44 protein-coding genes are annotated in these 55,045 nt (G+C 61.4%); 20 read left to right on the forward strand and 24 right to left on the reverse strand.

Going from position 1 to position 55,045, the window contains the following annotated elements:
- The 5 genes from ACE3OH_RS00005 to ACE3OH_RS00025 all read right to left on the reverse strand — a co-directional run.
- A partial coding sequence (locus ACE3OH_RS00005; RefSeq protein WP_374346887.1) for a bifunctional UDP-4-keto-pentose/UDP-xylose synthase occupies window positions 1-710 on the reverse strand: 710 nt, incomplete at its 3' end.
- 210 nt (window positions 711-920) lie between these two features.
- Window positions 921-1,841, reverse strand: a complete 921-nt coding sequence (locus tag ACE3OH_RS00010) for a formyltransferase (protein WP_374346889.1) — start codon at window positions 1,839-1,841, stop codon at window positions 921-923.
- On the reverse strand, window positions 1,841-2,779 hold the full coding sequence (locus ACE3OH_RS00015) for a glycosyltransferase (protein WP_374346891.1): 939 nt from the start codon (window positions 2,777-2,779) through the stop codon (window positions 1,841-1,843). The genes ACE3OH_RS00010 and ACE3OH_RS00015 overlap by 1 nt, the downstream gene beginning before the upstream one ends.
- Window positions 2,780-3,003: 224 nt before the next feature.
- Window positions 3,004-4,134 carry a DegT/DnrJ/EryC1/StrS family aminotransferase gene (locus tag ACE3OH_RS00020; protein WP_374346896.1) on the reverse strand — a complete coding sequence of 377 codons (1,131 nt, stop codon included), beginning with the start codon at window positions 4,132-4,134 and terminating at the stop codon, window positions 3,004-3,006.
- A gap of 18 nt (window positions 4,135-4,152) precedes the next feature.
- Entirely contained in the window at window positions 4,153-5,808 is a 1,656-nt protein-coding gene (locus tag ACE3OH_RS00025) for a glycosyltransferase family 39 protein (RefSeq protein ID WP_374346898.1), read from the reverse strand.
- A 77-nt stretch (window positions 5,809-5,885) separates the two neighbouring features.
- Between ACE3OH_RS00025 and ACE3OH_RS00030 the strand changes: the two genes are divergently transcribed.
- Both ACE3OH_RS00030 and pepF read left to right on the forward strand, forming a co-directional pair.
- On the forward strand, window positions 5,886-6,365 hold the full coding sequence (locus ACE3OH_RS00030) for a WbuC family cupin fold metalloprotein (RefSeq protein WP_374346900.1): 480 nt from the start codon (window positions 5,886-5,888) through the stop codon (window positions 6,363-6,365).
- Window positions 6,366-6,479: 114 nt separating this feature from the next.
- Window positions 6,480-8,345: an oligoendopeptidase F gene (gene pepF / locus ACE3OH_RS00035; protein WP_374346902.1), complete on the forward strand. Its 1,866-nt coding sequence runs from the start codon at window positions 6,480-6,482 to the stop codon at window positions 8,343-8,345.
- Window positions 8,346-8,565: 220 nt separating this feature from the next.
- Here the strand turns inward: pepF and ACE3OH_RS00040 are convergent, their stop codons facing one another.
- From ACE3OH_RS00040 to ACE3OH_RS00060, 5 genes are all read right to left on the reverse strand, one after another.
- Window positions 8,566-9,744, reverse strand: coding sequence for a diguanylate cyclase (locus tag ACE3OH_RS00040; protein WP_374346904.1), 1,179 nt, complete (start codon window positions 9,742-9,744; stop codon window positions 8,566-8,568).
- Between the two features lie 110 nt (window positions 9,745-9,854).
- A complete protein-coding gene (locus ACE3OH_RS00045) occupies window positions 9,855-10,283 on the reverse strand; it encodes a BLUF domain-containing protein (protein ID WP_374346906.1) in 429 nt (142 codons plus the stop codon).
- A 165-nt stretch (window positions 10,284-10,448) separates the two neighbouring features.
- Window positions 10,449-11,150 carry a GTP cyclohydrolase I gene (gene folE, locus ACE3OH_RS00050; protein ID WP_374346908.1) on the reverse strand — a complete coding sequence of 234 codons (702 nt, stop codon included), beginning with the start codon at window positions 11,148-11,150 and terminating at the stop codon, window positions 10,449-10,451.
- A gap of 120 nt (window positions 11,151-11,270) precedes the next feature.
- Window positions 11,271-13,562, reverse strand: coding sequence for a DUF3141 domain-containing protein (locus ACE3OH_RS00055; RefSeq protein WP_374346910.1), 2,292 nt, complete (start codon window positions 13,560-13,562; stop codon window positions 11,271-11,273).
- Between the two features lie 180 nt (window positions 13,563-13,742).
- A complete protein-coding gene (locus ACE3OH_RS00060; RefSeq protein WP_374346912.1) occupies window positions 13,743-14,366 on the reverse strand; it encodes a hypothetical protein in 624 nt (207 codons plus the stop codon).
- Window positions 14,367-14,645: 279 nt separating this feature from the next.
- Between ACE3OH_RS00060 and ACE3OH_RS00065 the strand changes: the two genes are divergently transcribed.
- From ACE3OH_RS00065 to ACE3OH_RS00075, 3 genes are read left to right on the forward strand one after another with little or no spacing between them, the layout of a single operon-like run.
- Window positions 14,646-17,255 carry a WD40/YVTN/BNR-like repeat-containing protein gene (locus tag ACE3OH_RS00065; RefSeq protein WP_374346914.1) on the forward strand — a complete coding sequence of 870 codons (2,610 nt, stop codon included), beginning with the start codon at window positions 14,646-14,648 and terminating at the stop codon, window positions 17,253-17,255.
- 12 nt (window positions 17,256-17,267) lie between these two features.
- On the forward strand, window positions 17,268-20,693 hold the full coding sequence (locus ACE3OH_RS00070; protein WP_374346916.1) for a tetratricopeptide repeat protein: 3,426 nt from the start codon (window positions 17,268-17,270) through the stop codon (window positions 20,691-20,693).
- A 6-nt stretch (window positions 20,694-20,699) separates the two neighbouring features.
- A complete protein-coding gene (locus tag ACE3OH_RS00075; RefSeq protein ID WP_374346917.1) occupies window positions 20,700-22,748 on the forward strand; it encodes a CHASE2 domain-containing protein in 2,049 nt (682 codons plus the stop codon).
- A gap of 133 nt (window positions 22,749-22,881) precedes the next feature.
- On the opposite strand, the gene ACE3OH_RS00080 is transcribed toward ACE3OH_RS00075, so the two are convergent.
- A complete protein-coding gene (locus ACE3OH_RS00080; protein ID WP_374346919.1) occupies window positions 22,882-23,685 on the reverse strand; it encodes a transporter substrate-binding domain-containing protein in 804 nt (267 codons plus the stop codon).
- A gap of 292 nt (window positions 23,686-23,977) precedes the next feature.
- On the opposite strand from ACE3OH_RS00080, the gene ACE3OH_RS00085 reads away from it, so the two are divergent.
- Window positions 23,978-25,861 carry a tetratricopeptide repeat protein gene (locus tag ACE3OH_RS00085; protein WP_374346922.1) on the forward strand — a complete coding sequence of 628 codons (1,884 nt, stop codon included), beginning with the start codon at window positions 23,978-23,980 and terminating at the stop codon, window positions 25,859-25,861.
- 40 nt (window positions 25,862-25,901) lie between these two features.
- Here ACE3OH_RS00085 and queF read toward each other — a convergent pair whose 3' ends face one another.
- On the reverse strand, window positions 25,902-26,729 hold the full coding sequence (gene queF / locus ACE3OH_RS00090; protein ID WP_374346924.1) for an NADPH-dependent 7-cyano-7-deazaguanine reductase QueF: 828 nt from the start codon (window positions 26,727-26,729) through the stop codon (window positions 25,902-25,904).
- A 303-nt stretch (window positions 26,730-27,032) separates the two neighbouring features.
- Between queF and rarD the strand changes: the two genes are divergently transcribed.
- Window positions 27,033-27,914 carry an EamA family transporter RarD gene (rarD, locus tag ACE3OH_RS00095; protein WP_374346926.1) on the forward strand — a complete coding sequence of 294 codons (882 nt, stop codon included), beginning with the start codon at window positions 27,033-27,035 and terminating at the stop codon, window positions 27,912-27,914.
- A 115-nt stretch (window positions 27,915-28,029) separates the two neighbouring features.
- On the opposite strand, the gene ACE3OH_RS00100 is transcribed toward rarD, so the two are convergent.
- Window positions 28,030-28,197 carry a DUF3149 domain-containing protein gene (locus ACE3OH_RS00100; protein WP_374346928.1) on the reverse strand — a complete coding sequence of 56 codons (168 nt, stop codon included), beginning with the start codon at window positions 28,195-28,197 and terminating at the stop codon, window positions 28,030-28,032.
- A 272-nt stretch (window positions 28,198-28,469) separates the two neighbouring features.
- Between ACE3OH_RS00100 and ACE3OH_RS00105 the strand changes: the two genes are divergently transcribed.
- The 4 genes from ACE3OH_RS00105 (at window position 28,470) to ACE3OH_RS00120 (ending at window position 32,796) form a co-directional block, all read left to right on the forward strand.
- Window positions 28,470-29,246: an RDD family protein gene (locus tag ACE3OH_RS00105; RefSeq protein WP_374346930.1), complete on the forward strand. Its 777-nt coding sequence runs from the start codon at window positions 28,470-28,472 to the stop codon at window positions 29,244-29,246.
- A 90-nt stretch (window positions 29,247-29,336) separates the two neighbouring features.
- Window positions 29,337-30,425 carry a helix-turn-helix domain-containing protein gene (locus tag ACE3OH_RS00110; protein ID WP_374346932.1) on the forward strand — a complete coding sequence of 363 codons (1,089 nt, stop codon included), beginning with the start codon at window positions 29,337-29,339 and terminating at the stop codon, window positions 30,423-30,425.
- Between the two features lie 93 nt (window positions 30,426-30,518).
- Window positions 30,519-31,628: an alpha/beta hydrolase gene (locus tag ACE3OH_RS00115; RefSeq protein WP_374346934.1), complete on the forward strand. Its 1,110-nt coding sequence runs from the start codon at window positions 30,519-30,521 to the stop codon at window positions 31,626-31,628.
- A gap of 148 nt (window positions 31,629-31,776) precedes the next feature.
- Complete coding sequence (locus ACE3OH_RS00120; protein ID WP_374346936.1) at window positions 31,777-32,796, forward strand: hypothetical protein; 1,020 nt, start codon at window positions 31,777-31,779, stop codon at window positions 32,794-32,796.
- A 44-nt stretch (window positions 32,797-32,840) separates the two neighbouring features.
- Here the strand turns inward: ACE3OH_RS00120 and ACE3OH_RS00125 are convergent, their stop codons facing one another.
- The 3 genes from ACE3OH_RS00125 to ACE3OH_RS00135 are packed head-to-tail and all read right to left on the reverse strand — an operon-like array spanning window position 32,841 to window position 37,642.
- A complete protein-coding gene (locus tag ACE3OH_RS00125) occupies window positions 32,841-34,403 on the reverse strand; it encodes an FGGY-family carbohydrate kinase (RefSeq protein ID WP_374346938.1) in 1,563 nt (520 codons plus the stop codon).
- 12 nt (window positions 34,404-34,415) lie between these two features.
- A complete protein-coding gene (locus tag ACE3OH_RS00130; protein ID WP_374346940.1) occupies window positions 34,416-36,023 on the reverse strand; it encodes a glycerol-3-phosphate dehydrogenase/oxidase in 1,608 nt (535 codons plus the stop codon).
- Window positions 36,024-36,025: 2 nt separating this feature from the next.
- Window positions 36,026-37,642 (reverse strand): FAD-binding oxidoreductase, encoded by a 1,617-nt coding sequence (locus tag ACE3OH_RS00135; protein ID WP_374346942.1) that lies wholly within the window; start codon window positions 37,640-37,642, stop codon window positions 36,026-36,028.
- Between the two features lie 24 nt (window positions 37,643-37,666).
- Between ACE3OH_RS00135 and ACE3OH_RS00140 the strand changes: the two genes are divergently transcribed.
- Both ACE3OH_RS00140 and ACE3OH_RS00145 read left to right on the forward strand, forming a co-directional pair.
- Window positions 37,667-38,749, forward strand: a complete 1,083-nt coding sequence (locus ACE3OH_RS00140) for an AraC family transcriptional regulator ligand-binding domain-containing protein (protein ID WP_374346947.1) — start codon at window positions 37,667-37,669, stop codon at window positions 38,747-38,749.
- Window positions 38,750-38,800: 51 nt separating this feature from the next.
- Window positions 38,801-38,998 carry a hypothetical protein gene (locus ACE3OH_RS00145; protein WP_374346949.1) on the forward strand — a complete coding sequence of 66 codons (198 nt, stop codon included), beginning with the start codon at window positions 38,801-38,803 and terminating at the stop codon, window positions 38,996-38,998.
- A 60-nt stretch (window positions 38,999-39,058) separates the two neighbouring features.
- Here the strand turns inward: ACE3OH_RS00145 and ACE3OH_RS00150 are convergent, their stop codons facing one another.
- Both ACE3OH_RS00150 and ACE3OH_RS00155 read right to left on the reverse strand, forming a co-directional pair.
- Entirely contained in the window at window positions 39,059-39,397 is a 339-nt protein-coding gene (locus ACE3OH_RS00150; protein WP_374346951.1) for a hypothetical protein, read from the reverse strand.
- A gap of 73 nt (window positions 39,398-39,470) precedes the next feature.
- Entirely contained in the window at window positions 39,471-40,220 is a 750-nt protein-coding gene (locus ACE3OH_RS00155; RefSeq protein WP_374346953.1) for a DeoR/GlpR family DNA-binding transcription regulator, read from the reverse strand.
- A gap of 95 nt (window positions 40,221-40,315) precedes the next feature.
- Here ACE3OH_RS00155 and ACE3OH_RS00160 point away from each other — a divergent pair, with 95 nt between their 5' ends.
- On the forward strand, window positions 40,316-40,930 hold the full coding sequence (locus ACE3OH_RS00160) for an NUDIX domain-containing protein (RefSeq protein ID WP_374346955.1): 615 nt from the start codon (window positions 40,316-40,318) through the stop codon (window positions 40,928-40,930).
- On the opposite strand, the gene ACE3OH_RS00165 is transcribed toward ACE3OH_RS00160, so the two are convergent.
- The 4 genes from ACE3OH_RS00165 to ACE3OH_RS00180 form a co-directional block, all read right to left on the reverse strand.
- Window positions 40,927-41,865, reverse strand: coding sequence for a tetratricopeptide repeat protein (locus ACE3OH_RS00165; protein WP_374346957.1), 939 nt, complete (start codon window positions 41,863-41,865; stop codon window positions 40,927-40,929). The genes ACE3OH_RS00160 and ACE3OH_RS00165 overlap by 4 nt on opposite strands.
- Before the next feature lie 74 nt (window positions 41,866-41,939).
- A complete protein-coding gene (locus ACE3OH_RS00170) occupies window positions 41,940-42,701 on the reverse strand; it encodes a ParA family protein (protein WP_374346959.1) in 762 nt (253 codons plus the stop codon).
- Window positions 42,702-42,835: 134 nt separating this feature from the next.
- Window positions 42,836-44,257: a PhoH family protein gene (locus tag ACE3OH_RS00175; protein ID WP_374346961.1), complete on the reverse strand. Its 1,422-nt coding sequence runs from the start codon at window positions 44,255-44,257 to the stop codon at window positions 42,836-42,838.
- A 70-nt stretch (window positions 44,258-44,327) separates the two neighbouring features.
- Complete coding sequence (locus tag ACE3OH_RS00180) at window positions 44,328-44,777, reverse strand: peroxiredoxin (RefSeq protein ID WP_374346964.1); 450 nt, start codon at window positions 44,775-44,777, stop codon at window positions 44,328-44,330.
- Between the two features lie 535 nt (window positions 44,778-45,312).
- On the opposite strand from ACE3OH_RS00180, the gene ACE3OH_RS00185 reads away from it, so the two are divergent.
- The 4 genes from ACE3OH_RS00185 to ccoS all read left to right on the forward strand — a co-directional run bounded on the left by ACE3OH_RS00185 (window position 45,313) and on the right by ccoS (window position 50,515).
- On the forward strand, window positions 45,313-47,133 hold the full coding sequence (locus ACE3OH_RS00185; protein ID WP_374346966.1) for a hypothetical protein: 1,821 nt from the start codon (window positions 45,313-45,315) through the stop codon (window positions 47,131-47,133).
- A 99-nt stretch (window positions 47,134-47,232) separates the two neighbouring features.
- On the forward strand, window positions 47,233-47,697 hold the full coding sequence (locus tag ACE3OH_RS00190) for a YiiD C-terminal domain-containing protein (RefSeq protein ID WP_374346968.1): 465 nt from the start codon (window positions 47,233-47,235) through the stop codon (window positions 47,695-47,697).
- Between the two features lie 210 nt (window positions 47,698-47,907).
- Window positions 47,908-50,355 (forward strand): heavy metal translocating P-type ATPase, encoded by a 2,448-nt coding sequence (locus ACE3OH_RS00195; RefSeq protein ID WP_374346970.1) that lies wholly within the window; start codon window positions 47,908-47,910, stop codon window positions 50,353-50,355.
- A 4-nt stretch (window positions 50,356-50,359) separates the two neighbouring features.
- A complete protein-coding gene (gene ccoS, locus ACE3OH_RS00200) occupies window positions 50,360-50,515 on the forward strand; it encodes a cbb3-type cytochrome oxidase assembly protein CcoS (protein ID WP_374346972.1) in 156 nt (51 codons plus the stop codon).
- 62 nt (window positions 50,516-50,577) lie between these two features.
- On the opposite strand, the gene ACE3OH_RS00205 is transcribed toward ccoS, so the two are convergent.
- Window positions 50,578-51,075 carry an RDD family protein gene (locus ACE3OH_RS00205; protein ID WP_374346974.1) on the reverse strand — a complete coding sequence of 166 codons (498 nt, stop codon included), beginning with the start codon at window positions 51,073-51,075 and terminating at the stop codon, window positions 50,578-50,580.
- Between the two features lie 147 nt (window positions 51,076-51,222).
- Complete coding sequence (locus ACE3OH_RS00210) at window positions 51,223-52,335, reverse strand: anhydro-N-acetylmuramic acid kinase (protein WP_374346976.1); 1,113 nt, start codon at window positions 52,333-52,335, stop codon at window positions 51,223-51,225.
- Between the two features lie 226 nt (window positions 52,336-52,561).
- Here ACE3OH_RS00210 and tyrS point away from each other — a divergent pair, with 226 nt between their 5' ends.
- The gene (gene tyrS / locus ACE3OH_RS00215) at window positions 52,562-53,839 is read left to right on the forward strand and encodes a tyrosine--tRNA ligase (RefSeq protein ID WP_374346978.1); all 1,278 of its coding nucleotides are present in this window, start codon (window positions 52,562-52,564) and stop codon (window positions 53,837-53,839) included.
- A gap of 182 nt (window positions 53,840-54,021) precedes the next feature.
- Window positions 54,022-55,045, forward strand: a 1,024-nt coding sequence (locus ACE3OH_RS00220; protein WP_374346980.1) for a hypothetical protein, incomplete at its 3' end; no start/stop codon positions are given.

The raw sequence follows: 55,045 nt of genomic DNA on the forward strand, positions 1-55,045 counted from the left end.
ATGATCTTCATCAGGGCGGCGATACCGTCGTCCACATAGGTGAAGGCACGCTTTTGCTGGCCGCCATCCACCAGCTTGATCGGCTCACCGCGCACGATATGGCCGAGGAACTGGGTGATGACGCGGCTGGAGCCTTCCTTGGCGGTATGGATATTGTCGAGCCCGGCACCGATCCAGTTGAACGGGCGGAACAGGGTGTAATCGAGCCCTTCGCTCATGCCATAGGCGTGAATCACCCGGTCCATCAGCTGCTTGGAGCAAGCGTAGATCCAGCGTGGCTTGTTGATCGGGCCGTAGATCAGTTCAGAGTTTTCCGGGTCGAACTCGCCGTCGCGGCACATGCCGTACACCTCGCTGGTGGACGGGAACAGGATGCGCTTCTTGTACTTCACCGCCTGGCGCACGATGGGCAGATTGGCCTCGAAGTCCAGCTCGAACACGCGCAGCGGGTCTTTCACATAGGTGGCCGGCGTGGCAATCGCCACCAGGGGCAGGATCACATCGCACTTGCGCACGTGGTATTCGATCCATTCCTTGTTGATGGTGATATCGCCTTCAAAGAAATGAAAGCGCGGATGATCCAGCCATTCGCTCACCCGCTCGGTATTCATGTCCATGCCGTAGACCTCCCAATCGGTGGTCTCGATGATGCGCTTGGTCAGATGGTGGCCGATAAAGCCGTTGACGCCGAGGATAAGGATTTTTTTCATGGTGGGTTTTCCTGGGATGCCGACGGTCTTCGGCCAGAGTTTCGGTGACGGCAACCGCCTAGCTACCGGCTGCCCAAATCAATCGGCGCGATTTTACCGCATAAGGGCGCGGCTTCTAGCCTGATTGCACAATGGTGTAGTTCGCCGGGTGCGATAAGCGGTCTTGGGCAGTTGTCTGCACTGCATCCCCTTGCAGCAAACTCTGCCGGCTCAGCTCAGGGCCAAGTGAGTCGCGCCAAAGTGCCTGGCGAAGGTTTCGGCATCAAGCATCGCCCCATCGAGTTCCGCCTCCAGCACACGCAAGCGGCTACCGTCTGCGCAGTGCAATACCAGCATGCCGTCCTGCACGGCCAGATGGCTGGCGGCGATGGGGGCTGTGTCGGGCAATCGCCAGGTACGCCACACCACCAGCCGCTTGCTGCCGATATCGGCAAAGGCGCCGGGGTAGGGCTTGCTCAGTGCCCGCACAAAATCATGGATGCGCCGGGCCGGCCAGGACCAGTCCAGACGCCCGTCCTCCGGCTTGCGGCCGCCAAAATAGCCGCCCAGGCTCAGGTCTTGTACGGTCAGCGGATGGGTGCCGGACAGCAGTGCAGGCAGGCAGCGCCATAGCACCTGTTCCGCCGCTACCGTTACCTTGCCGAATACCTCGTGTGCGGTGTCGTCAGGCAGGATGGGCACGGCTTGCTGATCGACAATGGCGCCGTTGTCGGGCTTTTCATTCATGACATGCAAGGTGGCGCCGGTTTCGGTCTCGCCGCGCAGCACCGCCCAGTTCACCGGCACCCGTCCACGGTATTGCGGCAGCAGCGAGCCGTGCATGTTGTAGGCGCCACGCGGTGCTATCGCCAGCAACGGCGCCTTGAGCATATGGCGGTAGTAGAAGGAGAACAGGAAGTCGGGCTGGGCAGCGCTGACCGCCGCGATCACTTCCGGCGTATTCGGGTCGTCGGGCGTGATCACCGCAATGCCGTGCCGGCTGGCCAGCTCGGCCACGCTGTCAAACCAGATGGTTTCGCTGGGGTTGTCGCGGTGGGTAACCACCAAGGCCACATGGACGCCACGCGCCAGCAAGGTGGCAAGGCAGCGTACGCCGACATTGTGGTAGGCAAAAACGACGGCGGTGTGCATCAGTCGTCCTTCTTTTCCAGCACTGCTGCCACCATATAGCGCGGCCGGCGGCGGACTTCCTGGTAGATGCGGCCGGTGTATTCGCCGAGCATGCCGATGCCGAACAGCGCAATGCCGATCAGAAAGAAAGCAATACCGAACAGGGTGAACAGCCCGCCTTCTTCCGGCCCGAGAATCAGGCGACGTGCGGCGAGAATCACCACCAACACGCCGGACAGCAGCGAGATGGCCATGCCCAGCATGGAAAAGAACTGCAGCGGCACAATCGAAAAACCGGTCATCAGGTCGAAGTTCAGCCGGATCAGGCTGTACAGCGAGTATTTCGACTCACCGGCAAAGCGCTCTTCGTGGCCCACCACTACCTCGGTCGGGTTTTGCGAGAACTGGTAGGCCAGCGCCGGGATAAAAGTATGCATTTCCTGGCATTGATTGATGGTGTCGATGATGCGCCGGCTATAGGCGCGCAGCATGCAGCCCTGGTCGGTCATGGTGATGCCGGTGATGCGCTCGCGCAGCCCGTTCATGGCGCGCGAAGCGACGTGGCGCCACCAGGAATCATTGCGCTGGCGGCGGATCGAGCCGACATAGTCAAAGCCCTTGTCCATCTCGGCCAGCAAGGTGGCAATGTCTTCCGGCGGGTTCTGCAGATCGGCATCGAGCGTGACGATGCGCTCGCCACGACTATGCGCAAAACCGGCCAGAATGGCGCGATGCTGGCCGAAATTGCCATCGAACAGCACCACCCGGGTGACATCGCTACGCTTGTGGAACTGCTCGGCCAGAATGCGCGGCGAAGCATCGCGACTGCCATCGTTGACGAAGATCACCTCATACATCACGCCCAACCGGTCGAGCGCCGGGTAGAGCCGGTCAAACAAGGCCTGCAGGCCTTCTTCTTCGTTGTAGACGGGGATGATGACGGAGAGGTTTGGGGTCATGGCTTGAAACGTTTCGATTTTTGGGAGCGGGAGGTGCTTGCCGTGCCAGACGATTTTGGTACGCATTGGGCGTAGTGAAAGCGCAGCGTATTGCGCCGCATGTGCAGCAAGTAGCCCGGATGAAACGTAGTGCAATCCGGGGGCGGACGATAGTCCGCGTTGCCTTTACATGCAAGCCTCGCGGCTTGCCCCCGGATTCCGCTGCACTGCATCCAGGCGACGCATCACGCCCGCAACTCGCCAATCACCTCGCGCACTGCCGCGCATACCCGCAACACATCCTCATCCCGCATCGCCGGGAACAGCGGCAGGGTGACGGTGCTGGCGCCGATATGTTCGGCTACCGGGAAGTCGCCTTGCTTGCAGCCGCGTTGGCGGAACAGGGTGAAAAGATGCATGGCCGGATAGTGCACGCCGATGGCGATGCCGCGCTGCGTCATCGCTTCGATAAAAGCCGGGCGGCCACCTTTGAGCTGGTCAAGCGGCAGCAAGGGTTGGAACATATGCCAGTTGCTGTTTTCGAAGTCGGCCAGCGGCAGGGTAAAGCCGAGGCTTCGGTCGAAGTGTTCGAAATACCGGCGGGCCAAGTGGCGGCGCCGGGCGTTGAATTCATCCAGGCGCTTGAGCTGGCCCAGGCCGATGGCGGCGGCGACGTCGGTGAGGTTGGCCTTGCCGCCCAGCACATCGCAATCCATGGTGCCATCGGCAAAGCGGGTGACGCCTTGCAGGCGCAATTTTTCGAACAGGCGCGCTTCGTCTTCGGTATTCATCACCAGGCAGCCGCCCTCGGCGGTGGTGATGTTCTTGTTGGCATGAAAGCTGAACGACACCAGGTCGCCAAAGCTGCCCAAGCGCCGGCCGCCCCAGCTCGAACCCATGCTTTGCGCGGCGTCTTCGACGACGCGCAGGCCATGCTGCTTGGCAATGGCGTACAGGCGGTCGCGGTCCACCGGCAAGCCGGCCAGGTCGACCGGGATGATGGCGCGAGTTTTAGGGGTAATGGCGGCTTCGATCTTGTCGAGGTCGATATTGCGCGTTGTCGGGTCGGCATCGACAAATACCGGCGTGGCGCCCACCGTCAGGCAGATATTGGCGGTGGCGACCCAGCTCATCGGCGTGGTGATCACCTCATCGCCCGCGCCGATGCCGGCCAGCTTCAGCGCCAGCTCCATGGCGGCGGTGGCCGAGTTGATCAGGCGTACCGGCCGGCCGCCACAGTATTCCGATAACTTGGCTTCCAGTTCACGGCATTTCGGCCCTGTGGTGATCCAGCCGGAGCGCAGCACATTGGCTACGTCGGCAATGGTGGCTTCGTCGATATCGGGGCGGGTAAAGGGCAGGAAGTCCTGGCTCATGGTGGTATCCGATTTTATTCAGGGTTTGGCGACGACGACGCGGCGCAGATCGCGGTAGATGACGCGCATCGGCAATTGTTGTGCGGCGAGTTGCGCGTAGACATCCGGTCCCATATAGGCAATTGCACGGCGCGCCGCCTGCCAGCGCGGGTAGAAGTCGCTCAGTTTCGCAATGCCGGTGGCCGGCTTGAACTGCCAGCCATATTCAAATTCATCGATGTAATCCACCAAGGTGACGCTGCGGCCGAGGTAGAACGGCAGGGTTTGCTCATAGGTGCGCAGCGAAAACACTTCGGTGTCGGCGCTGAGCTCGGGGCGGACCTGTTCTACCAGCGCCTTGCTGGTCTTCATGGTGGCGTAGTGGTGATGCCCCATGGCCGAGAGCGATACTGCCAGCACACTGCCCAGCGCCATCGCGCCGATGGCACACAGGCGCCGCCCGGCGCGCAGCTGCCACCAAGCGACGCCACTGGCGATCAGGTAGAGCAGGGCACCGGCGCCAATAAAGCGGGCGAGGGCGGTCAATAAGGGCGCCGGCACATCGGCGCTGGCAAAGTGGTCGGCAAAGGGCGCCACCGCAAGCAGCACCAGCCACAACAAGGCTGGCAGCCACAGATGGCGGCGCAGCTCGGTGGCATTGAGATGGTGCAGATGGTGAGCCACCAGCAAGGCCAGCGCGCCGAACATCGGCAAGATATAAGACGGCAGCTTGGAGCCGGAGGCACTGAAAAACACAAAGATAAAGCCGGACCAGGCCAGCAGCAGCCAACCGGGATGGCCGATCTTGCGGCTACCAGCCAAGGCGCGCCACACCGCACTAGGCAGCAGGCTGGTCCACGGTAACAGGCCGGCCAGCAATAGCGGCACGAAATACCACCAGGCGCCCACCCGGTTGTGTTCGGTGGTGGTAAAGCGTTCGAAATGTTCGTGGATAAAGAAAAAGTGCGCAAAGCCCGGGTTGCGTAGCGACACCAGCACGAACCAAGGCGCGGCAAGGGCGGTGAAGATGGCCAGGCCCGATAGCCAGCGCATCCGTCCCCAGAAGCGCCACTGCCAGGTAAACAGGCTATAGCCGACCAGGGTGGCACCAGGGATCACCAGCCCGATCAAACCCTTGCTGAGCATGGCGCCGGCCATGGCGGCCCAGCACAGCGCCATCCAGCGCGATGCCGCCTGCTGGCTTGTTTGTGGGTGAAAAGCCAGCAGCAGGCTGCACAGTGCCAGCTGCAGGAAAAAGCTCAAGCCCATGTCCAGGGTCAAGAGATGCCCGTTGGTGATCACCCAGGTGGTACCGGCCATCACCATCGCGGCCAGCCAGCCGGTTTGCTCATCCCACAGGCGCCTCGCGGTGAAACCGGCCAGGGCGATCGAGCCAAAGCCGCACAGGGCCGGCCACAGGCGCGCCGAAAACTCGTTCACCCCGAACAGCTTGTAGGCGATGACGGTGGCCCAATATTGCAGCGGCGGCTTTTCAAAATACAGAAAGCCATTGAGACGCGGCGTCACCCAGTCGCCGGAGCGCAGCATCTCCAGTGCAATGGTGGCATAACGGCCTTCGTCGGCATGAATCAAGGCGCGGTAGCCGAGCCAGCCGAACCACAGCAGGGCAAAGCCGGTCCAGATCAGCCAGGCATTGCGGCGGGCATGGGCGGGGCTAAAAAAATAAGGGTTCATCGCGGGCAGAAAAGGCTGGCAGACGCCGGTTGGCGGCAAAGCCGCTTATCATACAGCCCTTCGCCGGAGACAGACCCATGAAAACCCTCAAGCCAGCCGATCTCGATGATCTGACCAGCCGCGCCGCCAGCGCGCCACGCCTGCGTGCCCACCACAATTTCCACCCCAGCCATGACGCGCCGGTACAGCGCCTTACCATTGCCATGGAGCCGGACACCTATGTGCGCCCGCACCGCCATCCGCAAAGCTGGGAGCTATTGATTCCGCTGCGCGGCAGCTTTCTGTTCACCGCCTATGACGAAGCCGGCAGCGTGCTGTGGCGGCACAAGCTCGGTGGCAGCGATGGTCTGGCGGCGTTCGAATTCGAAGCCGGCACCTGGCATACCGTGGCATCGCTGGAAGCGGGTAGTGTGATTTTCGAAGTCAAGCAGGGCGCCTATGTGCCGGTCGGCCCCACCGATGCGGCCAGCTGGGCGCCCGAGGAAGGCAGTGCCGCGGCCGCCGCCTTCGTTGCAGATTTGCATCGCGCCGCCGGGCAATTGAGCGTTGCTGCTTGATGCAGGCGGCGCTTCGCGCTCTGATTGCCGCCCTGTTGTAATAGCGCGCCTGGCTGCCAAGTAGCAGGCGGCACCGGGCCCGCAGGTTTTACCCTCCCATTTCAAGGAATCATCATGAATCGTTTTGCCGCGCTGTGCGCCGGCATGGTGCTGACGGCTGCTGCAGCGGCCGTGCAGGCTGCCAGCCCTGCTCCTGTGACTTCGGCCCCGGCCGTGTGGAATCTGACTGAACTCTACGCCAGCCCGGCAGCCTGGGAGACCGAACGCCTCGCCATCCAGGCGCAATTGCCGACCTTGGCGGCGCACAAGGGCAAGCTGGCAACGGATGCCCCAAGTCTGCTCAATGCCTTGGATGCCGTATCGGCGCTGCGCAAGCGCCTCTACCGCTTGAGTCTGTACGCCAGCCTCAAGGCCGACGAAGACACCCGGATTGGCGAAAATGAGGCGCGGCGCCAGCTGGCCAATAGTCTCGACAGCAAGTTCGGCGAGGCCATTGCCTATCTGGGGCCGGAAATCACCGCATTGGGTGCGGCCAAGGTCAATGCCTTCCTCGCTGCCGAGCCGCGCCTGGCCAAGCACCGCTATTTTTTGCAGAACAGCCTGCGCCTGGCTGATCACACCCTGAGCCAGAAGGAAGAGACACTGCTGGCCGCGGCAGGTGAGCCGCTGCAACAGCCCGGTGCCATTTATGAATTGCTGGCCAATGCCGATATTCCTTGGCCGACCATCAAGATCCGTGACAAATCGGTAAGGCTGGATCAGGAAGGCTATGTGGCGGCGCGCTCTGATCGCGACCCTGCCGTGCGCAAACAGGTATTCGATACCTTCTGGCCGCAGTTCAAGCAGTTCGAGCGCACCTTCGGCGCCACCTATGCCGCCAATCTGCGTGGCACGGTGTTCCAGGCCAAGGCGCGCCAGTATCCCAATTCGCTGGCGATGGCGCTGAGCCCCTACAACACGCCGGAAGCCGTATACCGCACCCTGGTGGCCGAGACCAATGCCGGCCTGCCCACCCTGCATCGTTACTTTGCCTTGAGCAAGAAGCTGCTCGGCCTGAAAGAGCTGCGCTATTCGGATATATACGTGCCGCTGGCCAAGCCGCCGCGCGCCTATACCCTGGCGGAAGCGCAGCAGCTGACGCTGGAGGCGGTCAAACCCTTGGGGCAGGAGTATGCGAGCGATCTGAGCCGCGGCTTTGCTGGTGGCTGGATGCATGCACTGCCGCAGCCGGGCAAGGCTTCGGGCGCCTATATGAACGGCGCCGCCTATGATCTGCACCCCTATCTGTTGATGAGTTTCAGCGGTGGCTGGGAGAGCGTTTCCACCCTGGCTCACGAGTGGGGCCATGCCATGCATACGGTGCAGGCCAACCGCGCCCAGCCCTTCGAGACCGCCGACTATGCGCTGTTCATCGCCGAAATTCCGTCTACCACCAATGAGATGCTGCTGGCCGACCATGTGATCGCGAATGCGCGCACCAAGGCCGAGAAGATCTTCGCCATCAGCCAGGAGCTGGAACTTTTGCGCTCCACTTTCTTCCGCCAGGCCATGTTTGCCGAGTTCGAGCTGGCTGCGCACGAGGCCATCGAGCGCGGCGAGGCGCTGACTGGCGAGCAGCTCAGCAAGATGTATCTGGACCTGCTCAAGCGCTATCACGGCGACCAACAGGGGGTGATGAAGATCGATGATCTGTATGGCATCGAGTGGGCCTATATCTCGCACTTCTATCGTGACTTCTATGTATTCCAGTACGCCACCTCCATCAGTGCTGCTGCCTACTTTGCCGATGGCATCGAGCGTGGCGATGCCACGGTGCGGCAGAAATACTTCGATATGCTGCGCGCCGGTGGTTCGGCCGACCCTTACCAGATCGTCAAGGCAGCCGGCCTCGATATGGCCAGCCCGACGCCCTACCGCGCACTGGTCAAGCGTATGGATCGACTGATGGATGAGCTGGAGCGGGTACAGGCAGGCAACTGACAGGCTTGCGCCGGTTCGATCATGCGGCACGCATGTGCGAACCGGTGAAAGCTGATAGCAGGAGCGGCTTTTGCCGAGAATGCCCTGTTTTCGGTAACAGCCAGGTGTTCGCGGCCATAGCCGCTCCTGCAAAGCAATAAGCAGGGTTGATTTCCTTGCCAAGCCGGCAGGCCAGTCACTTGGCATGGCTGGCTGCTGGTTTATTCCTGCCGGGGCACCATCATTCGCTGGCCTCATACAGCACGGTGCAATTGCGCCCGCGCTCCTTGCCCCGGTACAAGGCGGTATCGGCTTGCTGCAGCAGTTCATGAATGCTGTTGCCGGCCAGGGGCTCGGCCAGGGCGATGCCTATGGTGACGGTGACCACCCCGAGCGGGCTGGCGGCATGAGTAATGGCTTGGGCCTCGACCGCTTCGCGCAGGCGTTCGCAAAGGGTCAGCTGCATATCGCGAGCCGGCATATACCAGGCCAGGACAAATTCCTCGCCGCCATAACGGGCGGCCACATCGAGCGGGCGACGCGCCTGTTCGGCGATCAATTCGGCCAGGGTGCGCAATACCGTATCGCCGCCGCCATGGCCGTAGTGATCGTTGTAGGCCTTGAAATGGTCGACATCGATCATTGCTACCGCCAGCCAGCCGTCTTCGCGCATGGCCTGACGCCATAGCCGCTGCAGCTGGGTATCGAGGCTGCGACGGTTATACAGACCGGTGAGGCCATCGCGTTCCGCCAGCTCGCGCAACAAGCCATTCACCAGAAAGGTGGTACGGGTGCCGTATTCCATGATGTAGCTGCCGAGGGCACCAATCACATTGGCGGCGAACATGAAGATGGCGTGATAGGTACGGATTTCCAGACTGGGTTGCAGCCAGGATTCGGTCAGCACCAGGCTGATGCCGATCACCGAATTGACCAGCAAGGCACGCCACCAGCGCAAGCCGACAATGAAGTAGATGAACAGGCACACCAGCAGCATGCCTTCATAGGGCATATCACTGCGCAGATACAGGGCGGCACCGATGGTGGCGACACTGCCAAGGCCGGTGATCAGGCACACCACGGTAATGATGGCATGCACATGGCTGCGCCAGCGTGGCTCGTGCGAGGCCCACAGTGCAATCACCAGACTCGGCACAATCAGGCCAAGACGGAGGGAAATGGTCCAGTTGGCCACATAGGCGGGCAGGGAGGTGAAGTCGAATACCGAAAACAGCACATAGAGCGATAAGGCCAGCAGGGCTGACAGGCGCAGATGCCCCAGATGGGTTTCGGTATGGAAATGCCGGAATTCGGCTTCCAGCCGGCGCTGGAAGCGCAAGCGCCGATAGCCGTCGCGCATGGCGCGCTGGTACGGCGATCGTGGGTTTTCGCTCGGCAAGTTATGGTCGGGCAGCAGCATGCGTCGGGTTCAGCGGTCGGGCAAGGCTGCAGTGTAGCTGCGATGGGGGAAGAAACCACCCGGCGCCGCCCGAGCTTTTGCAGCTGAGGACAAAACGCCACAAACCATGACTACTGGGCACGACCGACGATGGATGCGGTGGCGATCAGCTCCTTCAAGAGCGCCATTGAAGCTGCACCCGAGCAGTTGAACGGGTTCAGACCGGACGTCTCGGAGTATTTGAGCAGGATGCAGGGGTTGATCTTCTCCATATTCACCTGCCCCATGGTCCAGCCGGCAAATTCGCGCTCGGCGATTTCCTCGTAGTGCAAGAGTGTCACGCCACGATGGCGCGCATCGCTGCAAATCTGCGCATACAGCTCCGATACGGCATCCCGGCCGCCTTCCAGCACCTGCATGAAGATATCGCCGCTAAAGCACAATATGCCGGTAATGCCTTTGGCGGGATTGTATTCGCGCGACTTGGCAAGGATCGCGTCGATTACCTCAGGCTTCAAAGTCTGGTTGGAGCGGCTGGCGTACAGCAGACGAACAAGCATTTCATACTCCCGAATCTGGACTTGACCTGTCCCGGTAACTGGTCAGCCGCAAGGCAGGCCAGGGAACAAGCATTCATGGTAGACCCTGATCTTGCTAGGGTGCCGCGTGGTTCCCGCTTGCGACTCAGCCTGGCACCGTGGCAGTGGCACAGCGACTTGCCCGTGTCAACGTTTTTGATCGATCAAGGACAGAAACTCGCGGCGCAGGCTGGCATCTTTCAGGAAGGAGCCACGCATCACGCTATTGATCATCTTCGAGTCCATATCCTTGACGCCACGCCAGTGCATGCAGAAGTGATCGGCCTCCATCACGATGGCCAAGCCGTCAGGGCTCATCTTTTGCTGCAGCAGATCGGCGATCTGCGTGACCGCTTCTTCCTGGATTTGCGGACGGCTCATTACCCATTCGGCCAGCCGGGCGTATTTCGACAGGCCGATCAGATTGGAGTGCTGATTCGGCATGATGCCGACCCACAGCTTGCCGATGATGGGGCACAAATGATGCGAGCAGGCACTGCGCACGGTGATCGGCCCGACGATCATCAACTCGTTCAGGTGCTCGACATTGGGAAACTCGGTGACTGCTGGAGCGGCGACATAGCGGCCGCGGAAAATCTCGTTCAGATACATCTTGGCGACACGTCGTGCCGTATCCTGGGTGTTGTGATCGCTATCGGTATCGATCACCAGGCTTTCCAGCACACCCTTGAGCTTTTCCTGCACCTCGCTGAGCAGCTCGTCCATTTCGCCCGGCTCGATGAATTCGGCGATATTGTCATTGGCATGAAAGCGCCGCTGAGCCTGACGGATGCGCTCGCGAATGCGGCGCGAGGCGGGCTGGTAGGGTGTTGTGGCGTTTTCGGACATAAGCTTCTCGGGTCTCTTGGTAGATATCGGGCTCATTATCACCCGGTTCGCGCCAATTCCCAACCCGCGGCTGTGAGTGGAATATGCGCTAAAACCCTGATTCCATCAGGGTTTCATCGCTCAGTGAGTGGTCGGTGCCGGCCCTTTGGGCTTGGCGGGTTTTCGTGGCGTTGCAGTCTTGCTGGCGACTTTGGGCGGAGTCGACGCTGCGCCGTGCGGGCTGGCGTCTGCGGCCGGGGCGGCAGCAAGGCGCTGTGCATTCAAGCCAAGCAGGGCTTTGATGCGCTGATAGCGCTCGGCCGAGGCGGCGTCGAGCGGGCCGGCGGCGCCTAGCACTTCCAGCACGAAATCCATCACCGTCTTGCGCATCAGGCGGTCCGGCAGCAGCTTGGGCAAGCCCTGCAGAGCACGTTCTTCGTCCAGCATCAATACAAAGGACTGACGCTGCACCGAATCGCGGTATTCGGCCAGGGTCACCGGCTCGACGCGCTGCTCGGACAGGATGCGACGCATCATATTGAACGGGCGCACGTCGATCACGCCATCGCCGCGCACATAGGCGATCACGCGTGCAAATGCATCCAGTGCGCCACCGTGGTCGAAGTCATGCAAGGCGGCCTTGATATTCAAGCGTTCCAGCTGGGCGCGCAGGGAGGTGGGGCTGCGCCGGGCGCGGCGGGCGCCAAGCAGGGTGGTCATCCACGGCGATTCGAACAGATGCTTGAAGGTTTGTTCATGCATCTGGTCGCGCTGGTCCCGGTAATGATCGAGGCAATCCTCGATCAGGCCGGAAAAGTGCTTTTCCAGTTGGACAAAGGGATTATCGGCTGCGACTTCGGCGCGCTTGTTGCGAATGGTGTCGGCCATGGCGCCGATCGGCCACAGCCAGGGGTTCAGGTCGGACACGGTGTAGCGTTCTACCCGCGCCGGGTGCAGGGCGCGCAAGGCGCTGGCGCTCAGGGCATTGCTGAACAGCTTTACCCAGGGCGAAGCAAACTGGTCGTACAGTGCCTGGTTGACTTCGGCAACACGCCTCACCAGCTCGAAGCGCTTCTCATGCTCGCGCCCATCGCCCAAAGCCAGGATATCGCTGACCTGGCGCGGCTCGAAGCGGATCAGATAACGGCCGTTGATCAGCTCGAGATTGGACATGCCGGGCTGGGTGTCTTCGATCACCGCTTCATACAGGCCAGGCTCCATGGTGTCGATCAGGTCGATGGCGCTGACCAGCTCGGCATGTTCGCGTTGCGCCACGCCGGCCGACACGAAGATGCCGAGGTGGCCGATATTCTCGTGCAGGCAGTACACGATGGTCTGGCCGTGGGCGCGGATATCCTCGGCATCGGCATACAGGTCGGGAATCCAGTTCAGCGCCTGTTGCGGCGGGGTGATGTTGTCGCCCCAGGATGCAAACACGATGATGGGCGTACGGATATTGCGCAGGTCGACATGGTGTTTGCCGCCGTCGACGGTGATCTCGCCACCGGTCAGGCGGTTGCCGACAAACAGGTTTTGCACGATCCAGTCGATTTCCTCGCGGTTGAGCAGGAAATGGCCACCCCACCAGCGCTCGAAGTCGAGAAAGCGCGGCGCCTCGGTGTCGACCTTGGAAAACAGGCGATACGGCTTGCTCCAGTAGGTATTGGCCGGATTGAGCTGCTCGAAGTTGTAAACCAGCCAGGCGCCATCGAACTTGCCGTCTCCGAGGTCGCCCATCATCGACGACAGCCAGGTGCCGCCCATCAGCCCGCCGTTGTAGCGCATCGGGTTCTTGCCTTCGACGCCGGCCCAGTAAGACAGCGGCGTGCCGGCCAACAATACCGGCCCGACCAGGTCTGGCGCCATGGCCGCCAGCAGCATCAAGGCCCAGCCGCCCTGACAATTGCCGATCACCAGCGGCATGCCCTCGCGTTCCGGATGGCGTTCCAGCACTTTTTTCAGGAAGATCACCTCGGCATTGGCAATGCATTCAATGGTCTGGCCGGGCACCGGGTCGGGGAAAAACATCACCAGATAGCAAGGATGGCCGCCGCGCAAGGCAATGCCGATCTCGCTGTCGATCTTGGTGCCGCCTATGCCGGGGCCATGGCCGGCGCGCGGGTCGATCACCACGAAAGGGCGTTTTTTCGGGTCGGTCGGGCTATCGGCCGGCGGAATGATGCGCACCAGCGCATAGTTGGCCGGCCGTTCCAGCTCGCGGCCGTCCATCACCATTTCATAGTCGAACACCAGCACGGGGGGATTGCCGGCGCGCGCATGCTCCAGATAGACATTGCCGCGCTGGCGCAGCACATCGAGCGTGAGGATGCTGCGTTGCAGGCGGTCAAGCAGATAGCTGGCCGAATCGCCCAGCAGGGCAGGCGGGTGGGCGAAGGGTGCGGGAAGTGTGGGCTGTGTCGGGTGCATGGTCATGGACGACCTCTTTGATCAGGCCGCTCATGGCAGCACTGGCTTGGGAAGTGGTTTTTATAGGTAAGCCCGGCCTCGGCCGTGGCAGGTTTGGCAATGCGTATTGTGCATTGCAGCATCGGTTTAACCTAGCCATATTCGTGAACTGGGTCAAGCCAGTCTGCCAAATGGCTCAAGCTGCTTTCACTGATCGGCAAAGCGGCCAAGACAGGCTCTAAACGGCTTGCCGCGCTGCGGATACTGACGGGAGCAAGCCAAGTAGGCTGCTTCCTCTCCGTCCTCCAGATTCGGAAGTACGCCGAAATACTGTGCAACCAGTGGCTTGAGGCCGGCCAAGGGAAAGCGGACGTCCATGCCGTGTCCGGTAGTCAGGTAGTAGCGCACGCGCAGGCTCTCGCCATCCATCATCTGCCGCAGCAGGCTGCCGTAACGGGCCGGTGCATCGGCGCTGGCGGCGCGCCAGGAAAACAGCTGGCCGTTGGCTGTCATCGGGTACGGGTGGCGCTGCGGGTCTGTGCGCCAGTCGGTCAGTGCCTGGCGCCCGATTTCGATTTCTGTCCCTTGATCGATCTTGAGGCTGAGCCGTTCCAGATTCAGCTGGATGCCGTTTTTCCCCGGTATGGAAAACATCAGCAACAGATCATTCTTGCCTTGCGGATGTAGCCAGGAAAGACGGCTGCCCGAAGGTGCCTCGGCGTAGATGGCAGCCGCGCGCTGATCGGCCGCGTCGGGCTTGCCAAGGGCAAGTTTCCATTCGGCGTGGGCGGTAGCGCCAGACAGCAGCAGGTATAACACGATAGATCGCATGCAGCAGTTTCTGAGCAATGAATACGGAATGAATAAAGGCTGTTTTTGTTGTGCAGACACAACGGCCTCTGGCTGGCGGCAATGCCGGGCGGGGCGGCATGAGTCAGATGCGGCCAGACACCGCTGCGGGCTGCTAAGCTTGCCAGCACTGCGGTTCACGCATGGCACCAACGCGTCGCCAAGCCGGGCTAGCCGCTCAGCCTGAACCATTCCGCAAAAAATGCCTAGACTGTACCGACAGTATTCAATCGGGCGTGTTGCCTTGAGAGGATGATCACTATGCAAGCCCTGCTGCGTAAATCGTACATCGGTCTCGTTGCCATGCTGTGGATGGCAGCGCCAGCGCTCGCCGACTGGCTACAGGTTTCCAGGACGGTGCCGCAGTGGTTGACTGCCGGTAACGCAGGCACCGTGTATGCGGCTGATACTGCCAGTGTCTATGTCAGCCTTGATGCGGGCAATAACTGGAAAACCGCTGCCAACCCGCAAATAGGCAGCTTGTCGGCACTGAATTTCAATGCCGGACAGTTACTGGTCGGCAGTACCGCAAATGGCGCCGCGTTTTCCGGCAATGATGGAGGCAGCTGGACGGTTTCGAACAACGGGCTGATCTTGCCATTGGTCAACAAGGCATCGACCATCAACGCGATTGTTGCCCAAGCCGCCGGCAAGGTACTGGCGGCAACTGAAAACGGCGTGTACATCAGTGCTGATGGCGGTGTCAGCTGGAATGCTTCCAGTACGGGCCTGCCGGTTGGCGGCTCGCCGCCTTTTGTGGTGACGCTTGCGGTGAAAGCGGCAGTGGTTTCGCCCGACAATAAATTGCTGGTGGTTGGCGGCTCATCAGGGCTGTACAGCAGCGCTGATGGTGGCAACTGGAGCGCAGCGGGTCTTGCGGGCAAGTCGGTCACTGCGCTGTATTCCAACGGCCAGACGCTGTATGCGCTGGTCAGCGGCGATGGAATGTATCAATCGACCGATGCGGCCAACTGGAAGCGTATTTCCGCGCTGTCCTTTGTTCCGAGCGCCTTCGCTGCCAGCGCGGCCTCGCGGCAGCAGCTATTTGCCGGCAATGCCAGTGGTGAAGTCTGGGGTAGCAGCGATGGCGGTGCCAGCTGGACGCAATTGCCAGGAAGCTTGCCGACCAGCCCGATCAGCACCATGGCCGTTGCCGGCAACAGCGGCGCTACCTTGCTGGTAGCCAATGGCAGTGGCGTCTACCAGTATCAGGCGCCAGCGATCAGCATACCGGCAATCAAGGATGTGCCCTTGTCAACGGTCATCCTATCGGACGAAATCACCATTACCGGCCTGCTCGCTCCGACTGCAGTCAGCATTAGCGGCGGCGAGTACCAGATCAATGGCGGTGCTTTCACCAACTCGGCCGGCACGGTGGTAAACGGTTCGCGCCTGCGCCTGCGCCTGACATCGTCGTCGAGCTTTTCGACGGCGACCACGGCGAACCTGACGGTGGGTGGCAAGAACTATGCGTTTACGGTAACCACCATCAAGCAGACGGTGCTGACATCGGTCACCCAGGTGTTGCAGACAGGCGACCCGAATGTGCAAGTGGACAACAGCGGGCGTTTGCTGATTACCGCCTCTCCCACCCAGCCGCTGCAATTGCGCAGTGACGCGCCGCCCAATGCGCTGGTAGTCATGCCCAAGAACACCCAGGCGACCATTCAATCGGGTACACAGGTGTTGACCTATGTCGATGTGCAAGGTAACTCCTTGCTGCAAACGCAGACGGTGGGCGGTCAGCCGGCCTTGCAGGTTGCCAGCGGACGCTTCCAGATCGACTCAAACAGTAGCGGGAACAATCTGCCGGTAGGCGGGACGGCGAGCAATCCGGCGCTGCTGCAGACCCAATCTGGCCAGACTACGCTGGTTGTCGGACGCAGCGGCTCGCAAACCGATTCGTTCGTGCAGACCGGCAAAGTGAACTACAGCAATGGCGGTAGCCCGGTGCCGGTATTCGGCGGGGAAACGCTTAAGGTCAATGAATCCGGGGCCTTGCAAAGCATTGTCATCGGCTCGATCGACGGTGACCGGAACCTGCCGGGTGACCCGCTCAAGTTGAATAATCTTGATTCCGGAACCCGGATTCCGCTGCTCAATGGCGGCTTGCCGCGCCTGGCGGGTGGCACTTTGCTCGATGTGCTGCAAAGCGCGTTGAATACCCTGTATGGGGTAACGACGAGCCAGATATCGTACGACGCGACAACCGGCGTCATCACCTATATCGCCAAGGGAATCAGCTATCACTTCACGCCTATCGGCCAGCCTTTTGTTACCGGTGCAGGTTCCGTTTCAGGCAAAGCCCGTGACACGACGGTACCCCCTGTAACCAAGCCAAGCGGAACGTTCACGGTGGCATCGCAAGGCATCAGCATTACCGTGTCGACTTCTCTGGCTTATCTGGGCGATCTGGACAAGGCGCTCAAATCGCTCGATCCGGCGGCAAGACTGAGCATGCGCAGCAATGGCAGCTTGAAGATCAGCTTCCTTGGGAGCAGCTATCTCACCATTCCGGGTGGCATTTACACCGGGGGGGACGGCGTGGCAACGCCGAGCTTTACCACCGATCTGTCGGGCTATCTGGCCTTTGTGGACAGCAGCAAGGCCACCCAGGTGCTCTACCCGGTGTTCTCCGATATTGCCGTCGGCGACCAGACCATCAAAACGTTCGACCCGGCAGGGGGCGCATCGGAAAACGGTGACGGCACGGCATCGGTGGTGTTGCTGGGCGGCAAATATTCGAGCCGGCCCGATTACAGTCTGATACCGGTTCCTGCTGCTCATGCTTCCGAGCTGTTCTGGTCGGAGGGGGGTAAGTTCTTCTTGCGCTACCCCGACGGCACGGCACAGGGATTCTCATTTTTCTGATCGGATAGAGCCATGACTGAATCGACCAGGACTGCCAGAACCCCCGATAGCATGCGTGGTAGCCTCAAACCAATAGTTGCCGTCTTGATGGCGCTCGGAATGCAGTCGCTCGGCTTTGCGGCCGGCACTGCCGAGATCGTCTCACTGATAGGACGAGGCGAAGCGCGACCCACGGCGCGTGATGACTGGAAGCCGGCGCGCGTGCATCAAACGCTTGAAGCAGGCTATTTCGTGCGTACCGGTGATTTGTCGCAGATGGCGGTACTGCTGAGCGACCAGACCCAGCTGCGTCTCAACCAGAACAGCATCCTGCAGATCAAGGAGGTATCGGCCAAGGCGGAACCGACCAAGCTGGAACTGGTTTTCGGGCGAGTGTGGACGCAAGCCAAGCGGCGCAGTCCTGGCGAATTCGCCGTGGCCTACAACGCGCCGGCGGTGACGGTGCAGACGCCGAATGCCATTGCGGCTATCCGTGGAACCGACTGGGAGCTCAATGTCGACAAGGAAGGTGCGTCGACCCTGACCGTGCTATCGGGTGAAGTGGAGCTCTCGAATGATCTTGGCAAGGTAACGGTTGGCAAGAACGAACAGGGGCGGGTAGAGAACGGCAAGGCGCCGAGCAAGACTTTGCTGACCAATGCGAGGGAGCGGGTGCAATGGGTAACAGCCTATCGCCCGCAGGGGCGGCGCTGGCTTGAAAGCGATGCGGTGTCGCTGCAGCCCGTCGCCGATATGGTGGATGCGCAACGCTACCCCGAGGCCCAGGCGGCGCTCGAACAGCGTAGCGATGCGGCGGCTTCGATCCTGCTCGCCGATCTGTATCTGTATCAGGGGCGGGTCGATGATGCGATCAAGCGCCTGCAGCCGCTGGCGGGCCGGCCCAAGGCCGCGGCCCTGCTTGCCCGTGCCTATCTGATTGCAGACCGCGCCGCCGACGCTGGCAAGGTGCTGGAGCAGGCGCCGGCTGATGATGTGGAGGTGCAACTGGCCCGTGCCGAGGTGGCACGCTTTAACGGCGATGCCGTGCAGACCCGCGCTGCGCTGGATGCCGCGCGCCAGCAAGACGGCAATAGCAGTGAAGCCTGGTTCGGTCTTGGGCGTTTTCATGCCGAGCGCGAGGCGGTCGCGCCGGGTCGTGCTGCCCTGGCGCAAGCCTTGCTGCTGAACCCGCAGGGACAAGGCTATCGCGGCGAATTGGGCACGCTGGCGACCTTTGCCAATGATTTTGCCGAGGCCGAGCGTGCCTTCAAAGAGGCGCTGGACGCGCAGCCGGACGATTATGTGGCTTGGACCGGCTTGGGGGTGTTGCAGCTCAAGCAAGGCAAGACCGAAGACGCATTGCAGTCCTTTTTGAAAGCGGGTGTGCTTGAGCCACGCTATGCGCGGGCCAGTCTGTATACCGGCGTTGCGTATTACCAGCTTGGCAAGACCTATCGTGCCGAAGAGTCGCTCAAGCATGCGATGGAGCAAGACCCGACCGATCCCTTGCCGCATATGATGATGTCGCTGATCGCGGTCGACCGGCTCGATTTCGGTGCGGCAACCCAGGCAGCGCGGCAGGCAGCGCGCTTGATGCCTTATCTGAAGTCGCTCAACCAGCTGCTCAACAATCAAAAGGGCAACGCCAATGTTGGCGCCGCGCTAGCCGGCTTCGGACTGGAAGAGTGGGCCGAGGCGATCGCCCATGAGGCATACAACCCTTACTGGGCAGGCAGCGCGCTGTTTCTAGCCGACCGCTATAGCGGCGAATTCAACAAAAATTCGGAATTGTTCAAGGGCTTCCTCACCGATCCGACCGTCTTTGGCGCCGGCAATCGCAACAACAGCCTGATTTCGACCCCAGGGCACAACCTGACCATCGGCTTGCGCACTACCACGCAGGAAGAGCATGAAACCGAGGCATCGGCGGTGCTCAATGGCTATAGCATTGCGCTCAAGCCGATCGCCTACTACCTCGGGCTGGATTACTCTGATCTGCGCCCGGGCTCTGCGGATCTGACCGCCCACACCAAGGTAGCCACGCTTGGCCTTGGTGCGCGGCCCAATTACGAAACCGGTCTGTTCGGTTTTGCCAATAGCAGCAAGATCGATGCAACCCTGACCGATCTGCAGCTTGGATTCATCCGCAACCCGGCGTCCATCGACAACCGCCGTGTCGATGGCGGGGTCAGCTACCGGTTTGCGCCGGACAGCCAGCTGTGGATCAAGGCGGGCCATGGCAGCGAGGATGTCGGTTTGCGCGGTGTGTACTATTCGCCCGATATCGCGGCCACCTATCTGCGCGAGGCGTTTGTCGAAGTCAATCCAACCGGCGTCATCAATCACTACGCCAGCCATGCGAGCCAGGACGATGTGCAGCTGCGCCAAGTCATCGACTTCGGCGCGCATCGTCTCAGTGTCGGATTCGAGCGCGGCAAACAGGATAAACGGCTGGATAGCGATGTGGCATTTGCGCCCATTCGCAATCGTCTGGTTCAGCAAACCCGGTACGAGTCAAAAGACGCCTATATCGGCGAACAGTACCGCAGCAATACCTGGTTGCTGCAGGCCGACCTCAATTTCAGCCGCTTTGAAAAGCGCGAGACGCTGGAGCGTTACCAGCAGTTCGGCAAGTTCCGGGAGCAGTTGATCGGGGTAACGCGCGATGATCGCGACATCCACCGCTTCGACCCGCGGCTTGGTTTCGCTTTTACGCCACAGCCCGGCAATACGATTCGTTTTGCTTACCAGGCTTGGCGCAAACCGGCCTCGGTGGCCAGCCTCACTGCGGTGGACACCGCTGGCATCGCACTCGATGATCGTCTGACCAGCATAGGTGGCTCGCTCAAGCGCACCCGTCTGCAGTTTGAATGGCAGCCCGGTGGCCAGACCTTTGCCCAGTTCTATGCCGACCACCGCCAGGTGGACAACCCGAACAGCCCATCGGCTGACTCGGTGGCCGACCTGAATCTGCAAGACCTGCAAAGGCTGCGTAATCGCAATCGTCTGAGCCTCGATGCAGTCGATCTTCTCGAGGATGCGCCGGAATTCACCGCTGGCCGCGTCAATGGTGTGGGATTCGCGGTCAACCATATCGTGTCCGACCGGCTGACACTGGCCGCGCGTGCGCAGCACAACCAGTCACGCAATACCTCGGATAAATTCGCCGGAAAATTGCTGCCCTGGGTGCCGCGTAATCTCTTGATGCTGGAAGCCAGCTGGATACCGATGTCGCATTGGCAGCTCGGTGCGCAGGCTATCTACCGCAGCAGCCGCTTTACCGATGAAGAAAACAAGAGTGAGTTGTCGGGCGGCTGGGGCGCCGGCTTGCGTAGTTACTGGGAGAGCGAGGACAAGCGCTGGTCGGTGGAAGCCATTGCCGAGAATCTGTATGCCAAGAAAGATGCGGCCGCCGTCAAGAAAGCGCGGCTTGGTTTGCAGGCGCTCTATCGCTACTGAGTCGTGATGCCCACGCTTTCCCGCATTCTCAATACGCCCTGGGTAGCCGCCATCATCAACCGGGCAGGGCGTTCCACCTTGCCCTGGCCCGGTTTGCTGGCCGCTCTGTTTACCCTGGCACTTAGCCTGAGCAGTGCCTGGTGGCTGGTAGAGCTCAAACTGTTCGACCGTATGCTGGTGGCCACGGCACCGAACAAGGTGGCCTTGCCGATCACCATTATCGGTATTGACGAGGCATCGTTCGCCAAACTCAAGCGACAATGGCCATGGCCGCGCGAGTGGCATGCGCAGCTGGTTAACAATCTGCACGATGCCGGTGCTGCCATTGTCGCTTTCGACGTGGTGTTTTCCGAAGCGTCGCAGCCCGAGTCCGACGCGGCATTTGCCCAGGCAATTCGCGAGGCAGGCAATGTGGTACTGGCCGCCGACCGCGACTACCGCGAAACCGAGGGCGGTGGCGGTACCCGGCAATGGATGCGGGTCGATCCATGGGAAGGTTTCGTCCAGGCCGGGGCGAAGCCGGGATTCGCGTCGGTAGAGCTCGACCCCGATACCAGCATGCGTCAGGTACCGTTTTATGCCGATGCATTGTGGCGCTCCATCCTGACGACATTCGACAAACGCAACCCCGGTATTGTCACCGATCTGACGGCCAGCCAGGGCATGTACATCCGCTATCAGGGCGGTCCGCACACCTTCAAATACATTCCCTACTACCAGATGCTGGATCCGGATCGCTATCTGGGTAGCGAGTGGAAGTCTTTCCTGCACAACAATATTGTGCTGGTCGGACGCGACCTGAAGGCGACCACCGAAGTGAACTCAGCCCAGTCCGACCTGTTCCAGACGCCGTTCTTCGGCATCAGCTCGCAGCAGTTGATGCCGGGCGTCGAGGTTCACGCCAATCTGATCGCCAATATGGTGGAAGGTAATGCGATCAGGAAGGCACCGCTATGGTGGCGGATGCTGATGTTCCTGCTCACCGCAGGCCTTGCCTTGATCAGCATGCGGCACTGGCAGCCTCTGCGCAGCGGCCTGTATGGCCTCGGATTGCTGGGAGCATTGTTGGGACTGGCATTCTGGCTGATGTCGCATCGGCTGATCTGGCTGCCGGTCAGCGGTGCCATGTGCGCGGTGGTGCTGATCTATCTGGCGCAAGGCGGCGTTGCCTACCTGGTTGCCAGCCGGCAGCGCCGCGAGATCAAGCAGGCCTTTGCAAAATACTTGTCGCCCACGGTGGTGGATGAGGTCGTTGCCCATCCGGAGCGCCTGCGCCTCGGTGGCGAGCGGCGCGAGCTTACCTTGCTGTTTACTGATCTGGCCGGCTTTACCAGTATTTCTGAAGCCATGCAGGCAGAGCAGGTGGCGCAGATCCTTAATCGGCACCTGACCGAAATGACCGAGATCGTGCTGCGGCATAACGGTACCCTGGACAAATTCATCGGCGATGCCGTGATGGCATTCTGGGGGGCGCCGGTGCTCAGTCCCGATCAATCAGAGCAGGCAGTGCGCTCTGCCATCGAAATGCAGCAGAAAGTCGCTGCAATGCGCCTGGATCTGGAACAGACTGGTGGCCCCGCCCTGCATATGCGGGTGGGCATCCACCGTGGCGAGTGCATTGTCGGCAATATGGGCGGCGAGGACCATTTCGATTACACCGCCATTGGCGACGCGGTGAACCTGGCGTCGCGACTGGAAGGCGTCAACAAGTTTTATGGCACCCAGATCCTGTGCAGCGAATCGGTGGCGCATGCGCTGGCTGGCAAGATCGCCTTGCGCCGGGTTGATGTCGTCAGGGTCAAGGGCAAGCAGGCTGGCGTGGCGATCTTCACCCCGTGTGATGATGCGGAATTGATGCGCCTCTCGGATATCGCCTTGCGCGCATTCGAGCATGGCCCGTCTCTTCAGCAAGAAGCCGAACAGGCCTGGCAGCTGGTGCTCGACCATGCGCCACAGGACGCCCTGGCGCAGCATTTCCTTGCTCGCCTTGCCCAGTATCGCGCCGAGGGCTGGCCCGAAGGCTGGGACGGGATCACCACGCTAGAAAGCAAGTAGCTGCCTGTGCTGCGCCAATGGCGACGCTGGATGCTCCTGCGCGCCGTGATCGTTACGCTGCGCCGGAAGGCAGGCGGAAAGCCCGCTCCCGGTGCAGGGCCTGATCAGTTGCCAGCCGTCGCCGGCACAATGATCACAAGCTGATCTTGAAGTTGCGGTTAAGCTGTACCGCTGATGTTCCACCAAACCAATGCTCGAATATCCGTGCCGCTTCGCCGGTTTTTTCTGCATCGGCCAAGGCATTATTGATGGCTTGCTGCAAAGCCTTTTGTCCCTTGCGGATGCCGGCGCCGTAAACATCGGAGGCGATAGGCACATCGGAAACTTCGAAGTCATTGCGCGCTGGCAGGCTCATCTTGGCCAGATTGCCGAGCATGGTGGCTTCCGGGCCGGAGGCGTATTCGCATTTGCCCTCCTTCAGCGCGGTGAATACCTCAGCGTAGTCTTCGAACAGCTTGACCTGCACCGTGGTCGATACGTCTTGCAGATACTTGGCATTGGTGGTGCCCTTGGGCACGCAGACGGTGAGCTTGTCGAGCTGGGTCAGATCCTGGAAACGGCCTTTCTTGGCGACCATCTTTTGAGTGCCGACAAAATAGCCGACACTGAAATCCACTTCCTTTTCGCGCTCGCGGTTCTTGCCAAACGTGGCGAACAGCACATCCACCCGGCCTTCCTTCAGGGCGGCAATGCGATCGGCCGGGTCTACTGTCTTGAAGATGGGTTTGGCGCCAAGCTTGTTGGCAACATACATGGCAAATTCCACGTCGTAGCCGGAAACGCTGCCCTTGGCCTTGTCGAAATAGCCGAATGGCGGGGAGCTGTCGCGTACGCCAATCACGATTTCCTTTTTCTGATTAATCTTTTCTAGATCATCTGCCATCGCGTGCGTCGCGATGCTGCTGAACAGAGCAAGTGCAAGAACAGAGAGCTTCATGGTTTTCCTTACTTGGGTGGAATGCGTTTTATTGGCTTGCTAGTAAGTGGCCAATGCTTGGTGTGCCTGGTATTGCGCATCGATGATTGCGGCGGGCAAGCTGTTCAGCAGGTTTGCTGTGCCTAAGCAATTCCCGGCTTTGCGTGCCCAGTCGCCGATATATTATGCCATTTGATTGAGAGGGGATTTGACCTAAATTAATGAAACGCTAATGGAGCCGCTGCTCGCTGCGGTTTCGTTTCCTGTGCGCTATCCGGGCCGTTGCCACCCGCCATCAATATGTGGAATGTTCATGCAAGAAGCTTCCAGTGCCACGCCTGACACCATCAATCGCCTGCTGCAAATCGGGAATGCCGGTGGCGCAATGCAGCATCTGCGCGAAGCACTAGCTGTGCAGCCCGATAGCGCCGACCTGCATCTGCAGGCCGGGCTTTGTGCGGTCAAGCTTGGCGATGATGGCGAGGCCGAAGCCTTGTGGCGGCGTGCCATGCTGCTGGACCCAAGCCTCGCCGAGGCGCAGTTCAATCTGGGCATACTGTTGGAGCGCGCCGGGCGGCTGGCCGAGGCCGAAGCGCTGTATCGGCAAGCGCTGGCATTGTCGCCGACCGCGCTCGAAGTGCGACTCAATCTTGCCAATCTCTTGATGGCCACCAACAAGCTCGGTGAAGCCGCCCAGCACTATCAGGCGACCATTGCCCTGCAGCCCGCCTATATCGACGCACACTACAACCTGGCATTGCTGCACTATGAAGCGCGGCAGTTTGCAGCGGCTGCAGACGGCTTCGCATCCGTGCTGGCGCTCGACCCGGATAATGCCGATGCCCATGCCTGGCTTGGCCTGCTGCACGCCGCCCGGCGCGATTGGGCGCTTGCGCAGCAACACTATGTGCAGGCGCTGCGTTTGCAGCCGGGCCATGTCGACGCCTGGTGCAATCTTGGCCTGTTGCTGGGTGAATTGCGGCAATGGGATGAGGCTGAGCGCTGCCTGCGTCATGCCCTTAGCCTGAGTCCGCAGCGGCCCAAACTGCATGCCAATCTGGGCAGCCTGCTGCTCGATCGGGGCGAGATGGCGGAGGCGGAGCAGGCGATTGCCAGGGCGATCGAGCTGGCGCCTGAATCTGCTCAGGCCTGGTCGAATATGGGGGTGCTGCTCAGCAATACCGAGCGTGAGCTCGAAGCGGAAAGCTGCTTTCGTCATGCGATCAGCCTGAGCCCCGCCAGCGCCATGCCGCGCTTCAATCTGGCCCAGCTGCTGCTGATGCTGGGCCGCTATGAGGAAGGCTGGCAGCATTACGAAGCACGATTCGATCCGGAACTCGAAAGCCAGGCGACCGAGATTCCGACTCTGCCGATGCCGCGCTGGCATGGCGAAGCCTTGCGAGGCAAGTCTCTACTGGTGTGGACCGAGCAGGGCTATGGTGATGTGATCCAGTTTTGTCGCTATCTGGCCCGGTTGAAGGCGCAAGGTGCCCGGTATATCACCCTGGTGTGCCAGCCGGCGCTGTTGCCACTACTGCAGTCGCTGGACGGTGCCGATGCGGTACTGGCGCTCGATGACGACACGACCGAGGTCCCCGGGCACGATTACTGGACCTTTCTGCTCAGCCTGCCGCATTGGCTGCGGAGTGCGCTTGATCGACTCCCGGCAGACATTCCTTATCTGCATTGCCCGGCCGAGGCGCAACAGCGTTGGGCCGGGGCGTTGCCGGCGCCGGGCTTGCGGGTCGGCCTGGTGTGGCGCGGCAACCCGCATCACCTCAATGATGCGGAGCGCTCCTTGCCTTCCTTGTCGGAGCTGGCGCCACTTTGGGATGTACCGGGCCTGAGCTTTTTCAGCCTGCAAACCGGCGAGCAGGCCGATGTCGAATTGGCCGGCCAGCCCATGATCAAGCTCGGCCACCAGCTGCATGACTTTGCCGATACGGCAGCGGTGCTGGCGCAGCTGGATCTGTTGATCAGTGTTGATACCGCGGTAGCGCATCTTGCCGGCGCGATGGGGCGCCCGTGCTGGGTGCTGCTGCCCGCTTACAAGACTGATTGGCGCTGGCTGCGCCAGCGCGCCGACAGCCCCTGGTATCCGGGCATGCGCCTGTTCCGCCAGGTGCAGCGGCAAGACTGGAGCACGCCGGTGCTGCAATTGCGCGATAGCCTGCTTGCCTGGGCAATGCGCGCCTGAGTCGGCGCGCCATTTGCCCGGCTAGCTACCTGCTCGCCGTTTACTGCCGGGCGGTACGCAGATTGGCCGGTGCCGCCTGGGTGAAGCTGGTGCGAAACGGATTGATATCGAGGCCGCCGCGACGGGTATAGCGCGCATAGACCGACAAGGCTTCCGGCCTGCATTGGCGGCTGATATCCATAAAGATCCGCTCGACACATTGTTCATGGAATTCGTTATGGCCGCGAAACGAGACCAGATATTGCAGCAGGCGATCGCGCGCAATCGGCTTGCCGCGATAACGGATCTGCACGCTGGCCCAGTCGGGCTGCCCGGTGACCAGGCAATTGGACTTGAGCAGATTGGAGCACAGCGTTTCTTCCACCTCAGGCTCATCCAGTGTGCTTAGCAAGTCGGCTTGCGGTTGGTAATGCTCGATATCGACATCGAGATTGTCGATGCAGTAGCCGTCGAGTTCGGCAAATTGCTGCCGGGCAAAGCCGTCGGGCAGAACCAGGCGGACACTGACACTGGCGCCGGCCGCCGCGCTCAGATCCCTCGCCAGGGTAGTGCGCAAGGCCTCGGCATCGTCCAGGCGTGTCTGGTTGAAGCTGTTCAAATAGAGCTTGAAGCTTTTGCTTTCGATGATATTCGGCGAGTCGGCCGGGACACTGATACTGGCCAGGGCAATTTGTGGTTTACCCTTGGGGTTGAGCCAGGACAATTCATAGGCATTCCAGAAGTCGGCCCCGAAAAACGGCAGGGCAGCAGGCACGCCGATTTCTTCGCGCTTGCCTAGGCGTGCAATGGGAAACAAGAGCGAAGGGCAGTATTGCTCGATATAGGCGGTGGTTTTGCCCAGCGGCGAGAGTTCGGCTGAAGAGGTCATGCGGTGGGGTTCCGGTAAGCGTGGCGGCGAGTTTACCGTGTTGTGCACCTTGTTTGCTGCAGCAAGGCGGTGGTTTGCGTCGTGGCGAGCAGAATAGGCTGAACAGTGCATCTGGTCTGAATCAGTCCCTCGCTTGCCCGGATCGGGCCGGCTACTGAATTCGCGTACCGCTACAGTAAGCAAGCGGCACCAGACTGGTACTGTAAAGCGGCCGGTACAGTGCCAGATCGATACGCCATAGTGTGCCGTGTGCTGTAACGGCATTTGCGCGATGATGCGCCCTGATCCCTGCGAGTCCCGAATATGCAAACCGGTACCATCTACGCGGCCATGGCCTACTTCATGTGGGGCTTGTTGCCGCTTTATCTGCATCTGCTCAAGCCGGTTGCACCACTGGAAATCCTGCTGCACCGGGTGTGCTGGTCGCTGGTCTTCCTGCTGCTACTGCTGCTTGGACGTCGCCAATGGCAGTGGCTGGGCGATGCACTGCGCAACCCGCGGGTGCTGGGGCGATTTGCCGCCAGCGCGCTGGTATTGTCGATCAACTGGTTTCTGTATATCTGGGCGGTGAACAACCAGCATGTGGTCGATGCCAGCCTCGGCTATTTCATCAATCCGCTGGTGAATGTGATGTTCGGCTATCTGCTGCTGAAAGAGCGCTTGCGCACCGGTCAGTGGACGGCGATCGGCATCGCGGCGCTGGGTGTGCTGTGGCTCTCGGTCCTGGCCGGACAGTTGCCTTGGATAGGACTGATCCTCGCTGCAACGTTCGGCACCTATGGCCTGCTACGCAAGACTGCCAGCCTTGGTGCGCTGGAAGGTCTGTCGCTCGAGACCCTGCTACTTACCCCGTTTGCCGCCGGCTATCTGATCTGGCTGACCATGCAAGGGCAGAGCGGATTTGCCAACGGCAGCGACCATATGCGCGCCTTGCTGGTGGCGGCAGGTCCGATTACCGCCATCCCTTTACTGCTGTTTGCCGCCGGCGCACGGCGTATTCCGATGTCGCTGCTTGGTTTGCTGCAATACATCGGGCCGACGCTGCAGATGGCGCTGGGCGTATTCCTGTGGGGCGAACCATTCAGCCAAGGCAAGCTGATCGGCTTTGCGCTGATCTGGTCGGCGTTGGCTTTCTACACTCTCGAGGGATTCTGGGTGCGACGCAAACAGGCAGCGCTGGCTTGATGCCAACGCTGCGCCTGTCGCCATAGTGCTCTGCAGCTTGGCCGGCAAACCGCACAGCTGCGATTCGCCGGCTTTTTCCACATTTGCCTGTGCCGCACCCGCCCCCATGGGCACGTCAGCGCGCCAGCTTGTCCTGTTGCTGGCGCTGCGCCGCTTCGTCCTCGGCGATATGGCGGCGCACAAACACCACCATATAGCTGGCAATACCGATCACCACGCCAATGGTGACGAGGCTGAGCAGGCCGATGTCGGTAGTGAACAGATCCTGTACGGCAATATTCATGATGAACTCCTGGCTGGTTTGAATGCGATTTCTTGCTTGCCATTACACGCCAGCAGCAGCGCGCTTGATTTGACCTTGGTCAATGGATGGCCAAGCGGTGGCAAACTGCTACGATTCGGCTGCGCCAGGCTGTGCGGCTGCGGGGTAGAGCCTGCGCAAGAGGCGATGGCCGATTCCCGCAATGCGTCAACAGTGCCTAGCCTGCGCAATCAATCAGGAGCATGAATTTGTCGGTAATACGCAAGCTTCCCCGCCTTCCCAGCCGCCATTACATGTGGTCGCAGCGTGCGGTCACGCCGGAGGCGCTCAATGTCAGCAATGAGCTGCTCGGTGTGATGCTGGCGCCACCCAAGCGCAGGCTTCTTGCCATAGGGGTGGATTTGCTGGTGGTGGCGGTGCTGTCGGGCATGCATGGCATCTGGATGATCATTGGCGCCATGGTTCTGGTGTGGCGCCTGGCATTGCGCTGGGGTGCGCAAAGCATCAGCCGCCGCCGCCTGCTGTTTGCCGGAATCGGCGTGGCCTTCTTGTTGTACGGCGGCATGCAGCAGCTGCTTTCCCAGATGGAACACACCAAGGTCGGCCAGTTGCTGGTGTTTGAAGAGGAAGATGAGAAGCCGGGCACGGCGAGTGCGGCCGTGCTGAGCGACGCGGAGCGCATCGCTCAGCTGGAGCACGAGCTGGCCCTGGCCCGCCAGCCCCATGCCTTTGCCTGGACCGAGCAGCTCAAGCGTTTGCTGCAAAAACTCAGCAACGGCTTTGGCGCCGCCATTCTGTATTTCACCTTTGTGCCGGCCATGTGGCGCGGCCAGACCCTGGGCAAGCGCCTGTTCGGCTTGCGCGTGGTGGAATTGACCGGCAAGCCTTTATCGGTGATCAACTGTTTCAGCCGCTATGGCGGCTATGCTGCAGGCATGGCCACCGGCCTGTTCGGCTTTGCCCAAGTGCTGTGGGACCCGAACCGGCAGGCGATCCAGGACAAGATTGCCCATACCGTGGTGATCGATGAGCGTGCACCCCGCATGCAAGTAGGCCCAGCATCTGGCTGATGCCGTATGGCTGGCGTGCGTCCGGGCAGCTCGGCCTACGAACGCTGGCTCGGCCGCAAATTTCCATAGGGAGAGGGACGGGGCAATAGCATGGGGAACTGGTTGCTGCTGATCGCCTTTGGTCAAGGCGTGTTTCTCGCGCTGGCCTTGATTGCGGTGCGACAACCGCAGCCAAGCCGCTTGCCGGCGCGCCTGCTGGCCGCCCTGGTGCTGGTATTTGCCTTGATCATCGGCCATGCCTGGCTCGCGGGTGCCGGCCGCTTCGATCAGTCACCGCGCCTTGCATCAGCCATTGCGCCTTTGCCGTTATTGATCGGACCCTTGCTATGGCTGCATCTTTGCAGTCTGCTGCGCGCCGAGCGCGCCCGTCGGGCATGGGCCTGGCACTTTCTGCCCTTTGGCTTGGCCCTGGTCGCCTGGTTGCCGCATTACCTGGGTATGGCGCCCGCAGCAGCGGCCGGCGAGCGCGGTGCTTTGCCCTGGTATCTCGCAGGTTTTGGTCTGGCCAAGGCGGTGCTTATCGTTGCCTATCTATTGCCAAGCCATCGCCTGATTGCCGAGGCACGACAGGCGCAGACTGGCTGGGCACTGCTTGGCCCCATGCATGCGCTGGTGCGCGGTTTGCTTGTCGGTTTGCTTGGTGTCGCGGCCCTGTTTGTTGCCGAAGCGGCAGGTTTGCCGGTGCCGGTGTCGTCCGACAACGCGGGTGCTACGGTGTTGACCCTGTTTGTCTACAGCCTTGCCCTGTGTGCCATGCGCTTGCCGATGGCGCCTGCGCCGGCTACCAGTCCGGCAGCCACTACCAAGCCGGCGCCAGATGTAGGCGAGCTGGTGCCGTTTCTGGACAAACTGCGCCAGAGCATGGAGCGGGATGAAATGTTTCGCGACGGCGAACTGAGCCTGGAGCAGCTGGCCAGCCATCTTGCACTGACGCCGCATGAGTTGTCGCGGCTGGTCAATCAGGTTTGCCAGGTCAGCTTTCAGGAATATCTGAATGCCTATCGGGTTGCGGCGCTCAAGCAGGCCATGCTGGCGCCGCAGAACGATGGCGCCACCATACTTGATCTCGCCATGGCGGCTGGCTTCAATAGCAAGAGTTCGCTGAACCGCGTGTTCAAACAACATACCGGCATGACCCCGACACAGTTTCGCCAGCAAGGCATGGTTGATCCGGGCTGATGCGCTGCGGACAAGGTCCCAAATCATGATTTGAGACGCGGCACCTTGCGAAAATCGCTAGTTTTCGCCGCTTCTGTCGCTTTGGAGTGCTCTGTGAATCGCTATCTCGCCCCCCTGTTTCTCGCTGGCAGTTTGCTTGCCCTGGTTGCGCCACCCTGTGCTGCCGCCGACAAGGTGCGCGAGTTGCCAGCTGCTGCCACACCCATGCCAGGGTGTGGCGAGACGGCTGGCAAGGCCGGCCGCCCCTTGCGCGAGCAGGGCTATTGGTCAGTTGGCGGCATCGAGCAATGGCTGACTATCGAAAGCGCTAACTGCAACAATCCGGTTTTGCTGTTTGTGCACGGCGGGCCAGGCAATCCGGTAAGCCCGTTTTCCCATGCCATGTATGGCGCCTGGGCCAAGGACTTTACCCTGGTGCAATGGGATCAGCGTGGCGCCGGCAAGACCTTTGCCCGAAACCCGCACACCGCCGATGCCAGCCTTAGCCTTGAGCAAATGAGCGCCGATGGCATCGAAGTGGCGCAACTGCTGCAGCGCCATCTGGGCCAGCGCAAGATCATCCTCACCGGTAGCTCTTGGGGGAGCGTACTGGGCATCATGATGGCCAAACAAAGGCCGGATCTGTTTCATGCCTATATCGGTGTGTCACAGATGGTCAGCGCCAGCGCCAATGAGTCGGCTGCTTACACGCTGACGCTGGCAGCCGCCACCAAGGCGGGAGACGCCAAGACCGTGGCGGCACTGCAGGAGATCGGCCCGCCACCGCGCAGCAGTCCGCGCGCCTTTGGCATATTGCGGCGGGCGATCAGGGCCTATGAGCGCAAAGTGACCATTGCCGCCCCGGCCAAGTGGTGGAACAAGGAAGCCCAATACGCGACGCCCGCGGCTCTGGCAGCTGACGAGCAGGGCGAGGAGTACTCCTTTATGCAGTTTGTCGGCCTCAAGGGCGACGGCATGCTGTCGCGGATCGATCTGCCCGCACTCGGCACCCGGTTCGAGATTCCGATCTACTTGCTGCAAGGCCAGGAAGATCTGCTCACCCCTGCGGTAGTCACCCAGCCGTATTTCGACAGCCTCGAGGCACCCGCCAAGGCGATGGTGATGGTGCCCAAGGCTGGGCATGACCCGAATCCGGCACTATTGGATGCACAGTGGAAGGTGTTGAAAGAGCGCGTGCTGCCGGGTTTGCGCGGCAATCAGTAGTTTGTCGCACTCTTGGTATCGGGATGGCAGCAATAGAAGGGGACTGTTGTAGCCAGGCCGCATCACTCTGTAATGGTGCGTGACACCGACTGGATGAATTTGTAGCATACGCATCGGTATGGTTTCAATTCACGCGATGCGAGTAGATATGAGTATGTTCAAGTTCAGCTTTGCGGCGTTTGTTGCCGCGCTTTTCATTTATCCGGCTGCCACGGCGGCCGAGGCGGCGGAGGTGGTGAAGACTGGCGCCTGGGACCCGTTTTCGGTTCGCATTCAATCGGAAGATGCGCAACGCTTTGCCAAGCTATATCTGGCGCAAAAAGGTGTCCTCACCAGCGAAGCGCTGCAGCGCGGCTATCTCGACGGTGCCGGGCGCGGCGTGGCGGTGTTTACGCCGCAACGCATTGAAAATGCAGAAAATCTAGCTTTGTCGGTAAAAAAGCGCGGCGGCGACTATGCCTATGCCATTGAGAACTGCCTGCCGATTCTGGATAGCCTGAACGCCGAGATGCGGGCGATCTATCTGGCTTTGCATGGCCTGCTGCCGGAAGCTCGCCTACCTGCTGTTTATGTCGTATTTGGTGCCGGGAATTCTGGGGGCCATGCTGTCGCCGATAGCCAGGTCATTGGCCTGGAAGTGGCGTGCAAAAAAGGCGTGTCGATGGATGAGTTTCGTCGCTATATGCGCATGATGTTTGCGCATGAATCGGTACACAGCCTGCAGACACATAGTGAAGCGGCCTATACCAGCCAGCAGGACAGTATGCTGTCGACGGCCATTGCCGAGGGCACCGCAGACTATATCGCGAGTATCGTGTTGGGTAAGGTGCCGGACCCGGAGCGTGATCAATGGGCACGTGACAATAGCGAAATGCTGTGGAAGGCCTTTGCGGCAGATCGCGAGACGGTGCTGCAGGCCAAGGTGTCGGTTTGGTCTGGTGACTCGCCCGCGCGCCGCGCCTTCTTTCGTTGGTTCGCCAATGCTGGCTCCCCTCCCAAGGGTTGGCATTCCGAGGCTGGCTACTGGATAGGTCGACAAATCGCCGCTGCGTTCGTAGAACGTTCGCCCGACAAGCTGGCTGCTATCAAGCGTTTGCTGGCGATGGATGATATTGCCGGCATTTTGCGCGACAGCGGGATCAAACTGGAGCCAGGCGCCCCAAGCTAGCTGCCCGTAGCGCAATACCGTCGCTTGCTTAGGCGAGCGGCGGTTCAAGCCTGGCTCGGGTAGCCGGTGATGTCGCGGATATCTTCGTACAGCGGTTGCAGGCGCTGGTACATGCGCTGGTAAACCCGGGTGTAGAGCTGCTCATAGGTGTAGGCATGCTCGGGCTGCGGCTCGAAGACCTGGCCAATGCGTGTCATCTCGCGGATGGCGCTGGCGAAGTCGTGGTGCAGACCAAGGCCCACCGAGGCGATGATGGCGCCGCCGAGGCCGCTGGTTTCATACAGATGCGGGCGTTCGCTGGGCAGATTGAACACATTGGCGGTGATCTGCATGGCGGCATCGCTTTGCGAGCCGCCGCCTGATACCCGCACCCGGCTGATGGCGGTGCCGGAGCGTTTTTCGATGCGCTCCTTGCCCTCGCGCAATGCATAGGTCAGTCCTTCGATAATCGCCCGGTACAGATGGGCGCGGGTATGGGCATCGCCAAAGCCGATCACCGCGCCCTTGGCTTCGGGACCCGGCACCTTGATGCCGGGGTTCCAGAACGGTTGCAGCATCAGGCCGAGCGAGCCCGGTGGTACCGCGCCGACCAGCTTGTCGAACAGGCTCTCCGGCGATACACCCAACTGCTCGGCCTCCAGCTGCTCATGCAGGCCGAATTGCTCCTTGAACCAGCTCACCATCCAGAAGCCACGGGTGATCTGGATTTCCGTGTTGTAGTGGCCCGGTATTGCTGCCTGATAAGGCGGAATGAATGGCGTCGCCTCGACATAGCGCGGGGTCGTGGTGTTGATGGTGGCCGCTGTGCCATAGGACAGGCAGGCAATCTCCGGCGTCAGGCAGCCGGCACCGATCACTTCGCAGGCCTTGTCGGCGGCGCCGGCAATGATGGGGGTGCCGACCGGTATGCCGGTTTCCGCCGCTACCTTGGCATCGACCTGGCCGATCACCGTGCCCGGAGCCACCAATTCCGGCAGCATGTCCGGCGTGATCGGCAGGGCATTCCACTTCCAGTCGTGTGTCGCCGCCCAGCGCCCCTGCTTGTAGTCGAACGGAATATAGCCAACCTGGCTGCCGGTGGAGTCGACATATCGGCCGGTGAAGCGGTAATTCAGATAGCCCGACAGCAGCAGGTATTTATGCGTCCTGGCCCAGATGTCGGGCTGATGCTGGGCGATCCAGTTGCATTCTGCCTCGCGCTGGAAATGCTTGAGCACATCGCTCATGCCGATCGCCTTGAAGGCAATATTCCACCACCAGGGCAGCGAGCGCGTTTGTTCGGCGCGGCGCTGGTCCATCCAGATAATGGCTGGCCGCAAGGGCTTGCCGTCACGATCGAGATTGATCACCGTGGCGCGCTGGGTGGTGATCACCACACCGCGTACTGCGCTTTTCGGTACGCTGGTATTGGCCCATAGATGCTGGCAGGCCTGGCACAGCGCCTGCCAGAAGGCCTCCGGGTCGTTTTCCACCCAGCCCGGTTCCGGGCTTTGATAGCTGCTGATACTGACCTGGGCCTTGTCCACCAGATGGCCGCGCGGGTCGAACAGCAGGGCGCGGACGCTTTGTGTGCCATTGTCGATGGTCAGAAGGTAGTCGTTACTCATGGCAGATCGGCTCTACGGGTTGGCAGGCAGGCTGTAGTGGCTGGTGATGATGCTGCGGTAGCGGGCAAGCTCTTGTTGCCACTGTGCATCGCTCCAGCCGAGTTGGGTCTGGCACAGGCTGCGGATGCGCTCGGCATGCGCCAGGCCGCCATCGGGCAGCAGGATGCCGAGGCGAACCCGGCGCAGCAGCAGATCATCGAGATGCACCACCTGTTCATGGCGGGCGGCGTGGCGCAGCTCCAGCCACAGGGTTTCGGTGCCGGGGATAAAGCACAGCTCGCTCGCGTTGGCATCATTAAGCACATCGGCCGCCTGCGCGCCAAAGCGGGCAGCCAGGCGACGCGCGACAGCCGGGGCGAGGCTGGCCGGCAACGACGTGGCCGGGCGAAATACCGGCCCATCACTGAGCCGGTATGGCGGGAATGCGCTGGCAGTGCCGGGCAGCGTTTGCTGCGACCATTGGCGTTGCACCGCGGCGAGGGCATCGAGTGCCATCAGCCGGAAGGTGGTCAGCTTGCCGCCGGTAACGGTGACCATGCCTTGTTCATCCAGCACCACATGGTCGCGCCCCGAGGCCGAAGGGGCCTTGGCACCATCGCTGACCACCGGGCGCACGCCGGCATAGCAGGCGGCGATATCGGCGCGGCCAAGCGACAGGCCCGGGAACTGGTCATTGACCGCTGCCAGCAAGTAATCGACCTCGGCCGGGCTGATGCTGGCTTCGCGGTCGAGATCGCCGACGTGGTCGATATCGGTGGTACCGATCAGGGTGCTGCCTTCCCAAGGGTAAAAGAACACCGGCCGGCCATCCTGCGGGTGCATCAGGCTGATTGCCTGCGCCACCGGCAGGCGCCAGGCCGGAATCACCAAGTGGCTGCCGCGCAAGGGCCGTAGCAAAGGCGGGCGATCCAGTTTGCCGCGTAGCCGGTCGGCCCATACCCCGGTGGCATTGACTACGGCGCGAGCCCGCACCGTATGGCTGCGACCGCTTTCCAGGTCTTCCAGCTGCATGCCGACGACGCGGCCGTTTTCCAGCACCGGTGTGCGCGCTGCCAGATAGTTGAGCGCCAGCGCACCATCCTGACGCGCCTCCTGCAGTACCCGCAACACCAGCCGCGCATCGTCGGTCTTGGCATCGAGATAGCTCATCGCCCCCTTGAGCGCCGGCGGGCGCAGGCCCGGTGCCAGGGCAGCTACATTGCCTGCGTTGACATAGCGATGGCTGGACGTGCCGGCCATCAGGTCGTAGACGCGCAGGCCAAATTCAAACAAATGGCGGCCGGGCTTGCGGCCCTGGCAGTCGGCAAACAGAAAGCTTTGCGATTCGATCAGCTCGGGTGCTTCGCGCATCAACCGCTGCCGCTCGCGTACCGAATGCCAGGTGGTGCGGAGCTGGCCTTCCTTCAGGTAGCGCAGGCCGCCATGCACCAGCTTGGACGAGCGACTGGAGGTGCCAAAGGCAAAGTCGCGCTGCTCGATCAACAACGCTTTCCAGCCCAGCCGGGCCGCCTCGCGCAATACCCCGGCGCCGGAAATGCCGCCACCAATCACCAGCAGGTCCCAGTCATTGGCGGCCAGCCGGGCGAGCAGGGCTGCCCGACTGCTTGATGATGCGCTCATGTTCAGTCCGCCCACCGGGTACCATCGTCCAGCAGCTTGCCGGGATTCATGATGCCCTTGGGGTCGAAGTGGCGGCGCAATTCATGCAGGGTTGCCATGCCGAGCGGGCCTTTTTCGGCGGCCAGATAGGGCGCATGGTCGCGGCCGACGCCGTGCTGGTGGCTGATGGTGCCGCCATGCTCGACAATGGCTTCGGAAACCCGCGCCTTGTAGCGTTTCCAGCGCGCCAGATTCGGCGCAAAGCCGCCCGGTGCGATGCGGTAGACAAAGGTCGAGTAGATGCTGCTGCCCTGTGGATACAGATGCGAGAGATGGGTAAAGCAATGCACCTTCTCACCGTCTTCGGCAAAGGCATCGCGTGCTGCCTGCTCCATCGCATTCATCAGGTTCTTGACCCGAGGCCAGTCCACTGCGGTTTCGATGGTGTCGGCACCATAGCCGTGTTCCCACAGGGTATTGCGCAGATAGGGGCCTTTGAAGCGGTTTTGCTGCCATTTGCTACCCATCAGGGTGCCGATATAGACCGCGTCAAAGCGTGCCAGATGCTGGCGGGCGCTGCGCAAGGCTTGTGCGGCGCTGCGCGGGTCGCCGGTAACGCCCAGCATCAGCAGGCACTTGCCGTCGCCACAGCCGCGCCAGCCGAGATAGCGCTCCAGCCAGGCAATCTGGCTGGCATGGCCGGCCAGCGCCAGATTGGTTTCGGTTTCCACCGCATTTGATAGACGCAGCATCGACAGCGGCAGTTTGCGCTGTACCAGGCTGCGCACCGCCGCCTCGGCCTGATCCCAGCTCGGAAAGAACAGGGCGTGAAAACTCTCGTGTTCCGGCGCTGGCGTCACCCGCATCACTGCTTCAGTCAACACGCCGAAGCGGCCTTCCGAGCCCATGATGATTTCGCGCAGATCAGGCCCGGCGCTGGAAGCCGGAACGGTGCCGATAGTCAGGCTGCCGATCGGCGCTTCAAAGCGGCCGCCGGCAAACAGCTGCTCGATACGGCCATAGCGCAGCGATTGCTGACCGGACGAGCGGGTAACCACCCAGCCGCCTACGGTCGAATACTCGAACGATTGCGGAAAATGCCCCAGGGTATAGCCGTGGGCGCGCAATTGCGCCTCCAGCACCGGGCCGGCGGCACCGGACTGGAAGGTGGCCAGCTGGCTGGTCTTGTCCAGATGCAAGAGTCGGCTCATCCGGCCTAGATTGATCGACAGCACCGGCCGCTCGCCCAAGGGCGTGTCGAGATGGCCGGCCACGCTGGTGCCGCCGGCGAACGGAATCACCACCCAATCATGGGTTTGCGCCAGGTCGAGCAGCTCGCGCACCTGCTCGCTGCTCTCGGGAAACGCCACCCCGTCGGGCGCAGCCGGGATTTCGCCGTAGCGTTTGCGCAACCAGTCGGCATAGCTCTCGCCCAGGGCAACGGCGAAACGCGCGCGGGCCTCGCGTACAATCAACGGGTGGTCCGGCAGGCGCGATGGCGCGATCTTTGCCAAGGCCTGCTCCAGCGAGGCGTCCTGCTGCGGCAGGCCTTCGCCGAGGCGTTCGCGCAGCATCGAACTTGCCTTGTCATTCAGTGCCATGGTGGTGGCATCGTCGCCCCAGCCGTTCCAACGTCGCATTGCCTTCTCCGCCCAGAAAAATGGATGGTTAAATCTAGCCTGTTTGCCTTGCCCTGCCATTCCCCTATGCCGCCAATTCGTTGTGAAATCGCGCCAAACGCTCGCGTCGTCGCGCCCTATGCCCAATCATTGTGGGATGTCGCCATGGCCGAAGGGGCAGCGCTGACCAGCCTGCAAGCGGCCATCGGCCGTGGTCAGATCGGCGAGAGCGATATCACGGTGGCTCAGTATCTGGCCATGCTGGCGGTCGGGGTGGCGGGCAGTGATGCCGGTTTTGGCTGGCGCCTGGGTTTGCAGCACAAGCCCACCAGCTATGGGGTGAATGGCATCCTGCTGCTGTCCTGCCCCAGTCTTGGCGCTGCGCTGGAGCAGGTATTGCGCTTTGAAGCCCTGGTGCACGATCTGGGGCGCTCCAGCCTGAGCCGCGATGGCGAGCATGCCATCTACACCTGGCGCAACGACTGCGCGACCAGCCCGGTGGCCGGTGCGCTGGCCGAATCGGTATTCGCCGGCATCCTCGCTTGCGCGCAGTGGCTGGCCGGCCGGCCCATGGCGGGCTTTGCGCTGGAGTTCTGCCATGACCATGGCGAGGCGGCGCGAGCACGTATTGCCGCACAGAGCGGCGCAGCAGTGCGCTATGGCGCCCGTGCCAACCGGGTGCTGTTCCCCTTGGCCCTGCTTGACTATGCGGTGCCGCAGGCGAATAACGGCTTGCTGCCGCTATTGCAGCAACATGCCGAGCAGCTGTTGCAGCAAAGGCAGAGTGCGCAGGAGCCTGCCATTGTGCGCGAGGTGCGCCAGGCCATCCTGGCCCGGCTCGGTGGCGAGGCGGTGCGGGTGCAGACGGTGGCGGCGGCGCTGTGCCTGTCGGCCCGCACCCTGCAGCGGCGGCTGGCGGAGGCGGGCCAGAGTTTCCAGGCAGTGCTCGACACCACCCGCCATGATCTGGCACGCCACTACCTGAGCCAGTCCACCATGCCGCTGGCGGAAATTGCCTACCTGCTCGGCTATGGCGATCCGGCCGCCTTCCACCATGCGTTCAAGAGCTGGCAAGGCCAGGGACCGGGACAGTATCGCGACCAGATCGGCCGGCAAGCCACACTTTAATTGCCGCCAAGCGGCCTCATCTGACGGGCTTAGCCACAGGATGAATCAAGCATGAAAGCAAAGCGCAAGCCCGCCAAGCCAATCCGGCCCGATACCGGCGACTACCATATCACCCAACCGGTCGACGACCGGGCGGCCAAGGCGCGGCAACAGCTGGCGCAAGGCCTAGCGGTGGGTGGGCAGACCATCAGCCATGAAAACGGGGTGTTGACCCTCCATAAACACCGAAAGGGGGGCGGTTTTGCGTAGCGGGAGCCAGCAAGCCGTGTCGATCGGCTTGCGACGGCTGGGCTCAGTTAGCTTGGCGGCTTAGCGCAGCCTGCTGAAGAACTGCATCAGCACCGACTCCGGGTCGATCATGTCGAGGAAAGCCAGAGCATGGGCATCTTCCAGCCATTTGCTGCAGATTTCTTCGGCGCGCGCCTGGGAATCGGCAAGGGCCAGGTCGATATAGACCCCGTCGGCACCTTTCAAGATGGCATGTGCCAGCAGTCCGGGCTGGTTGTTGAGAAATGCTTCTTCCATTTGCCTGGCAGCAGCCAGCATCTGTGCTTCGCTGACCTGCGGCTTGAGTCGGAACGTGCCTAGCTCCATGCCGCCGAAGGCAAGCAGTGGCGAGGATGGGGCGCACGGGAGGTGATTAGTCATGGATAGCTCCGTAGTAGGGGCCTCCATGCTGGGCCAGCACTGCTGACAGCGTCCTGTCAGCAGGTGAACGGAACTAGGCATGCACGATGTCGACACCTGCCGATTTGAGCGCGCCGAGGTCGCTGCCGTCGCCATCGACGATGATGCTGCTGGCCATGCCGATATCGCCGATCTTGTAACGCGAGGCGACGTGCAGCTTTTCGGCCGAGGCAAGTACGACCGTTTCGGCTGCCTGCGCCGCCAGGGCGCGCTTGATATAGGCCTCTTCCAGATCGCCGGTGCTGAGCCCGGCACTGGCGTGCACGCCGGTCACTCCCATAAAGAAGGTATCGGCACGGATATGGCTGATGGCATCCGTCGCCGCAGCGCCGACCGTAACCATCGAGTGCTTGAACAGGCGTCCGCCGATCAGGATCACTTCCACTTCAAGATGGTGCTGCAGTGCGACGGCGATATGCGGGCTGTGCGTGACAACGGTGGCTGCCAGGGTGTTCGGCAGATAGTGCGCCATCAGCATGGCAGTCGTGCCGCCGTCGATCATGACCACCTGACCATCGCTGACCATGGCTGCTGCTGCGGCAGCTACCGCGTGCTTGCCGGCGATGGCAATGTCCTGGCGCTTTGCCAGGCTGGCATCGGCCAGGGAGACGGGCAGGGCGCCGCCGTGCACTCTTTGCAGCAATCCTTCGGCCGCCAGTTCGCGCAAATCGCGCCGTATGGTGTCTTCCGACACGCCAAAGCGTGCACTGAGCGCCTTGGCGACGACTTGGCCGTCTTGTTGCAGGCTGGCGAGGATCTGCGCTTTTCTCTGTTCGGTCAGCATGGATTCACGAAATTGCTTGATATTGCACGAGACTGCACGATAGCATGAATTGGCTTGCCATTCATTGCCAATATTGTCAGCTTTCAGGGGAAAACATGCGAAAAGCCGCAGAAGTACAGATTGCCAAGATGGAAGTGCTGTCGGACAACTGGTATCTATTGCGCAAGGCCACCATCGATATCCAGCGCAGCGATGGCAGCTGGCAGCGCGTATGCCGCGAGGTGTACGACCGAGGCAATGGCGCCACCATCTTGCTGTACAACCTGGCGCGCCGCACTGTGGTGCTGATCCGCCAGTTCCGGCTGCCGGCCTATCTCAATGAGCACGACGGCATGCTGATCGAGACCCCGGCCGGCTTGCTGGACAACGCTACCCCGGAGGCACGTATCCGTGCTGAAGTCGAGGAAGAAACCGGCTATCACCTCGGCACCGTGCATAAGGTGTTCGAGGCCTTCATGAGCCCTGGCTCGGTCACCGAAAAGCTGCACTTCTTTATGGCCGAATACACGGAAAGCGAGCGGCGAGGGGCTGGTGGCGGGCTGGTCGAGGAAGGCGAGGATATCGAAACGCTGGAATTGGCCATTGAGGAGGCGTTGGCCATGATAGCCCGTGGCGAAATCATGGATGGCAAGACCATCATGCTGCTGCAATATGCCGCCTTGCACTTGTTTCCCGACTGCTTGCGATCGCAGCGGCAACCGGCGGCTTAGCCAGATAGCTGGCGCATGCGCGCGATGCGTGCGGCGTCCTGCCTTTGCAGCCACGGGTCCTGGCTCAGTACCCGATAGGCCTTGGCGAAATAGAGCGCCGCTTCCTCGTCGCGCCCCTGCGCCAGCAGGCATTCGGCAATTTCCTCATACACATAGCCGTCCTCTTCCCTGAGCCGCTTCCAGTCCTGCTCCAGGGTCAGCTGGATATCGAGGGCGGCGTCCACTTGCTTGCTCAGGCGCAATACCCGCCCGACGCCCCAGCGCGCCACCAGCACCGATTTCTGATCGCCGCGTTTCTCCTGCCAGGCTTGCGCCTTGCGCAGGTAGTCCAGCGCCCGCGTGGTGTCCTTCAGCTCGACATAGAGCCAGCCAATATTGTTGTAAAACATCGGTTGCCAGGCGATGGCCTGTGCCGAATTGCCGCGTTCGGCCAGGGCCAGCGCTTTCAGATACCAGTCCAGCGCGATCTTGCCGCTGCTGCTCAGGGCCAGCATGCGCATGGCGTCGATACTGGCCATGTCGAGCTGGTGCTTTTGTGCCAGCAGCAAGGCGCTGTGATACCAGCGCCATGCCCGCTTGCCATCGCCTTGCTGTTGCGCCAGACGGCCGCGCTCCAGCGAATAGCTGACGCTGGATGCCGGGGGAAGGATGGCAAGGCGCGCCTGGACTTGATCCAGTGTCCGGCTGGCCAGATCGAACTGGCCCTGCATGCCCTGTGCCCGTGCCAGCTGGCTCAGCAGCTCGGCTTCGGCAATGCCATCGATATCGGGGCGGCGCAGTGCATCGCGAAAACGTTGCTCCGATAGCTCAGGCCGCTCGAAATCCCACAAGGCCTGCACATCCAGTGCATTTGCATTGAGGGTCAGCGCGCCTAGCAGCAGGCTGGCCAGGGCAGGCCAGATGCGGCGCAGTTGGGTAGGGCAAAAAGACGACATCAGTGGTGACACAGGTTCACTTGGGATATTCAGGTAGTAGCCGGTAGCTGGCGTCAGGCCATTGCAAACGTGCGCTACGCCCGGATAAAGCCGGTTTCCACCAGTTCATCGAGCAGATAGCTGAAATCCTCGGCGCCTTCGGAGTCGGGCGCAAAGGTGAATACATCCTGGTTGCTGCCTATGCCTTCCAGCACGCTCTGGCTCTCGCATACCCGGGTACGGCAGAAATCGCGACCATAGCGGCGCTTGAGCTCTTGCGCCACTTTTTCGGAAGTCGGGTGGCCGCGTTGATAGCGGTTGATGAATACTTTTTTCGGACGATGCAGGCCGCGGCTGGTCAGGCCCTTCAGGGTCTGGTCGAGTTGCTGGGCGCCGTTCATGGCCAGGTATTCGGCGGTGACCGGCACCAGCACACAGGTAGCGGCCATCAGGGCCGACAAGGACAACACCCCCAGCATCGGGCAGCAGTCGATCAGCACGGTGGCGCCCTCGGCCAGCATCTCGTCGCTCATCGCTTTTTTCAGGCGGCGCAGGTCGTGGCGGTTTTGCGTCAGCATCATGTCCACCCGCGACAATTCCATATGCGAGGGAATCAGGTTGACGCCATTGTCGAGCCGGTGCACCAGTTCGGACAGGGCAGTGCCGGACTGGAAAAAACTGTAGACGGTGCGATCTGCGCGTGGATTCAGGCCGGACAGCGCCGTCAGATGTGCCTGCGGGTCCAGATCGATCACCAGGGGTTCCAGGCCGTTCTTGGCCATGGCAGCGGCCAGATTGGCGGTGGTGGTGGTCTTGCCCACGCCACCTTTCTGATTGAAAACGGCAACGACGGTCATGTGCGGCTTTCGGGTGAATAGACTGGCAGTGTAGCCGGGCAGATGCGCTTGCAAAACCACAAGCGCATCACTTGGCGCACGCCAAGTGCCGCTGCGCTGTCCGCCACCGGGATGGACAGCGCAGTGGGCAATCGCTACAACACTTCGGCGGCGTGATCGGCCAGACGCGAGCGCTCGCCACGTTGCAAGGTGATATGGCCGGAGTGTGCCCAGCCCTTGAAACGATCAACCACATAGGTGAGGCCCGAGCTGCCCTCGGTCAGGTAGGGCGTATCGATCTGCGCGATATTGCCCAGGCATACCACCTTGGTACCGGGGCCGGCACGGGTGATCAGGGTCTTCATCTGCTTCGGGGTGAGGTTTTGCGCCTCGTCGATAATGAGGAATTTGTTCAGGAAGGTGCGGCCGCGCATGAAGTTCAGCGATTTGATCTTGATGCGCGAGCGGATCAGGTCGCGGGTGGCAGCGCGGCCCCACTCGCCCGATTCACCATCGGTCTGGTTCAGCACATCGAGGTTGTCCTCCAGCGCGCCCATCCATGGCGCCATCTTTTCCTCTTCGGTGCCGGGCAGAAAGCCGATGTCCTCGCCTACCGGCACGGTGACACGGGTCATGATGATTTCGGTATAGCGCTTTTCCTCCAGGGTCAGCATCAGCGCCGATGCCAGGGTCAGCAAGGTCTTGCCGGTGCCGGCCTGGCCGAGCAGGGTAATGAAGTCGATGTCCGGGTTCATCAATAGATTGATGGCAAAGTTCTGCTCGCGATTGCGGGCGGTAATGCCCCAGATGGCGTTCTTGGGGTGGCTGTAATCCTTGATCGACTCCAGCACCGCCGTCTTGCCCTCGACCGATTTCACCATGGCGAGGAAAGGCTTGGCGCCTTCTTGCCAGATCATCTGGTTTTGCAGCAGTGCGCTGCAATCGGGGCCCTTGAGCTGGTAGAGGGCGCGCCCGCCTTCCTGCCAGCTCTTCATGTCCTTGCCGTTCTTGTCCCAGAACGTCTGGTCGATTTCGCGCACGCCGGTGTAGAGCAGGTCGGTGTCTTCCAGCACCTGGTCGTTAAAGTAGTCCTCGGCCGACAGGCCCAGCGCACGCGCCTTGATGCGCATATTGATGTCTTTGGACACCAGCACCACATCGCGCTTGGGGTGCTGCTGGGCCAGCTGCATCACCACGGTAAGAATCTGGTTATCGGCCTTGCCGACCGGCAGATCGGCCGGCAATTCGATGCGGGTGGCCTGGGTCTGCAAGAACAGATTGCCGGTCGCCATGCCCTTGGAGGGCTCTTTCAGCGATACGCCCTTGATGATCTCGCCTTCCTTGCCACTGACGATATCGTCAAGGAAGCGGCTGGCCTGGCGGGCATTTCGCGCCACTTCGCTCATGCCTTTCTTGTGCCCGTCGAGTTCTTCCAATGTCACCATCGGCAGGCAGACGTCGTGCTCTTCAAAGCGGAACAGGCTGGTGGGGTCGTGCATCAGCACATTGGTATCCAGCACAAACAGCTTGGTTGCGATTTTCTTGGTAGCGGGGGCTTTGCGGGCTGCGGCGGCCATGGGCTTCCTTCGGGCTGTTGAGGGCGGATTACACAGCAAAACGCCCGTCGTTCGGACAGGCGTTCAGGGCTTACATCGCTTGCACAAAGGCCAGCACCGCTTCGACATGGCCGGGAACCTTCACCCCGCGCCACTCCTGCACGATCTGGCCCGTCTTGTCGATCACAAAGGTGGAGCGCTCGATACCGCGCACCTGCTTGCCATACATATTCTTCATCTTCATTACCCCGAATGCTTCGCACAGCACTTCTTCGGGGTCGGACACCAGCTCGAACGGCATCTCCAGCTTGGCCTTGAAGTTTTCATGTGATTTAAGGCTGTCGCGGCTGACACCGAATACCTTGACGCCGGCTGCTGCAAAGGCCGCATGGTGATCGCGGAAGTCACCACTTTCGGTGGTGCAGCCGGGTGTGCTGTCCTTGGGGTAGAAGTACAGCACATACGGGGTGCCGATCAGTGCGGCGGTGTCGAAGGTCTGGTTGCCGGTCATCGGCAGGGAAAGCGTGGCTACTGCGCTCATGGTGTCTCCGGTTTGAGTCGATTCTGGTGAAATTCGCTGGGGGCCACAAGCGCCTACGCTGCATTTGTCCGGTGACAAATACGTGACAGTAGCGAAGTGCTTGTTTTGATTGTGCTTGCGGCAAGGCGGGGTGTTGTGAAAACGGCGCGAGTTGCTTGAATGCATCGCATTGTACGGTTTCCGGCCGCCAAGCACCGGCGAAGGCCAATCGGCCGGCACCAAATGTGTTCGATGTCTTTTGGGGTGGCTTCGATTTGCTGAAACCGCCTTTCAGGAAAATCGCTTGACCGCCACCGGACCCGCTTGATTGCTTACCATTGCAGCCAAAGCGGTGTGCGAGCACGCCGGCATGGTTCGAGCACTGACTTACGTGGATATGCTAAATGCATGAATTAAAGGTGAATTCGCGCTAGAATCGGCGGCTATGCCTGTGGCATCCGTTGCAGTTTGCGTTCGCTGTAGCGGATGGCCGCAGTGGTAAACCTGGCGATGCAGTGCGTGAGCAATGGCTGCTAGCCGCTGATGGAATCGAATGATGAAGCGCTGGTTATTGATGGCTTTCCTGTTGCTTGCAGCCAAGGTGCATGCAGCCAATGTGCTGTATTTGAGCAGTGATGCGGGTGACTATATCGGTGGTGGCAAGCAGCTGACGCTTGCCGAGCCGGCTTACACGTTTCAGGCTTTCAGCAATTACCTTTCGGTAAACGGCAGTGATGCGTGGAGCGTCGCCTTTTCCGGACCTGCTGGAGCGAAACTGAGCAAGGGCAGCTACCCGCTTGCGCGGCGCGCCGCTTTTGCCGGCCCGAAAAATCCCGGGCTCGACGTTGCGGGCGCCGGGCGTAGCTGTGTCAACCTGACCGGCTCTTTTGTCGTGCTCGAAGTCGAATACGATTCCAGCGGTGATTTCAGCAAGCTGGCAGCCGACTTCATCCAGCATTGCGAAGGTGACAAGGCGGCTCTGCGTGGCGCGATCCGTTTCAACAGCAGTGTCGCTTATGACGCGCCGGTGTTTTACAGCATCGCGCTGGCGTCGCCGGTCAATGTGATCGAGGGTGGCCAGGTGGCATTGACTGCCGATGAGTCATTCGGCCTTGGCGGGATGCTGTCGGCGGCAAGCTGGAAGCAGATTTCCGGTACTCCGGTTGTCATGCTCGACAATGGAAGCGGCCAGGCAAGCTTTGTCGCGCCGCCGGTAGGCAAAGGTGGTGAGGACCTGCAATTCAGCCTTAGCGTGGAATGGTCGGCCGGCACCACATCGATGCAGAACCCTGACCAGACGGTCCGTATTCATGTGGCCAGCAAGGCGGACCCGCAAACCTATGTCAGCCTGAGCAGTGATGCAGGCGACTTGATCGGGCAAGGCAAAACCCAGACCTTGCTGCCGGAAAATTTTGACTTCAAGGTAAGCAAGAATGTCGGCAATGGCGTCAGTCTGACGCTCAATGGCGAGACCAGCTGGGCGCTTGATTTTGTCAATGGCAGCAAAACAGCCCTGACCGTTGGCAACTACACCAATGCAAGCCGCTATCCCTTCAATGACAACGCCAATGGGCTGGATGTCTCGGGCGATGGCCGCAATTGCAAAACGCTCACGGGTAGTTTCAAGGTGCTGGACATTGCGTATAGCGGCGACACGCTGAGCCGCCTGGCGCTGGACTTCGAACAATACTGCGATGGCAATACCAGTGCCGCCCTGCGTGGCAAGGTCCGCATCAACTACGCATCCGGCAGTACCATCGTCGCCAATGCCGGCCCGACTCAGACCGTGCAAGCCGGCAAGCCGGTGAAACTGGATGGCCAGGCTTCGCGCAGTGCCAGCGGTGCGGCATTGGCAGCTTATTTGTGGACGCAACTGTCGGGTACGCCGGTAAACCTGCAAAACCCGGCGGCTGCGATTGCCAGCTTTACCGCACCCAATATTGCGGTGGCTGAGACGCTGGTGTTCCGGCTAGAGGTGAAGGATCAGGATGGCACGACGGCCAGTGCCAATGTTTCGGTCAATGTCATGCCGGCAGGCCCATTTTCGGCAATCAGCAGCCGGCAGGGCGACAACCTCACCCTGGCAGCCGTGGTACAGCCACCAGCCAGCCAGGTGGGCAGCAATGGCAATGTCTATGTGGTTGCTGTGGTCAACGACCAGTGGTGGGGCTATGACGGCAAGGGCTGGGCGCCTTTTGCCGGCACCAATCAGCCGCCAGCATATGCCGGCGTGCTTGGCAGCAGCGTGCAGGTACCATTGCTGGACAACGCCGATGTACGCGGCCTGAGCGGTGTGCGGGTGATGGTGGGCTATGGCGTTTCGGTCTACGAAATGATGCTGGCCCAGCGCTTTGCGCAGGTTTACACCATAGACTGAGCAAGCCCCCAGCCGTTATAAAGCAACATATTTGGCAACAGCCCCGCCATGGCGGGGCTGTTTTCTATTCACTTGGCCGAGGGTATCTGGGTGGCAAGCATGGAACACATTGCGCAAAGAGACTGGTCTGGCTTGCTTCATGGCAGCATTCCCCTGACTGCGGCAATGGGCGTCGGCGCGCAGGTGGAAGGTGATGGCCGGGTGCGTTTGAAAGTACCGCTTCACCTTAACCACAACGACAAAGGCACCGGCTTTGGCGGCAGTGTGGCGACGCTTGCCACGCTCGCCGGCTGGGTGGAGGTGCGTCGTCAGCTAGATATTGCCGACGTGGGCGAGGCGGTGGAAATTGTGGTGCAGCGCGGTCAGCTGCATTACTTGCTGCCTATCAATGCGGACTTTTCCGCGCTGGTGGATTTGCCAGATCCTGCTACGCTCGCGCGCTTTGTCCGCTTGTTTGCCCGTGCAGGTCTTGCCCGCCTGCCTTTGACCGCTGCGGTCTGCTGCCAGGGGGAAGTCTGCGCCCGCTTTGATGGGGAATTTGTCGCACGTCGAACTCAGCTGTGAAGCATCGCTGCTCAGGCATTCACAGCTGGCGCGCAGCGGTCGGCCCGCAGCCGGGCATATGGGTGTGTTCTGGCCATCCACCGCGCCTGCCGCCAGCGATCTGCCGTGTTGAATCAGGGCCCGGTGTGGCCAGTGTGCTTGATCGTCAAAGCTGGCCCGGCCTGATCCGTATCAAGCCCGCTGCGCCTCTTTTCGCTTACCCTTGCAACTATGTCTTTTGAATCCTGTTTCCATTGCGGTCTGCCGGTAGCCGAGGCAGACCGCGCGCCGCGCTTTCCGGTGAGCTATCGCGGGCAGACCGAGGCCGCCTGTTGTGCCGGGTGCAAGGCGGTGGCCGATACCATTATCGCGGCCGGGCTCGATGGCTATTACGTTAGCCGCGAAAGCCGGCCCACCCGTGCCGAGCCCATGCCCGATGCCTTGCTTGAACAATTGGCGGTTTACGACGCGCCCGAAGTGCAGGCCAGCTTTGTGAAGGTGGAGCCGGGGCAGGAACGCGAAGCGGCCCTGCTACTGGAGGGCATCAGCTGCGCGGCCTGCATCTGGTTGAACGAGCGGCATCTGCTGAGCCTGCCCGGCGTGCTGGAGGCCAGCATCAACTACACCACTCATCGCGCGCGCGTGCGCTGGGACAATACCCGTATCAGCCTGTCGACGATCCTGGCGGCGGTGGCGGCCATCGGCTACCGCGCCCATCCTTACGATCCTGGCCGGCAAGATGCGCTGCAGCAGCGCGAGCGCAAGGCGGCGATCAACCGCTTGTGGATTGCCGGTCTGTCGATGATGCAGGTGATGATGTATGTGGTGCCGGTGTATCTGGCTGGTGACGCGATCAGTGCCGATATGCTGCGCCTGATGCGCTGGGCCAGCCTGGTGCTGACTTTGCCGGTGCTGGTGTATTCCTGCCAGCCGTTTCATGTAGGCGCCTGGCGCGATCTGCGGCGGGGCAGGGTAGGCATGGATACGCCGGTAGTGATCGGTGTATGGGCGGCGTTTATCGCCAGTGTGCATGCCACCATCACCGGGCAGGGCGAGGTGTATTTCGACTCGGTATCGATGTTCGTGTTCTTGTTGCTGGGCGGGCGTTTTCTCGAAGGCATGGCGCGGCGCCGCGCCGGCGAGGCGGCCGAATCGCTGATCAAACTGGTGCCGGCCTTTGCCCATCGTATCGACGGCTGGCCGCAATCGCGCGAAGCGGTGGCGACGCCGGTGGCGCGGCTGGCGCTGGGCGATGTGCTGCTGGTCAAGCCGGGCGAGAGCTTTCCGGCCGATGGTACGGTGCTCGAAGGCGAGGGCCATGCCGATGAGGCACTGCTCACCGGTGAGGCGCGACCGATTGCCAAGCGGGTGGACGATGCGGTGATAGGCGGCTCGGTCAACCTCGATGCGCCGCTCTTGATCAAGGTGGCGCGCCTCGGTCAGGAAACCCGCCTGGCGGCCATCGTGCGCCTGCTCGACCGCGCGCTGGCCGAAAAGCCGCAGCTGGCGCAGCTGGCCGACCGGGTGGCGGGCTGGTTTGTCGCCATCCTGCTGCTGGTGGCGGCCGCTGGCTGGTTGTTCTGGCACCAGCATGATCCGGCCCATGCCTTGCCCATTACTATCGCGGTACTGGTGATCTCCTGCCCCTGCGCCTTGTCGCTGGCCACCCCGGCCGCCCTGACCGCCGCCACCGGCAATCTGGCACGGGCCGGTTTGCTGCTGACCCGTGGCCATGCGCTGGAAACCCTGGCCAGTGCCAGCGATGTGGTGTTCGACAAGACCGGCACCCTCACCGAAGGTCGGCTGCAGCTGCTGGAAATCTTGCCTTTGCTCGGTGATGCGGCAAGCGCGCACCGGATGGCAGCAGCGCTGGAGGGCGCCAGTGAGCACCCGCTGGCCCTAGCCCTGCGTGCTGACGCCGGCACGCCGTTGCCGTTGGCCAGTGCGTTTCGCAACCAGCCCGGCGGTGGCGTGTCGGCCGAAGTGGATGGACAGCGTTACTGGCTGGGCAAGGCTGACTTCGTGGCTAGCCAGTGCCGCGCCGAGCGACCAGTACAGCAGGCAAGCTGGCGCGCGGCGGATACGGTGGTGTGGCTGGTCAGTGAGCAAGCCTGGCTGGCCGGTTTCGCGCTGGGCGATAGCATCAAGCCAGAGGCAGCCAGCCTGGTGAAAACCATGCACGAGGCGGGTCTCACCGTGCATGTGCTCAGCGGTGATGCGCAGGGGCCGGTGGCGGCAGTGGCCGATGCGCTCGGCATCAGTCATGCCCGCGCCGGCGCCTTGCCCGAAGACAAGCTGGCCTATGTCCAGGCGCTGCAGGCAGGCGGGGCGACGGTGATGATGGTGGGCGATGGTGTGAACGATGCGCCGGTGCTGGCCGCCGCAGCGGTATCGGTGGCGGTGGGTGGTGGCGCCGAGTCGGCACAGGCAGCCGGTGATCTGGTCTTGGTCGGCCCGCTTGATACGCTGGCCACCGGCCTGCAGCTGGCACGCAAGACCCGCGCGGTGATCCGGCAGAATCTTTGGTGGGCGCTCGCCTACAATGCGTTTGCCCTGCCGCTGGCCCTGGCCGGCTGGGTAACGCCATGGCTGGCCAGCCTGGGTATGGCGGCCAGCTCGCTGCTGGTGGTGCTCAATGCGCTGCGACTGGCGGCGCCACGCAAAAACACGGGACAATAGCGAGATGGAAAGCCTTTATTTATTGATTCCGCTCTCGGTGTTGATCGCCTTTGCCGGCGGCGCCTTGTTCTGGTGGTCGACTCGCTCTGGTCAGTTCGATGATCTGGAAGGGCCGGCGCACCGGATCTTGCAGGATGACGACTCGGTGGCTGGTGAGTAAGACCGCCATCGGCCGGTTGGCGATGGCGGCTACAGCCAGCTGGGGCCGGGGCTGGAACGAGCTTAACAGTCCACTACCTTGGTGCCGGCAATATGGTCATGCCCGCAGCGGGCTTCCTTGCCGAAAATAAACAGGATGTTCACCAGATTGATCAGCGGGCCGATCAGGGGAATCTGGCCAGGCAGCATAAACGCAGCATAGCGTTTGATCAGGTGCTGCTGGAACGTCACTGGCTCGCCATTGATGCCGACAATCTTGATTCCCAGTACTTTTTTGCCGACGGTCTGGCCGTTTTTGACCAGAAAGTTGTAATTGATGGCAAAGAACACGATCAGGCCAAGCAGTGCCAGGGCTAACGACGTGAGCAGGCCGGGCTGTTGGCCGGTAGTGATGCCGTTGAACGCGCCAATGAAAAAGCCAACCGGTACGGTAATCACCGCAATGGTGATGGTGTCGATCAAGGACGCCCACAGCCGCTTCCAGCGTGAGGCTGTGTTGCTGCTGCCGGCTTCGTTGACGAGCTTTGCTTCGGGTGCCGCATAGATGTTGTTGTCACTCATGGTGTTCTCCCTGGAACTGCAGTTGAATGAATCAGCATGGCTTGCGGCCGGCAGATCGGCCAGCCAGAACCGGCGGGGATAGTAGCGCCTGCATCATGGCTTACCCAATGTACTTTTGCCATTGTCATAGCCGCAAGCCCTTGTGCATCAGCCTGCTTGATGAATCGCGCCCAGCACCCGCTTGCCGCGCGCGCCGGTCACTTCCGGCAGGTTGCCCGGTTCGCCCAGCAGGCATTGCCGCGCCAGCCAGGCGAAGGCAACGGCTTCTACCCAGTCCGGGTGCAGGCCGAGCACCTCGGTGCTCAGTACCGGGCGCGGCGCCAGCGCCAGCGCCAGTTGCCGCATCAGGCTGCCGTTGCGGGCACCGCCGCCGCAGATATAGATTTCGCTGGCCTCGGTTTCGTGGCGCACTTCGCTGACGATGCTGTGCACGGTAAACGCCAGCAGGGTGGCTTGCACATCGGCTGGAGGCAGGGTAGGCCACTTGTGCAGGATGCGGTCCAGCCAGGCCATATCGAATAGATCGCGACCGGTGCTCTTGGGCGGGGCAAGGTTGAAATAGGGCTCTTCGAGCAGGGCCGCCAGCAAGTCGGCATTGACCTGGCCGCTGGCGGCCCAAGCACCGTCGAAGTCGTAGCGCTCGCCGCGGCAGCGCTTGATCCAGCCATCCATCAGCACATTGCCCGGCCCGGTATCCCAGCCACGCACCGGGCCATGCGGCGGCAGATCGGTGAGATTGGCAATACCGCCGATATTGACGATGGCGCGGTGAGTAGCGCCGCCAAATACACCTTGATGAAACGCCGGCACCAAGGGCGCACCCTGGCCTCCGGCCGCCACATCGCGCGAGCGAAAATCGCTGACCACGCTAATGCCGGTCAGCTCGGCCAATAGCGCGGCATTGCCGATCTGCAGGGTGTAGCCCAGCTCGGGCCGGTGGCGCACGGTCTGGCCATGCATGCCGATTGCCGCGATCTGCGAAGGCGCGAGGCCTGCCAGCTGCAATACCGCCGCTACCGCCTGCGCGTAATGCTGCGCCAGCTGATTGCCGGCCAGCGCGGCAGTAGCCAACTCGTCGCTGCCTGACGATTGCAGGGCGAGCAAGCGGCTGAGCAGTTCGTCGGAAAATGGCAGCAGGGCAGTGGCGAGCAGCTTTGGCTTGGCGCCGCTGAAGTCCAGCAGTGCTGCATCGATGCCGTCGAGGCTGGTGCCGGACATCAGGCCGATATAGTAGGGGGAGTGCGAGGCAGAAGGGAGCATGGGCGCATGCCTGGATACAATGGCAGCAAGCCTAGTGCCTGGGCAGGATCGCTGCAAGTCATGCACTGGCCGATTGCCGGTCGGGTTTTGTGAATGCCATGCCGGCGAGCGCGGCAAAACCTCAACACAGGCTGCGGGGCTGGCAACGATTTACGCTAAAATCGCCAGCTTTGACGGCCGGCATGCCTTAGCTGCTGCCGGCTCAACCTTGTTGCCAGGAACTTCCATGTACCAGTCGCCCCTACTCCAAGACCTGCACGCCCGTGGCTTGATCGCACAAGTGACCGATGCTGCCGCGCTCGATACATTGCTGAGCCAGGAGTCGGTGACCCTGTATTGCGGTTTCGATCCGACCGCCGACAGCCTGCATATCGGCTCGTTGGTGCCCTTGCTCACGCTCAAGCGTTTCCAGAATGCCGGCCACAAGCCGATTGCCCTGGTGGGCGGCGCCACCGGCATGATCGGTGACCCGAGCTTCAAGGCAGCCGAGCGCAAGCTCAATACCGTGGATGTGATCGAAGGCTGGGTGGCAAAGATCCGCACCCAGGTGGAGCCTTACCTCAGCTTTGACGGCGCCAGCGCCGCGATCATGGCCAATAACCATGACTGGTTCGGCGGCATGGGTGCACTGGAATTCTTGCGCGATATCGGCAAGCACTTTTCGGTGAACGCCATGATCAAGAAAGAAGCGGTGCAGCAGCGTATTGCCCGCGAGGACCAGGGCATTTCCTATACCGAGTTTTCTTACGCGCTACTGCAGGGCTATGACTTCACCGAACTGAACCGCCGCCATGCTTGCCGCCTGCAGATCGGTGGCTCCGACCAGTGGGGCAATATCACCGCCGGGACTGACCTGACCCGTCGCCTGAACCAGCAACAGGTTTTCGGCCTCACCCTGCCGCTGGTCACCAAGGCCGATGGCAGCAAATTCGGCAAGACCGAAACCGGCACCATCTGGCTCGATGCGAAAAAAACCTCGCCCTACGCCTTCTACCAGTTCTGGCTGAATACGGCCGATGCCGATGTCTACAAATTCCTCAACTACTTCAGCTTCTTGAGCCCGGCCGACATCGCCGCCATCGAAGCGAGCGACAAGGAAAGCGGCAAAAAGCCCGAAGCGCAGCGCATCCTGGCTGAGCAGGTGACGGCCATCGTGCATGGCGCCGGGGCAGTGGAGGCGGCGCAACGTATTTCACACAGCCTGTTCAGCGACAGCATCGACAGCCTGACCGAATCGGACTTCGAGCAACTGGCGCAAGATGGCATGCCCGGCGTGGTGCTCGATGTGGCGGCAAGCAGCCTGATTGATGCGCTGGTGGCGGCCAATCTGGCTAAATCCAAGTCCGAGGCGCGCACCTTTATCCAGAGCGGCGCGGTCAGCATCAATGGCGTCAAGGTCGAATCCATCGAACACCAGTTCGATGAGTCCGAACGCCGCTTTGGCCGCTTTACCCTGCTCAAGCGCGGCAAGAAAAACTATGGCCTGATCAGCTGGCAGGCCTAGGCTTTGATCGGCTCGCGCTTGAAAAGCTATTCAACATCAAGTCTGTAGACGCAGAGATCACCGAGCGCACTGAGACCACAGAGAAAGACTGTGTCGGTGCGCAACTTCACGCATTTGGATTTGCGCCTGCCTGGCAAAACCGGCGGTATTTCATTGTTTTGCATTTCTCACAAGGACTCAGCATGACTCGCTCTCCCATTGCGCTCGCCCTGGGTATCACCCTGCTGGCGCACGGCGCCGTCGCAGCCAGCCTGCCGGCCACCCCGGTCAAGCCGGTGACCGAAACCCTGTTCGGCACCCAGATCGTTGACCCGTATCGCTGGCTGGAAGATATGCAGAGCAGCGAGTTCAAAACCTGGCTGAAGGCTCAGGCCGATTTCGCAGGTGAAACCCTGGCCTCCATTCCGGGCCGTGCCGCTCTGGCTGCGCGTCTTACCGAGCTTAGCAATGCCAGCACTTCGGTGGCCGGCATGAGCATGGCGGGGCAGCGCGCCTTTTATCTGAAGACCGAACCGGGCCGCAATGGCCGTCGTCTGTATGTGCGTGAGGCCGATGGTAGCGAGCAGCTGCTGCTGGACCCCGATACCCTGGCCAGCACTGGCGCCCACTATGCCATCGACTGGTATGCGCCAGCGCCGAATGGCCAGCTGATTGCGGTAGGGGTGTCGCAAGGCGGCTCGGAAGACAGCGAATTGCGCATTTATGACCTGAAGGCGCGCAAGTGGCTGAGCGAGCGCATTGATCGCACCGGTCTGAACGAGCGCGGTATCGGCTGGCAGGCCGATGGCAAGCGTTTCTTCTACAACCGCCTGCCGGCGCCCGATGCCAAGGGCCAGCGCGAGCGTTACAACAAGAGCGCGGTGTGGATGCATACGGTAGGCGAGCCGGCAGACAAGGATCAGCCGCTGTTCGGCTATGGTCTGGACCCGGCCCGGCCGTTTGCCGACCCGGATATTCCATCGGTGCAGCTGTCGGCGCGCTCCCACTATGTGCTGGCCACCGTCGAGCATGGCGATGCCAAGGAGCATTCTTTCTACATTGCGCCGCTGGCCAAGTTGAATGGCGTTGCCACGCCGTGGCAGCAGGTGGTGACACCGGCCGATGGTGTGCACCACGCCTGGATGCATGGCGACACGCTCTATCTGTTGTCGTTCAAGGATGCACCGCGCGGCAAGTTGCTGGCGCTGGACTTGCACAAGCCGGATA

It is taken from the genome of Chitinimonas sp. (assembly GCF_041904975.1).
Classification (GTDB): domain Bacteria; phylum Pseudomonadota; class Gammaproteobacteria; order Burkholderiales; family Chitinimonadaceae; genus Chitinimonas.

Bases quoted from the DNA above. Each gene is read 5' to 3' on its own strand.
- ACE3OH_RS00010 (WP_374346889.1), bottom strand. From the start codon at position 1,841: ATGCACACCGCCGTCGTTTTTGCCTACCACAATGTCGGCGTACGCTGC.
- ACE3OH_RS00015 (WP_374346891.1), bottom strand. From the start codon at position 2,779: ATGACCCCAAACCTCTCCGTCATCATCCCCGTCTACAACGAAGAAGAA.
- ACE3OH_RS00020 (WP_374346896.1), bottom strand. From the start codon at position 4,134: ATGAGCCAGGACTTCCTGCCCTTTACCCGCCCCGATATCGACGAAGCC.
- ACE3OH_RS00025 (WP_374346898.1), bottom strand. From the start codon at position 5,808: ATGAACCCTTATTTTTTTAGCCCCGCCCATGCCCGCCGCAATGCCTGG.
- ACE3OH_RS00030 (WP_374346900.1), top strand. From the start codon at position 5,886: ATGAAAACCCTCAAGCCAGCCGATCTCGATGATCTGACCAGCCGCGCC.
- pepF (WP_374346902.1), top strand. From the start codon at position 6,480: ATGAATCGTTTTGCCGCGCTGTGCGCCGGCATGGTGCTGACGGCTGCT.
- ACE3OH_RS00040 (WP_374346904.1), bottom strand. From the start codon at position 9,744: ATGCTGCTGCCCGACCATAACTTGCCGAGCGAAAACCCACGATCGCCG.
- ACE3OH_RS00045 (WP_374346906.1), bottom strand. From the start codon at position 10,283: ATGCTTGTTCGTCTGCTGTACGCCAGCCGCTCCAACCAGACTTTGAAG.
- folE (WP_374346908.1), bottom strand. From the start codon at position 11,150: ATGTCCGAAAACGCCACAACACCCTACCAGCCCGCCTCGCGCCGCATT.
- ACE3OH_RS00055 (WP_374346910.1), bottom strand. From the start codon at position 13,562: ATGACCATGCACCCGACACAGCCCACACTTCCCGCACCCTTCGCCCAC.
- ACE3OH_RS00060 (WP_374346912.1), bottom strand. From the start codon at position 14,366: ATGCGATCTATCGTGTTATACCTGCTGCTGTCTGGCGCTACCGCCCAC.
- ACE3OH_RS00065 (WP_374346914.1), top strand. From the start codon at position 14,646: ATGCAAGCCCTGCTGCGTAAATCGTACATCGGTCTCGTTGCCATGCTG.
- ACE3OH_RS00070 (WP_374346916.1), top strand. From the start codon at position 17,268: ATGACTGAATCGACCAGGACTGCCAGAACCCCCGATAGCATGCGTGGT.
- ACE3OH_RS00075 (WP_374346917.1), top strand. From the start codon at position 20,700: ATGCCCACGCTTTCCCGCATTCTCAATACGCCCTGGGTAGCCGCCATC.
- ACE3OH_RS00080 (WP_374346919.1), bottom strand. From the start codon at position 23,685: ATGAAGCTCTCTGTTCTTGCACTTGCTCTGTTCAGCAGCATCGCGACG.
- ACE3OH_RS00085 (WP_374346922.1), top strand. From the start codon at position 23,978: ATGCAAGAAGCTTCCAGTGCCACGCCTGACACCATCAATCGCCTGCTG.
- queF (WP_374346924.1), bottom strand. From the start codon at position 26,729: ATGACCTCTTCAGCCGAACTCTCGCCGCTGGGCAAAACCACCGCCTAT.
- rarD (WP_374346926.1), top strand. From the start codon at position 27,033: ATGCAAACCGGTACCATCTACGCGGCCATGGCCTACTTCATGTGGGGC.
- ACE3OH_RS00100 (WP_374346928.1), bottom strand. From the start codon at position 28,197: ATGAATATTGCCGTACAGGATCTGTTCACTACCGACATCGGCCTGCTC.
- ACE3OH_RS00105 (WP_374346930.1), top strand. From the start codon at position 28,470: ATGTGGTCGCAGCGTGCGGTCACGCCGGAGGCGCTCAATGTCAGCAAT.
- ACE3OH_RS00110 (WP_374346932.1), top strand. From the start codon at position 29,337: ATGGGGAACTGGTTGCTGCTGATCGCCTTTGGTCAAGGCGTGTTTCTC.
- ACE3OH_RS00120 (WP_374346936.1), top strand. From the start codon at position 31,777: ATGAGTATGTTCAAGTTCAGCTTTGCGGCGTTTGTTGCCGCGCTTTTC.
- ACE3OH_RS00125 (WP_374346938.1), bottom strand. From the start codon at position 34,403: ATGAGTAACGACTACCTTCTGACCATCGACAATGGCACACAAAGCGTC.
- ACE3OH_RS00130 (WP_374346940.1), bottom strand. From the start codon at position 36,023: ATGAGCGCATCATCAAGCAGTCGGGCAGCCCTGCTCGCCCGGCTGGCC.
- ACE3OH_RS00135 (WP_374346942.1), bottom strand. From the start codon at position 37,642: ATGCGACGTTGGAACGGCTGGGGCGACGATGCCACCACCATGGCACTG.
- ACE3OH_RS00140 (WP_374346947.1), top strand. From the start codon at position 37,667: ATGGTTAAATCTAGCCTGTTTGCCTTGCCCTGCCATTCCCCTATGCCG.
- ACE3OH_RS00145 (WP_374346949.1), top strand. From the start codon at position 38,801: ATGAAAGCAAAGCGCAAGCCCGCCAAGCCAATCCGGCCCGATACCGGC.
- ACE3OH_RS00150 (WP_374346951.1), bottom strand. From the start codon at position 39,397: ATGACTAATCACCTCCCGTGCGCCCCATCCTCGCCACTGCTTGCCTTC.
- ACE3OH_RS00155 (WP_374346953.1), bottom strand. From the start codon at position 40,220: ATGCTGACCGAACAGAGAAAAGCGCAGATCCTCGCCAGCCTGCAACAA.
- ACE3OH_RS00160 (WP_374346955.1), top strand. From the start codon at position 40,316: ATGCGAAAAGCCGCAGAAGTACAGATTGCCAAGATGGAAGTGCTGTCG.
- ACE3OH_RS00165 (WP_374346957.1), bottom strand. From the start codon at position 41,865: ATGTCGTCTTTTTGCCCTACCCAACTGCGCCGCATCTGGCCTGCCCTG.
- ACE3OH_RS00170 (WP_374346959.1), bottom strand. From the start codon at position 42,701: ATGACCGTCGTTGCCGTTTTCAATCAGAAAGGTGGCGTGGGCAAGACC.
- ACE3OH_RS00175 (WP_374346961.1), bottom strand. From the start codon at position 44,257: ATGGCCGCCGCAGCCCGCAAAGCCCCCGCTACCAAGAAAATCGCAACC.
- ACE3OH_RS00180 (WP_374346964.1), bottom strand. From the start codon at position 44,777: ATGAGCGCAGTAGCCACGCTTTCCCTGCCGATGACCGGCAACCAGACC.
- ACE3OH_RS00185 (WP_374346966.1), top strand. From the start codon at position 45,313: ATGAAGCGCTGGTTATTGATGGCTTTCCTGTTGCTTGCAGCCAAGGTG.
- ACE3OH_RS00190 (WP_374346968.1), top strand. From the start codon at position 47,233: ATGGAACACATTGCGCAAAGAGACTGGTCTGGCTTGCTTCATGGCAGC.
- ACE3OH_RS00195 (WP_374346970.1), top strand. From the start codon at position 47,908: ATGTCTTTTGAATCCTGTTTCCATTGCGGTCTGCCGGTAGCCGAGGCA.
- ccoS (WP_374346972.1), top strand. From the start codon at position 50,360: ATGGAAAGCCTTTATTTATTGATTCCGCTCTCGGTGTTGATCGCCTTT.
- ACE3OH_RS00205 (WP_374346974.1), bottom strand. From the start codon at position 51,075: ATGAGTGACAACAACATCTATGCGGCACCCGAAGCAAAGCTCGTCAAC.
- ACE3OH_RS00210 (WP_374346976.1), bottom strand. From the start codon at position 52,335: ATGCTCCCTTCTGCCTCGCACTCCCCCTACTATATCGGCCTGATGTCC.
- tyrS (WP_374346978.1), top strand. From the start codon at position 52,562: ATGTACCAGTCGCCCCTACTCCAAGACCTGCACGCCCGTGGCTTGATC.